Source organism: Streptomyces tardus, from assembly GCF_018101125.2.
In the GTDB taxonomy this organism is placed as follows: domain Bacteria; phylum Actinomycetota; class Actinomycetes; order Streptomycetales; family Streptomycetaceae; genus Streptomyces; species Streptomyces tardus.
The window spans coordinates 1190998-1248668 of record NZ_JAELVF020000001.1 but is presented as its reverse complement, the minus strand read 5'-3'; the positions used below and the strand labels follow the sequence as shown (position 1 = coordinate 1248668).

Annotated in this window: 47 protein-coding genes, 1 tRNA gene and 4 pseudogenes (1 of these 52 running past the window's edge); 16 read left to right on the top strand and 36 right to left on the bottom strand. The window is 73.2% G+C overall.

Annotated features, from left to right (window positions below):
• Positions 1-355: the 5' end (the start) of a selenide, water dikinase SelD gene (gene selD / locus JGS22_RS05455; RefSeq protein WP_211043302.1), read on the bottom strand. Its footprint begins 644 nt before the window's first position; only the first 355 of its 999 coding nucleotides appear in the window; the start codon lies at positions 353-355; its stop codon lies beyond the left edge, outside the window.
• A gap of 90 nt (positions 356-445) precedes the next feature.
• On the opposite strand from selD, the gene JGS22_RS05450 reads away from it, so the two are divergent.
• From JGS22_RS05450 to JGS22_RS05415, 8 genes are all read left to right on the top strand, one after another.
• Positions 446-538, top strand: a tRNA-Sec gene (locus JGS22_RS05450).
• A 165-nt stretch (positions 539-703) separates the two neighbouring features.
• Positions 704-2011 (top strand): L-seryl-tRNA(Sec) selenium transferase, encoded by a 1308-nt coding sequence (gene selA / locus JGS22_RS05445; protein ID WP_211043304.1) that lies wholly within the window; start codon positions 704-706, stop codon positions 2009-2011.
• Positions 2012-2034: 23 nt separating this feature from the next.
• Positions 2035-4038 carry a SelB domain-containing protein gene (locus JGS22_RS26750; RefSeq protein WP_308405527.1) on the top strand — a complete coding sequence of 668 codons (2004 nt, stop codon included), beginning with the start codon at positions 2035-2037 and terminating at the stop codon, positions 4036-4038.
• A gap of 685 nt (positions 4039-4723) precedes the next feature.
• A complete protein-coding gene (locus JGS22_RS05435; protein WP_211043754.1) occupies positions 4724-5608 on the top strand; it encodes a class I SAM-dependent methyltransferase in 885 nt (294 codons plus the stop codon).
• A 149-nt stretch (positions 5609-5757) separates the two neighbouring features.
• Positions 5758-6321, top strand: coding sequence for an AAA family ATPase (locus JGS22_RS05430; RefSeq protein WP_216814847.1), 564 nt, complete (start codon positions 5758-5760; stop codon positions 6319-6321).
• 94 nt (positions 6322-6415) lie between these two features.
• A complete protein-coding gene (locus JGS22_RS05425) occupies positions 6416-7363 on the top strand; it encodes an aldo/keto reductase (protein ID WP_268980886.1) in 948 nt (315 codons plus the stop codon).
• A gap of 162 nt (positions 7364-7525) precedes the next feature.
• Positions 7526-9382, top strand: a complete 1857-nt coding sequence (locus JGS22_RS05420) for an ABC transporter ATP-binding protein (RefSeq protein WP_211041459.1) — start codon at positions 7526-7528, stop codon at positions 9380-9382.
• Entirely contained in the window at positions 9379-11202 is a 1824-nt protein-coding gene (locus JGS22_RS05415) for an ABC transporter ATP-binding protein (RefSeq protein ID WP_211041460.1), read from the top strand. The genes JGS22_RS05420 and JGS22_RS05415 overlap by 4 nt, the downstream gene beginning before the upstream one ends.
• 141 nt (positions 11203-11343) lie before the next feature.
• Here JGS22_RS05415 and JGS22_RS05410 read toward each other — a convergent pair whose 3' ends face one another.
• The 17 genes from JGS22_RS05410 to JGS22_RS05330 all read right to left on the bottom strand — a co-directional run bounded on the left by JGS22_RS05410 (position 11344) and on the right by JGS22_RS05330 (position 29214).
• Positions 11344-12879 carry a peptide MFS transporter gene (locus JGS22_RS05410; protein ID WP_211041461.1) on the bottom strand — a complete coding sequence of 512 codons (1536 nt, stop codon included), beginning with the start codon at positions 12877-12879 and terminating at the stop codon, positions 11344-11346.
• Positions 12880-12905: 26 nt separating this feature from the next.
• A complete protein-coding gene (locus JGS22_RS05405; protein WP_211041462.1) occupies positions 12906-13091 on the bottom strand; it encodes a Trm112 family protein in 186 nt (61 codons plus the stop codon).
• A gap of 109 nt (positions 13092-13200) precedes the next feature.
• A complete protein-coding gene (gene pabB, locus JGS22_RS05400) occupies positions 13201-15582 on the bottom strand; it encodes an aminodeoxychorismate synthase component I (protein WP_236073034.1) in 2382 nt (793 codons plus the stop codon).
• Positions 15583-15630: 48 nt separating this feature from the next.
• Positions 15631-16320 carry an SDR family oxidoreductase gene (locus JGS22_RS05395; RefSeq protein ID WP_211041474.1) on the bottom strand — a complete coding sequence of 230 codons (690 nt, stop codon included), beginning with the start codon at positions 16318-16320 and terminating at the stop codon, positions 15631-15633.
• Positions 16321-16466: 146 nt separating this feature from the next.
• Entirely contained in the window at positions 16467-17444 is a 978-nt protein-coding gene (locus JGS22_RS05390; RefSeq protein ID WP_211041463.1) for an ACP S-malonyltransferase, read from the bottom strand.
• On the bottom strand, positions 17441-19039 hold the full coding sequence (locus tag JGS22_RS05385) for a class I adenylate-forming enzyme family protein (protein WP_211041464.1): 1599 nt from the start codon (positions 19037-19039) through the stop codon (positions 17441-17443). Before JGS22_RS05385 ends, JGS22_RS05390 begins: the two co-directional genes overlap by 4 nt.
• Positions 19036-19896 carry a beta-ketoacyl-[acyl-carrier-protein] synthase family protein gene (locus JGS22_RS05380; protein ID WP_211041465.1) on the bottom strand — a complete coding sequence of 287 codons (861 nt, stop codon included), beginning with the start codon at positions 19894-19896 and terminating at the stop codon, positions 19036-19038. Before JGS22_RS05380 ends, JGS22_RS05385 begins: the two co-directional genes overlap by 4 nt.
• Entirely contained in the window at positions 19889-21244 is a 1356-nt protein-coding gene (locus JGS22_RS26975) for a beta-ketoacyl synthase N-terminal-like domain-containing protein (protein WP_211041466.1), read from the bottom strand. Before JGS22_RS26975 ends, JGS22_RS05380 begins: the two co-directional genes overlap by 8 nt.
• Complete coding sequence (locus JGS22_RS05370) at positions 21241-21528, bottom strand: acyl carrier protein (RefSeq protein ID WP_211041467.1); 288 nt, start codon at positions 21526-21528, stop codon at positions 21241-21243. The genes JGS22_RS26975 and JGS22_RS05370 overlap by 4 nt, the downstream gene beginning before the upstream one ends.
• Before the next feature lie 236 nt (positions 21529-21764).
• The gene (locus tag JGS22_RS05365; RefSeq protein WP_211041468.1) at positions 21765-22559 is read right to left on the bottom strand and encodes a 4'-phosphopantetheinyl transferase family protein; all 795 of its coding nucleotides are present in this window, start codon (positions 22557-22559) and stop codon (positions 21765-21767) included.
• The gene (locus JGS22_RS05360) at positions 22556-23167 is read right to left on the bottom strand and encodes an AAA family ATPase (RefSeq protein ID WP_211041469.1); all 612 of its coding nucleotides are present in this window, start codon (positions 23165-23167) and stop codon (positions 22556-22558) included. The genes JGS22_RS05365 and JGS22_RS05360 overlap by 4 nt, the downstream gene beginning before the upstream one ends.
• The gene (locus JGS22_RS05355) at positions 23164-24210 is read right to left on the bottom strand and encodes a glycosyltransferase family 2 protein (RefSeq protein ID WP_211041470.1); all 1047 of its coding nucleotides are present in this window, start codon (positions 24208-24210) and stop codon (positions 23164-23166) included. Before JGS22_RS05355 ends, JGS22_RS05360 begins: the two co-directional genes overlap by 4 nt.
• A gap of 78 nt (positions 24211-24288) precedes the next feature.
• Positions 24289-25326 (bottom strand): methyltransferase, encoded by a 1038-nt coding sequence (locus tag JGS22_RS05350; protein ID WP_211041471.1) that lies wholly within the window; start codon positions 25324-25326, stop codon positions 24289-24291.
• Entirely contained in the window at positions 25323-25595 is a 273-nt protein-coding gene (locus JGS22_RS05345; RefSeq protein WP_211041472.1) for an acyl carrier protein, read from the bottom strand. Before JGS22_RS05345 ends, JGS22_RS05350 begins: the two co-directional genes overlap by 4 nt.
• 208 nt (positions 25596-25803) lie before the next feature.
• Complete coding sequence (locus JGS22_RS05340; protein ID WP_211041473.1) at positions 25804-26886, bottom strand: hypothetical protein; 1083 nt, start codon at positions 26884-26886, stop codon at positions 25804-25806.
• Positions 26883-28577: a GMC oxidoreductase gene (locus tag JGS22_RS26745; protein ID WP_211041475.1), complete on the bottom strand. Its 1695-nt coding sequence runs from the start codon at positions 28575-28577 to the stop codon at positions 26883-26885. Before JGS22_RS26745 ends, JGS22_RS05340 begins: the two co-directional genes overlap by 4 nt.
• Entirely contained in the window at positions 28570-29214 is a 645-nt protein-coding gene (locus JGS22_RS05330; RefSeq protein ID WP_216814846.1) for a gluconate 2-dehydrogenase subunit 3 family protein, read from the bottom strand. The genes JGS22_RS26745 and JGS22_RS05330 overlap by 8 nt, the downstream gene beginning before the upstream one ends.
• A gap of 78 nt (positions 29215-29292) precedes the next feature.
• Between JGS22_RS05330 and JGS22_RS05325 the strand changes: the two genes are divergently transcribed.
• Positions 29293-30222: a hypothetical protein gene (locus JGS22_RS05325; protein WP_211042545.1), complete on the top strand. Its 930-nt coding sequence runs from the start codon at positions 29293-29295 to the stop codon at positions 30220-30222.
• A 42-nt stretch (positions 30223-30264) separates the two neighbouring features.
• Here JGS22_RS05325 and JGS22_RS05320 read toward each other — a convergent pair whose 3' ends face one another.
• The 6 genes from JGS22_RS05320 to JGS22_RS05295 all read right to left on the bottom strand — a co-directional run bounded on the left by JGS22_RS05320 (position 30265) and on the right by JGS22_RS05295 (position 36281).
• Positions 30265-31281 carry a Gfo/Idh/MocA family protein gene (locus JGS22_RS05320; RefSeq protein WP_236073448.1) on the bottom strand — a complete coding sequence of 339 codons (1017 nt, stop codon included), beginning with the start codon at positions 31279-31281 and terminating at the stop codon, positions 30265-30267.
• A 2-nt stretch (positions 31282-31283) separates the two neighbouring features.
• Positions 31284-32099 carry an inositol monophosphatase family protein gene (locus JGS22_RS05315; protein WP_211042543.1) on the bottom strand — a complete coding sequence of 272 codons (816 nt, stop codon included), beginning with the start codon at positions 32097-32099 and terminating at the stop codon, positions 31284-31286.
• Positions 32096-33517, bottom strand: a complete 1422-nt coding sequence (locus JGS22_RS05310) for an aspartate aminotransferase family protein (RefSeq protein ID WP_211042542.1) — start codon at positions 33515-33517, stop codon at positions 32096-32098. Before JGS22_RS05310 ends, JGS22_RS05315 begins: the two co-directional genes overlap by 4 nt.
• A complete protein-coding gene (locus JGS22_RS05305; RefSeq protein ID WP_211042541.1) occupies positions 33514-34758 on the bottom strand; it encodes an aspartate aminotransferase family protein in 1245 nt (414 codons plus the stop codon). Before JGS22_RS05305 ends, JGS22_RS05310 begins: the two co-directional genes overlap by 4 nt.
• A gap of 120 nt (positions 34759-34878) precedes the next feature.
• Positions 34879-35532 carry a bifunctional 4-hydroxy-2-oxoglutarate aldolase/2-dehydro-3-deoxy-phosphogluconate aldolase gene (locus tag JGS22_RS05300; protein ID WP_211042540.1) on the bottom strand — a complete coding sequence of 218 codons (654 nt, stop codon included), beginning with the start codon at positions 35530-35532 and terminating at the stop codon, positions 34879-34881.
• Positions 35529-36281, bottom strand: a complete 753-nt coding sequence (locus JGS22_RS05295) for a class I SAM-dependent methyltransferase (RefSeq protein WP_236073446.1) — start codon at positions 36279-36281, stop codon at positions 35529-35531. Before JGS22_RS05295 ends, JGS22_RS05300 begins: the two co-directional genes overlap by 4 nt.
• A 97-nt stretch (positions 36282-36378) precedes the next feature.
• Here JGS22_RS05295 and JGS22_RS26970 point away from each other — a divergent pair.
• Positions 36379-37056 (top strand): annotated as a pseudogene (locus tag JGS22_RS26970) (alkaline phosphatase PhoX); the annotation flags it as partial.
• Positions 37057-37185: 129 nt separating this feature from the next.
• On the opposite strand, the pseudogene JGS22_RS05290 reads toward JGS22_RS26970, so the two are convergent.
• The 3 genes and pseudogenes from JGS22_RS05290 to JGS22_RS05280 form a co-directional block, all read right to left on the bottom strand.
• A pseudogene (locus tag JGS22_RS05290) lies at positions 37186-39255 on the bottom strand (PhoX family protein); the annotation flags it as partial.
• Positions 39256-40129: 874 nt separating this feature from the next.
• A complete protein-coding gene (locus JGS22_RS05285; protein ID WP_211043027.1) occupies positions 40130-42514 on the bottom strand; it encodes an ABC transporter permease in 2385 nt (794 codons plus the stop codon).
• Positions 42514-43485: an ABC transporter ATP-binding protein gene (locus JGS22_RS05280; RefSeq protein WP_216814845.1), complete on the bottom strand. Its 972-nt coding sequence runs from the start codon at positions 43483-43485 to the stop codon at positions 42514-42516. Before JGS22_RS05280 ends, JGS22_RS05285 begins: the two co-directional genes overlap by 1 nt.
• Before the next feature lie 111 nt (positions 43486-43596).
• Between JGS22_RS05280 and JGS22_RS05275 the strand changes: the two genes are divergently transcribed.
• On the top strand, positions 43597-44817 hold the full coding sequence (locus JGS22_RS05275) for a sensor histidine kinase (protein ID WP_211043195.1): 1221 nt from the start codon (positions 43597-43599) through the stop codon (positions 44815-44817).
• Positions 44802-45449: a response regulator transcription factor gene (locus tag JGS22_RS05270; protein WP_211043193.1), complete on the top strand. Its 648-nt coding sequence runs from the start codon at positions 44802-44804 to the stop codon at positions 45447-45449. The genes JGS22_RS05275 and JGS22_RS05270 overlap by 16 nt, the downstream gene beginning before the upstream one ends.
• Before the next feature lie 159 nt (positions 45450-45608).
• On the opposite strand, the gene JGS22_RS26000 is transcribed toward JGS22_RS05270, so the two are convergent.
• Positions 45609-46292, bottom strand: a complete 684-nt coding sequence (locus JGS22_RS26000) for a DUF4232 domain-containing protein (protein ID WP_211043191.1) — start codon at positions 46290-46292, stop codon at positions 45609-45611.
• A gap of 219 nt (positions 46293-46511) precedes the next feature.
• Between JGS22_RS26000 and JGS22_RS05260 the strand changes: the two genes are divergently transcribed.
• The gene (locus JGS22_RS05260) at positions 46512-47993 is read left to right on the top strand and encodes a helix-turn-helix domain-containing protein (protein ID WP_308405524.1); all 1482 of its coding nucleotides are present in this window, start codon (positions 46512-46514) and stop codon (positions 47991-47993) included.
• A gap of 255 nt (positions 47994-48248) precedes the next feature.
• Here the strand turns inward: JGS22_RS05260 and JGS22_RS05255 are convergent, their stop codons facing one another.
• A complete protein-coding gene (locus tag JGS22_RS05255; protein ID WP_308405523.1) occupies positions 48249-48887 on the bottom strand; it encodes a TetR family transcriptional regulator in 639 nt (212 codons plus the stop codon).
• Between the two features lie 270 nt (positions 48888-49157).
• On the opposite strand from JGS22_RS05255, the gene JGS22_RS05250 reads away from it, so the two are divergent.
• Positions 49158-49412, top strand: a complete 255-nt coding sequence (locus JGS22_RS05250; protein ID WP_211043544.1) for a hypothetical protein — start codon at positions 49158-49160, stop codon at positions 49410-49412.
• A gap of 169 nt (positions 49413-49581) precedes the next feature.
• On the opposite strand, the gene JGS22_RS05245 is transcribed toward JGS22_RS05250, so the two are convergent.
• The 6 genes and pseudogenes from JGS22_RS05245 to galT all read right to left on the bottom strand — a co-directional run bounded on the left by JGS22_RS05245 (position 49582) and on the right by galT (position 55419).
• The gene (locus JGS22_RS05245; RefSeq protein WP_211043545.1) at positions 49582-50064 is read right to left on the bottom strand and encodes a hypothetical protein; all 483 of its coding nucleotides are present in this window, start codon (positions 50062-50064) and stop codon (positions 49582-49584) included.
• 240 nt (positions 50065-50304) lie between these two features.
• Positions 50305-50865 carry a GNAT family N-acetyltransferase gene (locus tag JGS22_RS05240; RefSeq protein WP_211043548.1) on the bottom strand — a complete coding sequence of 187 codons (561 nt, stop codon included), beginning with the start codon at positions 50863-50865 and terminating at the stop codon, positions 50305-50307.
• Positions 50866-50971: 106 nt separating this feature from the next.
• A complete protein-coding gene (locus JGS22_RS05235; protein WP_216814843.1) occupies positions 50972-51748 on the bottom strand; it encodes a cyclase family protein in 777 nt (258 codons plus the stop codon).
• Between the two features lie 355 nt (positions 51749-52103).
• Entirely contained in the window at positions 52104-53234 is a 1131-nt protein-coding gene (gene galK / locus JGS22_RS05230) for a galactokinase (protein WP_216814842.1), read from the bottom strand.
• 152 nt (positions 53235-53386) lie between these two features.
• Positions 53387-54376 (bottom strand): annotated as a pseudogene (galE, locus tag JGS22_RS25995) (UDP-glucose 4-epimerase GalE); the annotation flags it as partial.
• Positions 54373-55419, bottom strand: coding sequence for a galactose-1-phosphate uridylyltransferase (galT, locus tag JGS22_RS25990; RefSeq protein ID WP_308405522.1), 1047 nt, complete (start codon positions 55417-55419; stop codon positions 54373-54375). The pseudogene galE and the gene galT, both read right to left, overlap by 4 nt.
• A 220-nt stretch (positions 55420-55639) precedes the next feature.
• Here galT and JGS22_RS05220 point away from each other — a divergent pair, with 220 nt between their 5' ends.
• Positions 55640-56467: a DeoR/GlpR family DNA-binding transcription regulator gene (locus JGS22_RS05220; protein WP_211043328.1), complete on the top strand. Its 828-nt coding sequence runs from the start codon at positions 55640-55642 to the stop codon at positions 56465-56467.
• A gap of 75 nt (positions 56468-56542) precedes the next feature.
• Positions 56543-56737: a CsbD family protein gene (locus JGS22_RS05215; RefSeq protein ID WP_308405521.1), complete on the top strand. Its 195-nt coding sequence runs from the start codon at positions 56543-56545 to the stop codon at positions 56735-56737.
• A 199-nt stretch (positions 56738-56936) separates the two neighbouring features.
• Here JGS22_RS05215 and JGS22_RS05210 read toward each other — a convergent pair.
• Positions 56937-57671, bottom strand: a pseudogene (locus JGS22_RS05210) (hypothetical protein); the annotation flags it as partial.

Sequence of the window (57671 nt, the reverse complement as noted above, 5' to 3'; positions counted from 1 at the left end):
CCTCCAGCGGCAGCGTCTCCCGGGGCCATGCCAGCAGGTTGACCGCCGCCCAGGGCGTCCCGCCCATCGCGTACACGTCGGACAGGGCGTTGGCCGCCGCGATCCGGCCCCAGTCGTACGGGTCGTCCACCACGGGCGTGAAGAAGTCCGCGGTGGTGACCAGTGCGCGTTCGGAGTCCAGCCGCACCACCGCGGCGTCGTCCCCGCCGCCGTCCAGGCCGACCAGCAGCTCGGCGGCCGGGTTCGCGGGGGCGCTGCCGGCCAACGCGGCCACCAGCTCGTCGAGTTCACCCGGGGGAAGCTTGCAGGCGCAGCCGCCACCACCTGCGTACTGGGTCATGCGCGGAGCCGTCATCCGCCGGACGGTAGCCCGCCGCGGCGGCGCGGACCAGCCCCCGCGTCCCGGCCTGCCGGGACGCGGGGGCCTGCGGCTAGACTCCGCGCCGGAGGCGTGCGGGTGCCTGGTGGCCCCCACGGTCTTCAACACCGATGCGGTCGGGAACCCCGGCCGGGTGGGTTCGATTCCCATACGCCTCCGCTCGCCGGCTCCCGCGCGAACCAGCCGGGCCGCACCGGCCCGTACCGGTTCGCACCGACGCGCACCGGGCCGGGCCGACGCGCACCGGGCCCGGCGCCCCGCGTACGTACGGAGACCGGTCGCGGAACGGCGGTGAGGCACGACAGGACGCGGAGAGGACACCCGATGGCGGATGCCAGACGCCGCGTTCCCCGGACGGACGCGCTGCTGGCCGACCCCCGGCTCGCCGCCGCGGTCGCGCGATTGGGCCGCGAACCGGTGCGCAGCGCCGTGACGGCCGTTCAGGAACGTGTGCGCAGCGGCGAGTTGGCGCCCGAGGAGGCTGCCGACGCCGCCGCGGACGCCCTGCCGCCGACCGCTGCCGCCCTGCTCCCGGTGCTCAACGCCACCGGCGTGGTCGTCCACACCAACCTCGGCCGCGCACCGCTCTCCGAGGCCGCCCGGGCCGCGCTGGCGGACGCCGCGGGCTGTACGGACGTGGAGTACGACCTGGCCACCGGCCGCCGGGCCCGGCGCGGCCTCGGCGCCGTGGCCGCTCTCGCGGAAGCGGTCCCCGGCGCCGAGGCGGTGCACGCGGTCAACAACAACGCCGCCGCGCTGGTACTGGCCGCGACGGCACTGGCCCGGGGCCGCGAAATCGTCCTCAGCCGCGGCGAGATGGTGGAGATCGGCGACGGCTTCCGACTCCCCGACCTGCTCGCCGCCACCGGCGCCCGGCTGCGCGAGGTCGGCACCACCAACCGCACCCACCTCGCGGACTACCGGGCCGCGATCGGGCCGCGCACCGGCTTCCTCCTCAAGATCCACCCGTCGAACTTCCACACCGCCGGCTTCGTCTCCTCGGTGCCGATCGCCCAACTCGCCACGCTGGGCGTGCCGGTGGTGCACGACATCGGTTCGGGGCTGCTGCGACCGCACCCGGTGCTCCCCGACGAACCGGACGCCGCGACCTCACTCGCCGACGGCGCCGACCTGGTCACCGCCAGCGCCGACAAGCTGCTCGGCGGCCCGCAGGCCGGACTGCTGCTCGGCCGCCGCGAAACGGTGGAGCGGCTGCGCACCCACCCCCTCGCCCGCGCCCTGCGGGTGGACAAGCTGACCCTCGCCGCGCTGGAGGCCACCCTGCGCGGGCCCGACACCCCGGTCGAGCAGGCGCTGACCGCCACCGTCGCCGAACTCGCCCCGCGCGCCGAGGCGTTGGCCGTCCGGCTGCGCGCCGTGGGACTGGACGCCGCCGCTGTCGCCTCGGAGGCGCGGGTGGGCGGCGGCGGAGCACCGGAAGCGGTGCTCGACAGCGCCGCCGTCGCGCTGCCGGCCGCCCTGGCGGCGCCGCTGCGCACCGGCCGGCCGGCGGTCGTCGGCCGCCTGCACCGGGACAGGCTGCTGCTCGACCTGCGGACCGTGCCGGAGGCGTACGACGAGACCCTGCTCGCCGCCGTGCTCGCCGCCCGCCCCGCCCCGGCGGACGCCTGACCGCGGCGACGCAGGAGAGTGCCGTGACGCAGACGGGGACGAACGGGGTGAGTGGGGTCGGGACGGCCGGGGCTGGTGTGACCGGTGTGACCGGTGCGCGCGGGACGACCGGGGCCGGGACGACCGGTGCGCCCGGGATGTACGTGATCGCCACCGCCGGACACGTGGACCACGGCAAGTCCACGCTGCTGCGGGCGCTCACCGGCACCGACCCCGACCGCCTCGCGGAGGAGCGCCGCCGCGGCCTCACCCTGGACCTCGGCTTCGTCCGGACCACCGCGCCCGGCGGGCGGCGGCTGGCCTTTGTCGACGTGCCGGGCCACCACCGCTATCTGGCCACCACCTTCGCCGGCCTGGCCACCTCCCCCGCGGTGATGCTGGTGGTCTCCGCCGACGAGGGGTGGCGCCCGCAGACCGCCGAACACCTCGCCGCCCTCAAGGCGTTCGGCATCCAAGACGGGCTGCTGGTGATCACCCGCAGCGACCTCGCCGATCCGGTCGACGCACTGGCGCAGGCGCGCGAGCACACGGCCGGCACCGGGCTGGCCGACGCGCCCGCGGTGGCCGTCAGCGCCCGTACCGGCGCGGGGCTGGCGGAACTGCTGGCAGCGCTGGACGGGGTGGCCGCCGCGGCGCCGACCCCCGACCCGCGGGCGCCCGTACGGCTGTGGCTGGACCGCGCGTTCACCGTGGCCGGGGCCGGCACCGTCGTCACCGGCACGCTCGAAGCGGGCACACTCGCGGTGGGTGACACCCTGGAGCTCTCGCCCGCCGGCACCCCCGTCACCGTCCGCGGACTCCAATGCCTGGGGGAGGAGGTCTCCCGGGCTCGCGGCCCGGCCCGGGTGGCGGTCAACCTCCGTCGTGCGTCCGCGGGCGACATCCGCCGGGGCCACGCCCTCGTCGGACCGGGGGCGTGGTGGCGGACCTCCACCGTCGACGTCCGCCTCGACGTACGGACCGAACCCGGAGAGCGCGCCACGAACCCGGTTCCCCGGCTGCCCGCCGAGCCCCTGGTGCACTGCGGCACCGCGTCAACCGCCGCACGGCTGCGTCCACTTGGGCTCGACACCGTCCGCCTCGCCCTGCGTACGCCGCTGGATCTGCACGTCGGCGACCGGTTGCTGCTGCGCGACCCCGGTTCGCGGTTGCTGCGGGGCGCCGTCGTACTGGACGTCGCCCCGCCGGAACTGCGCAGGCGCGGCGCCGCCGCGGCACGGGCGCGGCTGCTCTCCGACGTCGCCGAACCCGCCGACCCCACCGGCCGGCTGCGCGCCGTCGGCTTCGCCCACCGAGCCGAACTCACCGCGATGGGCTACGCGTTGCGTTCCACCACCTCCCCGGTCGCGCCCGCCTCCGGTCCGGCCCCACCCGAGGCCGTTTCGGTCGAACCCGCCTCCGGTCCTGTGCCCATCGCCGGCCCGCCCGACGCGCGGGCGCACCTGCTCGACGCGGGCCCGTACCTGCTCGACGCGGGGTACGCGGACCGGGCGGCTGCCGCGCTGCGTGCGGAGGTCGACCGCCACGCCGCGGCGAGCCCCGACGATCCAGGGCTGCCGCTCGGCCGTGCCCGTCAGTTCCTCGGCCTGCCCGACGCCCTGCCGCCGAACGCCCTGTTCGGCCCGGAGTTGGTGGTGCGCGAAGGCCGGATCCACCGTGCCGCGAACGCCGACCGGCTGCCCCCGCAGGTCTCGGCGGCGCTGGAGCGGCTCCTTCGCCACCTGGACGACGATCCGTTCGGCGCGCCCACCCGGCGGCAGCTCGGCGAACTCGGCCTCAACGAGGCCGCTCTCGCACTGCTGGTGCGTCGCGGCCATCTGGAGCGGATCGGACCGCTCCATCTGGCCCCGGGCGCAACCGACCGCGCCGTTGCCCAACTCCGGTCGTTGAAGGGCTCGTTCGGCCCGGGGGAGTGCGCCCGTGCTCTGGGCACCAGCCGGCGGGTGGCGGTGCCGCTGCTGGAGGCGCTCGACACCGCCGGCCACACCCGTCGCGACACCGAAGGCCGCCGCACCCTCACCTCCTGACCGGCGCGCCGCGGCGGGCAGCCGGCGGTCCGCCGATGCGGACACGGCGTACGCGGCCCGGCGGCGCGTCGCCCCTCCGCAGCAGCGCCGGTGAGTCCGACCCGCCGCCCTGCCGACCCGCCGCCGTGCCGGCCCGCTCCTCGCCTCTCCGCCGGCTCGCTCCCTCGCTCCCTCGCTTCCGCCTCCCCGCCGCACCCCGGCTCCCCGCTCCGAAAGAATGAGTGGGCTGTTCCACGGGCGACCGGCAAAGGCAACGTTTGATTTCGGCCAAAGTACGGCCGGCGGGACCTGGCCGCACTTCTCTCCGCGGGTGCGGATAGCGGTAACCTGCACGAGTTCGCAGGGGCCGGTGAAGGCCGTAGGGAAGCCGCGTGCACATGCCTCCGGACTATGTTCCGTTGAAGCGGCAACCGCATTCGGTCCGGTTTCCGGAGACCCGGAATCGATGTTGCGCGGGGGTAATCGGGGCAGAATCGGACAATGCCTGCTGCCGGCGTTCTTCGTCACTGTTGACCATCGGTGTCGCTCGGGACATGCTGTGTCCCGTGGGGCACGGGGGTGTGGCTGCGACCCTTTGGACGGCGTACTCCGCCGTGCGGCGAGAAACAACGGAAACCCCTGGCGCGCCCGTACTGCCATCAGATTCGGCACGATCGCAGAAATCGCCAGAAAGGGGCCGCTCGTCATGCCGGACAACAAATCCGAGCTGAAAGCGTTGAAGGCGACTAAATACACGTCCACGGTGCGTGCTTCCAGTGCTTTCGATCAGCTGCGGGCTTCCTGTTACCGGGCGGGGCTGCGAATTCTGGACCTGACCGACCGGTTGCGCGGCCGGGACCACGAGTTGCTGCCGCCGCGCAGGTACCGCCGCTTCATCGGCAACGGCGACTTCCTGAAGGTCGGGCGCCAGATCACCGACTACATGCAGGAGGAGCTGGGGGTCGGCCCCTCGCACGACGTGTTGGACGCCGGCTGCGGCGCGGGTCGCATCGCGGTCCCGCTCACCGACGTGCTGGGCGAGAAGGGCTCCTATCTCGGCTTCGACATCGTGCCGCACGCCATCGACTGGTGCTCCTCCGCCATCACCGCCCGGCATCCGAATTTCCGGTTCGAGCATGTCGACATCCGTCAGGAGATCTATAATCCCGACGGAAAACTTTCGGCCGCTGATTTCCGATTCCCGGCCGAGGATTCCGCGTTCGACGTGGTCGCCATGGTGGGTCTCATCAGTCATCTGCTGCCGCCGGAGCTGGACAATTATCTGACCGAGGCCGCTCGTGTGCTGCGGCCCGGCGGTCAGTGCTTCGCGACGGCCTATCTCGTCGACGACAAGGTGGCCGAAAATATCGCCCAGGGGCGTACCGCGTTCACCTTCACAAATGATCATGGCGAATACTATGTGCATTCGAAGGAAGAGCCGACGTACGCGATCGCCTACCGGGTCGAGTATCTGCGCGAGGCGGCTGCGCGATATGGTCTGCACCTGCGTCGGGAACCGAAGCCGGGTACCTGGGGCACCTCCACCGAGAGGCCGGCCTCAATGGACCTGCTCATCCTTGAGCGCGACTGAGTGCACAGGGCACCGAATTCCCGCGCCGGCATTTGCGGTCGGCGATTGCGGGTTTGCTGGGTTTGCTGGGTTTGCTGAACCGCCGGCGGTCGCCGCGTTCGACGTGGTCGCCGTGCGATCGAGTACACGAGAGAGGAAACACTTCCCCAATGGCAGACAACATTCCGGGTGACGGGGGCAGCAGGGGCGTCCTCGTCCTGTCGGGCATCTCCGCGGCGGGCAAGTCGACCGTCGCACAGGCTCTGGCCGAGCGGTTGGACCGGTCTGTTCACGTGCGCGGCGACTTCTTCCGCCGCATGATCGTCAACGGCCAGGTCAACATGACCGCCGACCCGGAGCCGGAGGCCCTGGAGCAGCTGCGCCTGAGGCACCGGCTGGCAGCGGCGTCCGCCGACGCGTACTGCCAGGCGGGCTTCACCGCGATCATCCAGGACATCCTGCTCGGCGAGCACCTCCAGGAGATCACCGAGACGATCAAGAGCCGGCCGCTGGCCGTGGTCGTCCTGGCTCCCAGCCCCGACGCCGTGCTGGCGCGGGAGGAGAAGCGCGCCAAGACCGGGTACGGCCCGGACTGGCAGCCCAAGGACCTCGACGCCGTGCTGCGCGGAAGCACCCCGGAGGTCGGCCTCTGGCTGGACACCTCCGACCAGACGGTCGACCAGACCGTGGACGAGATCCTCAAGCGGGCCTGGACCGAGGGCGCCGTTTCCTGAACGTCCCGGGGCCGGGTCGTGTCCACCGAGGTGGTGGGCGCGGCCCGGCCCCGATCTCATCGCCGGAGCACAACCCCCGAACAGGAGACGTGAGTTGCGCACCACCGCCATCGGGCAGGACGGGCAGCGGGTAGGCGTCGTGGGACTCGGCTGCATGGGGATGTCCTATGCGTACGACCCCCACGGACGGGACGACACGGCCTCGATCGCCGCCGTCCACCGCGCGCTGGATCTGAGCGCGGACCTCATCGACACCGCGGACGTCTACGGCCCGCACACCAACGAGGAGTTGGTCGGCCGCGCCCTCGCAGGGCGCCGCGAGAAGGCGTTCGTCGCGACGAAGGTGGGCTTCGTCCCCGGCGAGACCAGGCTGCGCAAGGACGGCCGGCCCGAGCACATCAGGGCGGCGGTCGACGCCAGCCTGCGCAGGCTGGGCACCGACCGCATCGACCTCTACCAGCTCCACCGGGTCGACCCCGAAGTGCCGCTGGAGGAGAGCTGGGGCGCGATGGCGGAGACGGTGCGCGCCGGCAAGGTCCGTGCGCTCGGCCTCTCGGACGTCACCGTGGAGCAGATCCGCACCGCGCAGGCGGTCCACCCGGTGGCCGCGGTGCAGGCGGAGATCTCGCTGTGGACCAGGGACTCCCTCGCCGAGCTGGTGCCCTTCACCGCCCGCGAGTCCATTGCCGTGCTTGCCTACTCGCCACTCGGCCGCGGCTTTCTGACCGGCCGCTTCGCCTCCAGCGAGGACCTGCCCGCGGACGACTACCGCCTGGTCAACCCCCGCTTCCAGCCCGAGAACCTGGTGGCCAACCTGCCGCTGGCCGACGCGGTGCGCAAGGTGGCCGACGGTCGCGGTGTCGCGCCCTCGCAGATCGCGCTCGCCTGGGTGCTGGCGCAGGGAGACCACATCGTGGCGATACCGGGCACCAAGAACGCGCGTTATGTGGAGGAGAACACCGCCGCCGCCGAACTGCGGCTCACCCGGGAGGAGACGGCGCTGCTCGACGCACTGCCGGCACCCGCGGGCGCCCGGCAGTGACACCTCCGCCCCCGGCGCACTCCGCCGCAGCCGCACTCCCCGCCCACCGCCCCTGCGCGGGAGACGCGGGAACGCGCCCTCGCGCCCCGCGTTCCCGCGTCTCCCGCGCAGGGGCGGTGGGCGGGTACGGCCGTGTGCGTCTCGCAGGAAGGAAGGACATCCGTGTCCGAAGCCGACGGGCCCTCACGCCGTAAGGGCCTGCCCGTTCTCACGGCCGCCGTGCGGGAGGAGCCCTGGATCTTCGGCGCGGCACTCGCGGCCAGCGCCCTGTACGGCGTCGCCCCTGTCGCCACCTCCTGGGTGCTGGGCAGGATCACCGACCGGGTGATCCTGCCGGCGTTCGAGAGCGGGGAGACCTCGCACGCCGCCCTCGCGGCGGCGGGCGCCGCCATCTTCGCGGTCGCGATGCTGCGGGTGGTGGGAGTGATCGGACGCCGGGTGGGCGCCGGGCTGATGCAGTTCCGGCTCCAGTCCACCTACCGGCGCCGAGTCGCCCACCGCTACCTCCAGTTGCCGCTGTCGTGGCACCAACGCCACTCCGCAGGACGGCTGTTGTCGACGGTCAACTCCGACGTCGAGGCTGTGTGGGCGCCGATCATCCCGCTGCCGACGGCGCTCGGCGTGGTGATCATGCTGGTCTCGGCCATCGGTTCGCTGATCCTGGTCGATCCGGTGCTGGCGCTGGTGAGTATCGCGCTCTTCCCCGCCATCGGCCTGCTCAACGTCTTCTACCAGCGCAGACTCTCCCCGCTGGCGGCGCGTGCTCAGAGCCTGCGCGCCGAGGTGGCCGACATCGCGCACGAGAGCTTCGACGGCGCCGTGGTGGTGAAGACCCTGGGCCTGGAGGCGCACGAGTCCGCGCGGATGGCGGAGCGGGCCGAGGCGCTGCGGGACGCCAACGTGGCGGTCGGTCGGATGCGGGGGCGCTTCGACCCGCTGCTGGACGCGCTGCCCAACCTCGGCATCCTGACCGTCCTGGCGGTCGGCACCAGCCGGATGGCCTCCGGGGCGATCGGCGTCGCCGAACTGGTGCAGGTGGCCTATCTGTTCACGATGATCGCCTTCCCGGTACGGGCCTTCGGCTGGGTGCTCGCGGAACTGCCGCGTTCGGCGGTCGGTTGGGAGCGGGTGCGTGCCGTGCTGGACGCCGAGGGCGACATGCCCAGCGGCGAGCTGCGGCTGACCGACCCCGGCCCGCTCAACCTCGATGCCCGCGGGGTGAGTTACGCGTACAACGGCAGCGATGTGCTGCGCGATGTGACGCTCAGCACCGGCGCGGGCAGCACGGTGGCCGTGGTGGGGCCGACCGGCTCGGGCAAGTCCACCCTGGCGGCGCTGATGGTGCGGCTGATCGACCCGGACCGCGGCGAGGTGCTGATGGACGGGATGAACGCGCGGCAGATGCGTTCGGGTGAGGTGGCGTCCGCGGTGGCCTTCGTCCCGCAGGAGGCGCTGCTCTTCGACGACACCGTCCGCGGCAACGTCCTGCTCGGCCTGGAGCGGGACGACGCGGCGGTCTGGGAGGCGCTGGAGGCGGCCGATGTGGCCCAGGTGGTGCGCGAGTTGCCGGAGGGGCTCGACGCCGGGGTCGGTGAACGCGGCGCCACCCTCTCCGGCGGCCAGCGCCAACGCATCGCGCTGGCCCGGGCGTTGGTGCGCCGACCGCGACTGCTGGTGCTCGACGACGCCACGTCGAGCGTCGACCCCGAGGTGGAGAGCCGCATCCTCAACCGGCTGCGCACCTCCCAACTGCCCTCCACCGTCGTGGTGGTGGCCTACCGCAAGGCGACCATCGCGCTCGCCGACCACATCGTCTACGTGGACCGCGGCCGGGTCGCGGACGCCGGCTCGCACGCCGAGCTCCTCGCCCGCTGCACCGGGTACCGCTCCCTGGTCACCGCCTACGAGGGCGAGCAGAACGGCCACCGGGCCGGTGACGGCGCCGAGGACGACGGAAGCCAGGGGGACGCGGCGGTCGGCGCGTCCCCCGCAGAAGCCGAGGAGGGACGGACCGCATGAGCCGTATCGGGGGCTCCCACCACAGCGCGACCGGCACGCTGAAGCGGCTGTTCGCCACCTCGCCGACGCTGCGGCGCGGCCTGCTCGTCGTCCTGCTGCTCGCGGTGGTCGCCGCCGCGGGCCGGGTGGTGGTGCCGATCGCGGTGCAGGTGACGCTCGACACCGGAATCCAGTCCGAGGAGGGGCCGCGCACGGGCTTCGTGCTCGGTTCGGTCGGCATCTGCGCGGTGGCGGTGTTCTGCACGGCGTGGATCACCTACCGGATGAACCACCGGCTCTACCGGGAGGTGGAGACGGCGCTCGCGGAGATGCGCAAGAAGGCGTTCCGACGGGTGCACGACCTGTCCGCGCCCGCCCTCGGCGGCGAACAGCGCGGTGATCTGGTCGCCCGGGTCACCGGCGACGTGGACCAGTTCAGCATCTTTCTCCAGTTCGGCGGGATGCTGCTGGTCAGCGGCTGCCAACTGCTGGTGGGCAGCGCGGTGATGTTCGCCTACTCCTGGGCGCTGGCCCTGACCGTGTGGGCGGTCTTCCTGCCGCTCGCGCTGATCCTGCCGCGGCTCCAGCACCGTCTCTCCTTCCGCTACGCCGACGTCCGCACCCGTGCGGGCGCGATGCTCGCCACCACCGGCGAGGCCGTCGCCGGCGCCGCGGTGATCCGTGCGCACAACGCCTCGGGTCTGATCGGCGGGCGCATCGACACCGCGGTGGAGGACCACCGCAGGGCGCAGGGCAGGGCGCAGCGACTGGTGGCCGTCACTCTCTCCAGCGGGGAGATCGCCGCGGCACTGGCCATCGGTGCGGTGGTGAGCTTCGGCGTCGTGCTGGGCATCAACGGCCACATGACAGCGGGGGAGTTGGTCGCTTTCCTCTTTCTGGTGACGCTCTTCATCGGCCCGGCGCAGATGAGCACCGAGGTGCTCAACGAGCTCCAGAACGCGCTCGCCGGGCTGCGCCGCACGCTCGCCGTCATCGAGGCGCCGCGCGAGGTCGAGGACCCGGGCGAGAAGGGTGTTGAGCTGGAGCCGGGCCCGGTGGGCGTCGGCTTCGAGGAGGTGGAGTACGCCTACCCCGACGGCGGGCGGGTGCTGCACGGCGTCTCGGTGGAGATCGCCCCGCGCAGCCGGGTCGCCGTCGTCGGCGAGACCGGATCCGGCAAGTCGACCTTCGTCAAACTGCTGACCCGGCTGGCCGACCCGTCCTCGGGACGGGTCCTCCTCGGCGGAGTGCCGCTGACGGACGTGCCGCTGGAGTCGCTGCGACGCCGGGTGGTGATGGTGCCTCAGGACGGTTTCCTCTTCAACACCACGGTCGGCGAGAACATCCGGTACGGCCGCGCCGACGTCGGTGACGACGAGGTCCGTGCCGCGCTCGCCGACCTCGGGCTCACCGGCTGGGCCGAGTCGCTCCCCGGCGGGCTGGAGACCCCGGCCGGGCCGCGCGGCGAGGCGCTGTCGGCCGGCGAACGGCAACTGGTGGCGCTGGCCCGCGCATACCTCGCCGACCCCGACCTGCTCGTACTGGACGAGGCGACCTCGGCCGTCGACCCGGCGACCGAACAGCGCCTCCAGCGCGCCCTGGAGACCGCCACCCGGGGCCGTACCGCGGTCTCGGTGGCGCACCGGCTCTCCACCGCGGAGGCGGCCGACCGGGTGCTGGTCTTCGACGCCGGCCGCATCGTCCAGCAGGGCACGCACGAGGAGCTGTCCGCCCGCCCAGGCCGGTACGCGGAGCTCTACGCCGCCTGGCAGTCGGCGACGACGGGAGCCGCGGGCACGGCGGGCACGGCGGGCACGGCGGAGGCCGCCGGCCGGGCCTGAGCCGCGGGTCGCGGGTCGCGGGTCACAGTCCCGCGGGCCCGCGTCCGCCCGGGCATCGGACCGCCGAACACCGAGCCGCCTGACACGGGGAGGGGCGGCGGCCGACCGGCCGCCGCCCCTCCCCGTGTCCGCGCCGCAGGGTCAGTTGACGCCGCGCATCAGCCTGCTGAGGTGCTTGCGGGAGACGGCGACCGCCCCCGCACAGGCCAGCGCCGCGCAGCCGAGGACGGCGAAGTAGGTGCCGGGCGACCAGACGGTGCCCAGCTGCACCACCTGGGAGCTGAGCGCGCTGCCCATCGCCACCGAGAGGAACCACAGGCTCATCAGCTGGTTGGCGAACCGGGGCGGTGCCAGTCGGGTCGTGACGCTGAGTCCGGTGGGGCTCAGACACATCTCGGCCATGATCTGCACCAGGAACGCCACCAGCAGCCACATCGGGGAGACGCGCTCGCCGCCCGCCGCCGCCATGCCGGCCCCGGCCATGATGAGCGTCGCCACGCCCAGACCGCCGAGCCCGATGGCGAACTTGGCCGCGGTGCTGGGCTGTCGGGTGCCCATCCGTATCCACAGCGCCGCGAAGGCGCCCGCCAGCAGGATGCTGTAGAACGGGCCGAGCGACTGGAACCAGCTGGTGGGGAACTCCCAGCCGAAGAGGTCGCGGTCCACGTGGTCGCGGGCGAACAGGCTGACCAGCGAGCCGCCCTGCTCGGCGATCATCCAGAACATGCTGGCCGCCAGGAAGATCCAGATGTACGCCCGCAGCCGGCTGCGGTCGACCTGGTCCAGCCCCGCCGTGCGGAACATGGTGACGAAGTAGATCACCGGGATCAGCACGGTCAGAGCCGTGACGGCCTGGATGATGCCCTTGGTGAACGACATCCCCCACAGCGCCACCAGGCCCAGGCAGAGCAGGACGACGAAGGCGACCGCCGCCGTGCACAGGCTCAGCATCCGGCGCAGTTCGGCGGGCTTCGCGGTGCGCACCCGTTCGCGGGTGACCGCCGGCAGTCGCCGTCCGCCGCGCAGGCAGACCAGCAGACCGATGAGCATGCCGACCGCTGCGGCGCCGAACCCGGCGTGCCAGTCGATCCGTTCGCCGAGGTAGCCGGTGATCAGCGGTGCGGCGAAGGCGCCGACGCTGATGCCCATGTAGAAGAGCGAGAAGCCGGCGTCGCGGCGGGAGGCGTCCCGTTCGGCGGCGTCCTGCTCATGGTCGTAGAGCCTGCCCACCATGGTGGAGATGCTGGGCTTGAGCATGCCGGTGCCGGCGGCGACCAGCAGCAGCCCGAGATAGGTGGCCCCGGAACCCGCCGGGACGGCGAGGGTGCAGTGTCCCGCGGTGATCACCACACCGCCCCACAGCACCGCCCGGTACGAGCCCCAGAGCCGGTCCGCCAGCCAACCGCCGGGCAGCGCCAGGAGGTTGACCAGTGCGCCGTAGATGCCGAAGATCGCCGCGGCGATGTGCGGGGCGAGCCCGAGCCCGCCCTGGTCCTCCGGCGCGGCGAGGAAGAGGACGAGGATCGCCCGCATCCCGTAGAAGCTGAACCGCTCCCACATCTCGACGTTCCACAGGATGAGCAGCCCCCGTGGGTGCCGATTCCGGGTGCGCCCGTCCTTCTGCGCGGTGTCCCCCGTTGTCACGCTGTCCTCGCCCTCGCCCGCCGGTGTCGACATCAGTGCTCAGTTCCCCGGGACCGGTCTCAGCCGGCCAGCGAGGTGGCTTCGAGTTCGTCGCTGACCAGCAGCAGCGGTATGCCGTCGACCACTCGGTAGGTGCGACCGCACTCGGCGTCGGTGCAGGTCATCGAGGCGCCCGAGGCGTCGGCGCCCAGCCGGGTCTTGCAGACGGGGCAGGCGAGGATGTCGAGCAGACGGCTTTCGATCATGAGAGGTCTTCCTTCGTTCCGTGGGTGGTGAGGTGTGCTGACCGCGGTGTCGCCACCGCGCTGAGGGACCGTCCGGGAGGGACGGGTGCCGCGGCTCCCTCGGGCCGGTTCACATCCGGTGCTGTGCCGGGACGGGAGCGGACACGTTTGTGGGTGGCCCCGCACCGGGGGCCCCGGGCCCTCCGCGCGGGGTGAACTCCTGCCGGGCCGGCTCGCGCTCCGACGCGCCTCCGGCCGGCTCGCGCCCCGCGGCACCGGCGCGCGCGGCGGCGAGTACGGCGTGCACGGGTGCGCGGGACTTGAGCCGCATCTCCTCCAACTCGGCGTACGGGTCGGAACCGAGCACGATCGCGCCGCCGGCGCCCACGCTCCAGCGCCCGCCGGTGCGGACCGCGGTGCGGATGACGATGTTCAGATCGGCGCCGCCGCCCAGGCCGAAGTAGCCGATGGAGCCGGAGTAGAGACCCCGGGGGCGGCCCTCCAGTCGGTCGATGATCTCCATGGTGCGCAGCTTGGGCGCCCCGGTCATCGAGCCGCCGGGGAAGCAGGCGCGCACGCAGGTGACCGGATCGGCCGCCGGGCCGAGCCGGCCGCGGATCGTCGAGACCAGCTGGTGCACCGTGGCGTAGGACTCCACCTGCATCAGCCGGGGCACATGGACGCTGCCGACCTCGCAGACCCGGCCGAGGTCGTTGCGGAGGAGGTCGACGATCATCAGGTTCTCGGCGCGGGTCTTGGCGTCCTCGGCGAGCGCCCGGCGGGCGCTCGCGTCCGCCTCGGAGTCCTCTTCCCGGGGTGCGGTGCCCTTGATGGGCTTGGACTCCACGGTGCCGTCGGCGGTGATGCGCAGGAAGCGTTCGGGCGAGGAGCAGGCGGCCTCCAGCTCGCCGAGCCGCAGATACGCCCCGTACGGCGCCGGGTTGATGCGGCGCAGCCTGCTGTGGACCTCCAGCCCGTCCGGGTCGCCGGGCAGACTCAGGCGGTCGGTGAGACAGACCTCGTAGCTCTGGCCGGCGCGCAGCTCCGCCAGGCACTCCTGGATGTCGGCGAGGTAGCGGTCGGCGCCCCGGTCGCCCGAGCGGGCGGGGGAGTCGGTGGGCGGTGCCTGAACCGGCCTGGACTCCGTGCGGGGAAGCGCGCGCAGGCTGTGCGCGATGCGGTCGATCCACTGCCGGGCCCGTGCGGTGTCGGCGGTGTCGGGCCGGGAGAGGCAGAGCAGGTGGGTCTCGCCGCGCTCGTGGTCGACCGCCACCAGCCGGTCGGCGAAGATCCAGCCGGCGTCGTCCGTCGCGGAGGGGCGGGCGAGCGGTGAACCGCAGTCGGCTCGCAACTCGTAGCCGAGGTAGCCGACATAGCCGCAGACGAAGTCGAACGGCAGGTCGGGGGTGGGGATGCGGCGGCGGCGCAGCTCCTCGCGGAGATAGTCGAAGACCGTGCCCGGCACCTCGGTGGTGGCGCCGTCGGAGCCGGTCACCGCCACCGTTCCGGAACCGGCGCGGTAGCGCACGGTCTCGGCCAGCGGCCCGGAGGCGTCCCCGAGGAAGGAGAAGCGCGCCCGCCCCCGTTCGGCGCGCGAGCTGTCGAGCCAGAAGGCGTGCGCGGTCGCGGAGAAGAGTTCGCGGAAGGCCGTCTCGGTGTCCGGTTCGGCGGCCAGCCGCCGGTGGTGCAGCCGGTACTCCGTCGCAGTGCGCTCGGGTGCGCGGTCCGTGGGCGCCGCGGTGTGGGCGTCCGGGGACTCAAGTGCGGTGTTCTGCCGGTGTGTTGGCGACCCGTCCCGTTCCGCTCGCCCGTCCGGCGGGTCGGCGGGACCCGTGCGGTGGAGTGCGTCCGCCGGCGCGCTCCGGAACACGGGGGCGGTCGGGCGGAGCGTACGGGGTCGGGAGACGGCGGGGCGCGGCGAACCGGCGACCGCGTGGGACCGGGCGAGCCGCACGAAGTTGGCTATCAGGCGGTCGCCGTGCTCGGTGCAGGCGGACTCCGGGTGGAACTGCACGCCCCAGCGCGGCAGTCGGCGGTGCCGCAGCCCCATCACCACGCCGTCCTCCGCCCAGGCGGTGGCCTCCAGCTCCGGCGGCAGCGGCTCGCGCACCGCCAGCGAGTGGTAGCGCACCCCGGTGAAGTGCTGCGGGATGCCGGCGAACAGCTCACTCCCCCGGTGGCGCACCGGGCTCAGCCAGCCGTGCCGCGGTTCCCATGCCTGCTCGACCCGGGCCTCACCGGCGAGGGCGAGCCCCTGGTGGCCCAGGCAGACGCCGAGGATCGGCAGCCGGGAAGCGGCCAGCAGACCGGTCAGATGCCCGAAGTCGCCGGGCACGCCGGGGTGTCCGGGGCCCGGCGAGACGACCAGCGCGTCGTATCCCGCCACGTCCGGGCGCAGCAGCACCGGGTCGTCGTTGCTCACCACATTGGGCTCGGCCCCGGTGACCGAGGCGATCAGCTGGAACAGGTTGTAGCTGTAGGAGTCGTAGTTGTCCACGAGTAGAATCCGCATGGAGGCTCCGTTGGCGGGTCCGGGGAACGTCGGGATGACCGGTGGTGCTCATACGCCCATGGCCAGACCTCCGTCGACGGGGACCACTGCGCCCGTCACGTAGCCGGCCGCCTCGGAGGCGAGGAAGGCGATGACCGCGGCGACCTCCTCCGGTTCGGCTGCCCGGCCCAGTGCACTCCCGTCGACGATCTGCGCCCGTCGTGGCGCGGGCAGATCCTCGGTGAGCGCGGTGCGCACGAAGCCGGGCAGTACGACGTTGCAGGTCACTCCATGGGGCCCCAGCTCGCGGGCCACCGTCCTGCCGAGCCCGACCAGCGCCGATTTGGAGGCCGCGTAGTTGGTCTGGCCCGCCATGCCGAGCACCGCGGCGACCGAGGAGACCAGCACCACCCGGCCCCACCCGCTGTCCACGAGAGCGGGGGCGGCCCGGCGCAGGACGCGCCAACTGCCGGTCAGATTGGTGTTGACGACGCGTTGGAAGGCGGCGGCGTCGGAGCGGATGAGGAGGTTGTCCTCGCGCACCCCGACGTTGCAGACCACGATCTGGACCGGGCCCTGTTGCCGCTCGGTGCTCTCGAACGCGCGGCCGACGTCGGCCGGTTCGGCCACATCGCACCGGACGGCGGCCAGTCCGTCGGGCGCCTCGCCGCCGCGCGAGGCCACGGTCACCCGGTGGCCCTGCTCGGCCAGCATCCGGGCGGTGGCCAGCCCGATGCCCCGGCTGCCGCCGAAGACCAGCGCCGAACGCCCGCGCCCGGCGGGGGAGTCGGGGACGTGTGCAGCGGCCGGCGCCGGGCCGGCCGGGTCGGTGGTGGCGGTGGCGCCGGTCGGCTCGGCGAGTCCGGTCGGCTCGGCGGGGTCGTCGGTGCGGTCTCGGTCGGTGGTCACGGCAGCGGCACCACTCTTTCGAGCGGCTGCATGAAGTTCAGCGCGATCGGGACCGCGTCCGGGTGCAGGGCGGCGGCCTTGCACAGCACCTGACCCGGTCCGGTGTCCACGACGGTCTCCACTCCGGAGTCCAGCACCGCGCGCATCGCGTCGTTCCAGCGCACCGGGGCGGAGAGCTGGCGCAGCAGGTCGGTGCCCAGCTCCCCGGGGTCGGTGCTCGGTCGGCCCGTGGTGTTCAGCAGCACGGGTGCGGTCGGTGCCGCCGGTCCGAGCGCGGCGAGCGCCGGGGCGAGTTCCTCCTGCACCGGGTCCATCAGCGGCGAGTGCGAGGCCACTCCGGCGGTCAACTCCCGTACGTGCACGGGCTCCTGCTCGGTGGACGCCTGGGCGGCGCGGTCCGTCACCCAGCGCACCGCGCGCTCGTCGCCGGAGACCACGGTCTGCTGCGGCCCGTTGAGGCAGCCGGTGACGGCGACCCCCGCGGCGGGCGGGCAGTCCGCGCACCACTGGGCGACCCGTGCCGGTGCGACGCCGCCGATCGAGGCCATCAGCGCGGGACGACGGCGCGACTGCTCCGCCATCAGGCGGGCACGGCGGGCCACCAGCGTCAGCGCGTCCTCGAAGGCGACCGACCCGGCGGCGACGAGCGCCGCGAAGTGGCCCAGGCTGTGTCCGCCGACGAAGGCGGGCGGCGCCAGCCGCTCGCCCAGGTGGGCGCGGAGCGCGGTGCTGCCGGCGAGCGCGGTCGCCACGACCGCCGGATGGGAGATCTCCGGCGGTGCCAGCTCGGGCGCCGTACCCGCACGGCAGAGCCGGGCCAGGTCGAGGCCGACGGCCTTCTCGGCACGCTCCAGCACCTCGACCGCCGCCGGGAACGTACGGCACAACCGGCGGGCCATGGCGGGCAGATGGGAGCCGGCGCCGGGGAAGACCAGCGCGTAGCGGCCCGTTTCGAGCGCGGTGAGCGGCGTCATGCGCGCACCCCCTGCCAGAGCCGGGCCATGTGCACCTTGCCCGAGCCGGTACGGGGCAGCCGCTCGGTCAGATGGAAGCGGGTGGGCACCTTGTAAGGGGAGAGCAACCGGGCGAGGTGGCGCCGCAGTTCGATCTCGGTGACGGCCGGCTCCGCGGCGACGAAGGCCACGAAGGCGTCGCCGGTGCGTCCCGGCACCGCGGGCGCCGCGCTCACCCGGCACTCGCTGACGCCGGACATGGACAGGACGGCGCGTTCCACCTCGTCCGGGTCGACCTTCCGTCCGGCCACCGTGATCCGGCGGTCGGTGCGTCCTCGTACCTCCACCAGACCCGGCCCGGGCAGCCGGCCGGTGTCGCCGGTGCGGAACCAGCCCTCGCGCAGGGCGGCCGGGCCGAGTTCGGGCAGGCCCCAGTAGTCGACCTCCGCGCCCTGCTGGCGCAGATGGAGGTCGCCGACGGTCTCCGGGCCGGCGTCCGCGAGCCAGCGGCCGTCCTTGTCGGTCAGCCAGTTGCCGTCCTCGTCGGAGAGCCGCGCGGTGACGCCCGGCATCAACCGCATCGGCCCTTCGGGGTCGTCGGCGGCGAAGGCGATCTGGCCGAACTCCGTCGCCCCGTACTGGTTGCGCACGGGTGCGCCGACGCGCTCGCGCCAGGCGCGCGCCAGGTCGGGCGGCAGCGGTTCACCGGCCGAGAGGCAGAACCGCAGGTCGGGAGCTTCCAGCGGTTCGCCGCACTCCAGCATCGCCCGGTAGAGGAACGGCACGGTCTGCACCACTGTCGCGCGGCTCTCCCGCAGCGCGCGGGCGAGTCCGGCCGGGGAGGGCGGGTGCGGGGCGAGTACCAGAGTGGCGCCGCTGAGCAGCGCGGGGAGCAGCGAGGCACCGAAGGCGTACGCGTGGTGCAGCGGAGTGGTGCACAGCAGCCGGTCCTCGGGGCCGTACCCGGCGCTCTCGGCGTACGCGCCGGAGTTGGCCAGGGTGACCGGCCAGCTCTTGCGCACCACTTTCGGCAGCCCGCCGGTGCCGGAGGTGACGAGCCCGATGAACGCGGGCGCTCCGTCGGGGCCCGCACCGTCCTCGCGGGTGGCAGCGGTGCCGGGGTGAGCGGTTGCGGACGTGTCGCGGGCGGACGTGTCGTGGGCGTCGGTGTCGGGGAGGGGCCCGGCCGGGGTGCCGCCGGGCTCCGTCGCGGCCGAAGCGCCGTACCAGTGGCCGACGTTGCCCAGCTCGGCGACCTGTTCGCGTTCGGCGGCGGTGGCGCGCGCGTCGTAGAGCACGACCTCCGCGGCGTTGGCGATCAGCGCGAGCAGCGCCACCGCGGTGTCCGGATGGTTGCTCGCGAGCAGTCCGGTCCGGTTTCGCTCGCCGGTGGGCGCGGGCAGGGCGGGGCGGGCGCGCTGGACGCGTGCGTACAGCTCGGCCCAGGAGAGTACGACGCTCTCGTGCTCCAGCGCCGTCCGGTCGCCGTCGTGCTCGGCGCGCTGGCGCAGCACGGAGAGCAGGTCCGGTGCGGCGGGCGCGTCGCTGCCGCCCGTGGTGCGGTGGGGCGGGGCCACGGGGGCGGTGTGGCGTGCGGTGCCGTCCGACGGTTTCATGCGCCCGCTCCCGCCACCGCGGTCAGCCGGGAGCCTCCGCAGACCAGTTCGGTGCCGCGTGCGTCGTGCGAGTCCCGCCGGTGGGCCAGGGCCGTGAACGGCGCGGTCACATCCGTGCCTCTGCCGCCCGACGCCTCGCCCGTCGTACCGGCAGCGTCGTCCCGGCGCACCGCCGGGTGGCTGCCGCCGGGGCGCCAACCGGTCACCGAGACCCGGCCGTTGACCGCGCCGCCGCCGCTGCCGAGGATCGCGGCGGCGGTGGTCAGCAGCGGTACGGACTCGTCGTCGGCCGTTGCGGGCTGCGGCCAGTGCGCGGCGGCGACCAGAACGCTGCGGCAGCGCCCGGTACGCACCATCAGCGCGGCGTAGCCGAGTGCGTCGACGCCGGCGGAGGCTCCGGTGAGGGTCACCGCGCAGCCGTCGAGGCCGAGGGCGATGCACAGTTCGCCGGTGAGGGTGTGCGGCGAGTAGTGCAGGAAGCACTCCGGTGTCAGCCAGCGCGGCCCCGGACCGGCCAGTACCTGGGCGATGTAGGTGCCGGTCGCCGCGGTGGCGCCGTTGGAGGCGGTGACGCACCCCATGTTCCGCACCTCCTCGGGGCTCAGCCCCGCCTCGGCGACGGCCGCCTCGGCGGTGGCCAGCAGCGCGGGGCGCAGCAGGTCCCGCACGGCCAGTGGGGTGCGCGGCAACTCCTCGGTGCGCTCGGGCAGTCGGGGCACGGGCTGTGGCGCGGAGCGCACGACGAGCCCGGCGAGGTTCACGGGCGCCGCGTACGAGCCGCCGGCGGGGGGCGCGGCTTCGGTGGCCGCGTAGGCGACGGAGGGGGACGCGGAGGGGGACGTGGAGGCGTCAGTCACGGCTGAACACCACCGCCACGTTGGAACCGCCGAGTCCGCAGGAGATCGTCATTCCGACCGAGGGCGGTGCCTCCGGTGCGCGGTCGCCGAGGTTCAGATGGTCCCAGCGAGGGTCGCGGTCCTCCAGCCCCAGAGTGGGCAGGACCTCGCCGCGCGCGAGCGTGAGTACGGTCATGATCGCCTCCACGGTGCCTGCGGCGCCCTGGCAGTGGCCCAGGGCGGCCTTGGTGCTCACCACCGGAACCTTCGGCAGCCGGTCGCCCAACACCTCGTCGAGTGCCCGCAGTTCGGCGATGTCGCCGTGCCGGGTGCCTGCGGCGTGCGCGTTGACGTAGTCGAGCCGGTCGGCGCCGGTACGGGCGTCGGCGAGCGCGCGCTGCACGGCCTTGGCGACGCCCTCGTAGTCCGGACGGGCGGCCTGGCTCGCCTCGTTGCTGCTGCCCCAGCCCCGCAACCGGGCGTAGCCGGAAGTGGTTTCGGCCGTTCCGCGCTCCAGGACCATCGCGGCGCCGCACTCGGAGATGCGGATGCCCGCACGACGGGTGCTGAACGGGCGGCAGCCGCGCGGATTGAGGGTCCGCAGCGAGGCCAGCCCGTGGAACGCGGTCTCGGTGACGGTGTCCACGCCGCAGACCACGACGCGTTCCACGACACCGTCCCGCAGCAGGTCCGTGGCGACTCCCAGCGCGGTGGCGCCCGCGGCACTGGCGTTGCCCACCTGGACGACGGGGCCGTCGGGGAAGGGAGCGCCACCGGGGTCGTCGGAGTCGCCGTCGCGGTCGCCGGGGGAAGCGCCGCCGGGGGCGTACGGCTCCCAACCGGCGTCCAGCCGGGGGCTGTTGCCCTCGGCCCAGGCGCGCCACACCTCGGTGCCCGGGCAGCCGCCGCTGTCGGTGGTGCCCAGTACCAGCGCGGTCGGCACGTTCCGTACGCCGGTGCGGTCCCGGGCGTCGGCGAGTGCGGAGGTGACGGCGCGGTGCAGCAGATACGGCAGCCTGGCCGCCTCGCCGGGGAGGGGAGCGCCGGGTTCCTCGGGCACGAAGCCGGCGATCCGGGTGCCGGTGCGCGAGACGTCGAAGTGGGTGACCTCGCGGAACTCGCCGTCGCCGGACCGGCAGACGCGCCACAGGGCTTCGGTGCCCGTGCCGCCCGGGGACAGCACCCCGAGCCCGGTCACCACGGGAGCGCGGCCGAGGTCCTCCCCGGCTCGCGCGCCCTCGTACGGCGCCTGCGCGGCCTGTGCGTGCGCGGCCTGTGTCTGCGCGGTCTGTGCGTTTGTGGCCTGTGCCTGCGCGGTCTGTGCGTTTGTGGCCCGCCCGCCCGTGGCGGGTGCGCCCGCGGTGCTCACGGGGTCTCCGCGGGTGCGTGGCCGTGGGCGTCGAGATAGTGGACGAGGGCGTCGATGGAGTCCGCGATGTCCCACAGCTCGCCGTCGGCGATCCGCTCGACCTCGAAGTCGCGTTCCAGCTCCGCGAGTACGACGACGATGTCCAGCGAGTCGATGCCCACGTCGTGGAACTTCTCCCCGCGGTCCAGGGCGTGGGCGAGCTCGGCCCCGAGCCGCGCGCCCAGGCGGTCGCGCACCAGCGCTTCCGTGCGCTCCGCGGCCGAAGCCTGCCGGTCGTCCTGCATAGCCTCTCCCTCTCCCTGCCCGCTGTCGCTCCGGCTTTCGCCGGTCCCGCGTCCGATGTGCTGCCTCCGGCGCCGCCGTTCGCGCGCCCGGTGCGCTCGTGCTGTCGTGTGCCGTCCTGTCCGCCGTGCCGCCGTGCCGCCGTGCCGCCGCGCCGTCGCGCCGTCGCGCCGTCGTGCCTGGGTGCCTTCGAGGGACCGGTGTCCCCGCGGGGGCCGCGTTCGCGTTCCCGGCGTCCTCAGCCGCCGTGCGCGGTGGCCTGTCCGCTCAGGGCCGCCGCTCCGCCGTTCGCGCATTCGGTGCCGGTGTGCTCGAAGTCGCCCCCGCTCAGGCGTACTTCGTGCCGGGTCGCCACCGCCGCCGCGTATCCGGACAGCCGTGCCGGCACAGTCCGCACCGACCAGCCGTCCAGCTCCCGCGGCCCGGCGACGACCAGCCGCCCGACGCCGTCCAGACGCGCTCCGACACCGGCCAGGGCGGTGCCCAGGCCGAGCCCGGTCGCTTTGGCGTACGCCTCGCCGCAGGCCCACGCCGCCAGTACGGTCGGCCGGGCCCGGGCGGCCGGCAGTGTCTGCCACCGGTCGCGGTCGGCGGGCGCGAAGACCCGTCGTGCCAGCGTCCCGAGGTCGCCGATCGAGGTGCCCGCCTCGACGTCCACCCCCACACCGCGTTCGCCGTGCGCCACCGTGACCGCGGCCAGCTCGTCCGAGTGCGCCAGCGAGAGGGCCAGGCCCACGCCGGGCAGCTCCAGCCGCACCGGCCCGTGGTCGGAGGCGCCGCAGCGGGTGCAGGTGACGCGCAACGGGACCCGGTCCGGCCGCAGTCCGAGTCCGCTGCCCAGCACCCCGCGCAGCACGCCGCGGGCGACGGTGAAGCGGGCGCGGGCCGCGTCCGTCATCGCCGCGGCTCGCAACCGCTCCTCGCGGCTGAGCAGCGAGGTGCAGCTGCGGGCCGAGCCGGGCGTGACGCGCTGCTGCCAGAGCCGGGCCCGCCCCGGCCCGGGCAGCGCCACCCGGGCGTCGGGGCCGTTCACCGCTCCTCGCCCAGGCCCAGCAGCCGCCAGACCGTGTCGGCGGTCTCCGACGCGCTCTGCTCGGAGGTGTCCAGCCAGTGGCCGATCCGGGCGGTCTCCTCGCGGAAGGTCGCGTCCAGTGCCTCTGCGCCCCAGCCGTCGTCGCCGTACGCGTGGTGCGGCCGGGCCGCGTCGCGTCCGCGCACCACTTCGGCGCGCGGGGCCAGTACGACGACGTGCGCGGTGACGGTGTCGCCGAGCATCGCGACGAACTCCTCCAGATAGGCGCCGAGGATGTTGTCCTCGGCGATCACCGGGAAGCCCGCGGCGGAGTAGGAGCGGGCGAGGCAGGCCAGGTGGCGCAGTCTCAGCCCGTACTGGAGCAGCGCCTGCGGATCCTGTTCCGGGGACATCTCGACCCGGCCGGAGACCACCATGCGGCGCAGCGTGTCGCCCTCGATCAGCGCGGCGCGTTCGAAGCGCTCGGCGAGCAGCGCGCCGATGGTGGACTTGCCGCTGCCGGGGATGCCGGTGATGACCACCACCGGCGCCTTCATGTCGACGGGCGGGCCGACGGGCGGGCCGACGCCCTCGCCGTCGCCCTCGCCGGCGGTGGGAGCGCCGCTCATGAGGCCGGGACCTTCGCGCGGGTGCGGTCGGCCGAGCCGTGGTGGACCTGCCACTGGAGCGGTTCGTCGCGGAAGGTCAGCACCTCCACCACTGCGCGGTTGAGCAGCGGTTCGACCTTCTGGAACGACCGTTTGACGACCTTGGTGCCGGATTCGCCGAGGCTGTCGGGCAGGTACTGCTTGATCTGCTCGAAGAGCAGCCACTGCCGGCCCTTGCGGTTCTTGGTGACGCGCTCGACGTAACTGGGCCTGATCCCGTACTTGTTGGCGAAGTGCCGCAGGGTGTCCTCGGTCCAGGCGTCGCTCCACCGCAGCATGAAGTACGGCAGGTCGGTCAGGGCGAAGGGCGGCGGCATCCGGTAGGTGATCACCGACTCGGGCTCGAACCAGACCGTGCCGCCGGCGTCCAGCACCCGCTGGCTGAAGTCCAGGTGCTCACGGGTGGTGAGCAGCCCCTCGTCCATCCCGCCGACCCGGTCGAAGATCTCGCGGCGCACCAGGGCGCAGTGGAACTCGATGATGTCGCACTGCTGGCGCCGCATCTCCTTCTCCGGCACCTCGGTGATGTGCTTCATGAAGTACCGCTGGGTCTGCTTGAACTCCCTGGTGCCCCAGACGCCGGAGAACTCCATGTCGCCGCCGGCCATGTGGACCACCTGCTCGTCCAGCGGGCCGTGCAGGTAGAGCGGGCCGACCATGGCGGCCTTCTCCTTGTCCGCACAGGCGACCAGCGGCTCCAGCCAACCGGGCGTGTAGTCCACGTCGTTGTCGAGGAAGACCACGTACTCGCTCTCGGCGAAGCGCAGTCCGACGTTCCGCGCGCAGTTGGGCGAGACGTACTTGTTCAGGCGGATCGCGGTGAAGCCCAGTTCGTCGCCGAGCCGCTTGAGCCGTTCCCACCGGTCCTGGGGGGAGTTGACGTCGACGTACACCACACGGCACGGGAGCTCGGTGTGCTCGTAGAAGCTCCTGAGCGACTCCTCCGCGTAGGAGAAGCGCTCCCGGCTGGTGATGATGGCGGTAACACGGGGCTGGTTGTCCATGTCTGCTCCAGATTCACCGGGGAGTGGATTCGCGCGTACGGGGCTCCGTAGCGGCGGATGACCGGGCTGCCCCGCGGGTCAGTCGGGGCGCGCGGTGATCAACGAGTAGTGGCCGTAGGCGGGGGTCGCCGCGCACTCCCCGAAGCCCGACTCCGCGAGCAGCGCGGCCAGTTCGGGCAGGGTGCGCAGCCGGCCGCCGGTCATCACGGCCAGCGCCAGCGAGTAGCCGGCCGCCGAGTCCGAGCCGTGCCGGGAGTCGTCGAGCAGTACCTGGTGGATCAGGAGCCGCCCGTCGGGCGCGAGCGCCTTGCGGGCGCGGCCGAGCAGGGCGCGGCAGCCCTCGTCGTCCCAGTCGCTGAGGACGTCGGCGAAGAGCACCAGGTCCTGGTCGCCGGGCCAGGTCTCGCCGAACATGTCGCCGGCGCGCAGCCGTACCCGCCCGGTCAGGCCCGAGTCCTCGATCAGCCGTACGGCCTGGCGCTCGACCACGGGCAGGTCCAGGACCTGCGCGGTCAGCCGCGGATTGCGTCCGGCCAGGGCGAGCGAGTAGGTGCCGACGCCGCCGCCGATCTCCAACAGGCTGGTGCAGTCGCCGAGTTCGAGGCTTGCGGCGAGCGCTGCCGCCGGTCCCGCGGAGTGTGCGTGCATGGCGCGGGCGAACAGCTCGCCGTGGTGGCGGGAGCGGTTGTGGGTGTCCCAGATCCCCTTGCCCCGGTAGCCGTACGCCGTCCCCTCGGTCACCAGGGTGCGGACGGCGGTGCAGCGCTCGTCCCAGCCGAGGCCGAGCATCGGACCCCAGTAGCGGGCGGTGCCGGGCAGCAGGAAGGCCCGCGCCGAGGCGGTCGGGTGGTACGCGCCGCCGTACACGGTCAGCAGTCCCTGTGCCGCCAGCGCGTCCAGCAGGACCGCCGTGCCGTGCGGGTGCAGCTCACGGGCGGCGGCCAGCGCGGCGGCGGCGGACGGCTGCTCGGCCAGTGCGGCGAACACCCCGAGGCGGTCGGCCACGGCCACCGCGGAGAGCCGGTACTGCGACGCCAGCACCTCCATCAGCAGGGCGTCGTCGGGAGCCGCCGCCTCCGCTTGGCCGACGGGCAGCAGCGCACTGTCGGACGTCATCGGGTGCCGGCCTCCGCGATGCGACCGGAAAGGGTTTCGACGAGCTCTCGCACCGTGCTGTAGCGCATCGGGTCGATATCGTCGTTCTCGAAAGTGAGATCGTGCTTCTGCTCGAAGTGGCTGAAGACGTAGGCCATGGTGATCGAGTCCAGTTCCAGCGCGGACACCGGGTCGTCCAGGGTGATTTCCGCCGCCCGATCCGGTGCGGTGTCGCACTGCTCCACCAGGACTGTACGAATTTCCTGGAGTATCTCGCCGTCCGAACCCATACCACTGCTCTCCTCACCGAAAGCGAACAATGATTCACCGGTGCGCCGATAGTGCGGCGCGGCCGGGCACGAGCAGACGCTATGCCCGGCGAAGAATGCTGTCAACGGTTTTACTGAGTCAAGGAAATTGCATCGGGAAACGCTTTTCGGACCCCATGGGATTTCACTCCACAGGGCCTTGGGAAAGGCGTTTCCATGAGCCGCTCGGTTATCCGATGGCGATGTTCTCCAACGGTTTTCCCGCGCCGAAGCACCACTGCGTCTCGCCGAGCAGCCGGCGGGTGATGCGTTCGCCGTCCGTCTCGGCCGCCGGGGGGCGTTCGCTCCCGTGCCAGCGGTGCATCTCGCCCAGCAGTCCTTCCAGGCTGTCCGCGAGCAGGGAGATCTCCTCGTGGGCGACGGCGTAGACCCCCTCGGCCTGGAAACGGTGCAGGCCGAGCAGGAGCAGGCCGAGCTTCTGCGCCCGTCCTGCCGCGGTCAGCGCGGCCTGCGAGACGCGCCGCACCGACTCCGTTTCCGCGCCGGCGAGGGCGTGGCCGAGCAGGAAGAGCTGAGGCTGGATGTCGCCGAGGACCAGGACGTCCATGCCCTTGGCGACCAGTACCGGCAGCGGGCCGCCGGACCACACCCGGCCGTGGAACGCCCGGAGTTCGGCGATGTCCTCGGCGAGGGCGGCCAGTGAGGAGGGGAGCAGCGCCTCGGCGACCTCCTCGGCGGGGCGCTCGCGCGGGGGCGTGACGTCCTCGACCAGCGCGACACGCGAACAGGACATCCGCAGCTCGGCGTCGACCTCGACGATCCGGCGGTACCCTTCGGCGGCCGGGGCGTCGATGTCCAGCAGATGCAGGCCCTGCTCGTCGAGGCGGTGGGCCAGCACCATGTGGTGGTGGAAGTGCTCGCGGCCCTCGTACTCGTCGCCCGGCCAGTGGAAACCGTCGGGCATCAGCACCACCGGGGCGCCGGACTCCAGCGCTTCGGCGACGAGCGGCCACTGCCGGTCTCCGTCGCCGATCCCGGCCAGGTGCCAGCGCACGGTGCACGCGGGAAACTCGCTCATCGGCCCGTACCACTCGCCGCGCCGCACCAGGTCCAGCGGTACGGCCATGCCCTGCGCGATCTCCCTCCCCCCGTAGCCGTGCCCCACCAGCACCGCCTCGACGGAGCGCAGGAAGCAGCCCAGTCCGTCCAGTCCGATGTTCTTCCAGCCCAGGGCCGCCGCCGGGTCGAAGGCGTACTCGGGTGCGCGCGGGCGCGGTGTCGCGGCCCGGGGTGCGGGACTGTGGTCGGTCACGTCGTCCTCCTGGTGTTCCGCAGTACGGTCGCCATCAGCGTCAGAGTCGGGTTGTGCGCGCCGGAGCCCGGGAAGAGGCTGCCGTCGGCGGCGAAGACGTTGTCCATGCCGTGCAGCCGGCCCTCGCCGTCGGTGGCGCCGGAGCGGGGGTCCTCGCTCATGCGCATCCCGCCGAGGGTGTGGAAGTTGCCCGGCACGAAGGCCGGTTCGTCGGGGAAGGCCGCCGAGCGGGTCTCCGGGAGCGCGGCGACGGCGTCGGCGCCGGCCGCGCGCAGCAGCGCCGCGAGCCGGGGCAGGTAGAAGCGCTGGGCCGTCGTCTCGTGGTGGTGCGGCGCCCAGCGGATGCGGGGCACGGGGACGCCGCGCCAGTCCCGCAGGTGCGGGTCGAGGGTCACCGTGTTCTCCCGCTGGGGGACGTCCTCGCCGTGCATCTGAACGCCCAACAGCCGGTCGCGCAGCGGGCTTTCGCGCATCAGCCGCTTGAACGCCGCGCCGTACGGCACCTCGGCCAGCTCCGGCAGCAGCCGCCGGTAGACCCGGCCCTCGGCCACCCGGCCCAGCGGTGTGCCGCCCAGCTCCACCACGCCGCCGCGGAAGTAGGGCAGTCCCGCGTCCTGCGCGGCGGCCCGGGCGCCGGGGTGGTCGGGGTCGGCGAAGTCGTCCAGTGCGTGGGTGATGTTCCGGCCGCGCTCGCCGCGCACCCGTTCGCCCGCGAAGAGCCCGTAGGCGACCGAGTACCAGTGGAACATCAGGTACCGGCCCACCAGCCCGGCCGGGTCCGGGAGTTCGGAGAGCAGCGCCAGCCGGCAGGTCTCCACCGCGGACCCGGCCAGGACCACCCGGCGGGCGGGCAGCTCGTGCTCCCGGCCCGCCGCGTCCCGCCACACCACCGAGCGGGCTCGCCGTCCCTCGTACCGCACCCGGGTCGCGGTGGCGTGCGGGATCACCTCGGCGCCGGCCAGCACCGCCCGCCTCAGCGGCACCAGCGCGCTGCCCCGCGACTGGTTGGGGCAGCCGTAGCCGCAGCAGGCACCGCAGTCGAAGCAGGCCGGACGGCCGTCGTAGGCGCGGGAGTTGGCGGCCATCGGCATCGGGAAGGGGCGCAGCCCCAGGGAGCGGGCCGCGTCGGCGATCCGCAGCGAGGAGGACTGGTCGGGCCCCGGCGGCATCGGGAAGTCGGCGCCGCGCGGGGCGTGCCGCAGGGTGGGGGAGTGCGGCAGCTGCGCCAGCGAGCCCTGGACGCCGAGGATCTGCTCCATCTCGTCGTAGTGCGGAGCGAGTTCGGCGTAGTCGAAGGGCCAGTCCCGTACGTCGGCGTCCGGCAGCGGGCCGAGCAGCGAGCGTTTGGCGAAGTCCAGGTCCCACAGCCGGGGAGTCTTGGCGTCCCAGTGCACCGAGCCGCCGCCCACGGTGGCCGGCAGCGCGTTGACAAAGCCGGTGTGGCGCCCGCCGCCGGGGCGGCGCTCCTCGTAGACGCGCGGTTCGGCCAGCACGTCCGGGTACTCGAAGCCCCGGACCGGCCCCTTGACCTCGTCGGAGGAGAAGCGGTGCGAGGGGACTGCTTCGGCGAGGTCGTCGAAGTGGCTGGGGCCGCGTTCGAGCACCGTGACGTCCCAGCCCCGCTCGGCCAGCACCATCGCGGCGACCGATCCGCCCGGGCCGCTGCCGACCACCACCGCACGCTCAGCCATCGTCGCCGCCCAGTACCACCCGGCGCGCGGCGGCGGTGAAGTCCCGCAGCAGCGCGGTGGTCTCCACGCCGTACGGGGCGGGCGCGGCGGTTTGCGCGGGCGCGGGCGCGGGCGCGGCGCTCTCCGAGGACTCGGTGCTTCCCGGTGCAGAGGGCGGAGGCAGGGGCGGGGTGGGGAGCACCGTGCTGCCGGGGGCCGGGCGCCCGCGGTAGACGGGATCGCCGTACGTTCCCTCGATCGCGTGGTCGAAGAGCAGTCCGCGGAAGGTGTGCGCCCGGGGGTCGCGCAGTGCGCGGTGGCGCACCTCGGGGTCGGCGTCGGCGAAGTCGCCGTCGGCGAGCCGGTCCAGGAGCGCGGTGCCCTGGCGGTAGGCGTCCTGCAACTCCCGCACCCGGATCAGCCAGCCGTGCCGCTGCTCCGGCGAGAGCGGTACGTGGGCGCTGCCGGAGCCGGCCGCGTAGATCAGCGGTGGCTCGGTGCGGAAGGCGCCGAGCAGTCGGTCGGCGTAGCGGACCGCGTCGGCCTCACGGGCGCCGGGCTCCTGTTCGCCGGGCAGGTCCGTCGGTCCGGGGACGAGGAGCGCCATCGCCTCCCGCACCACCTCCGCCTGGTTCCCGGAGAAGTGAAGCCACGTCAACTCTTCTCTTTCTGAAGTTAGTTGAGAATAATCAACCGGTACGTCCATGTTCCTCCCCCTTTGTTCAAGGAGATCCGTATGAGCCAGACCGAGACCGCCTCCCCCCACGGAGCCGAGCGCTCCGGCGGCGCCGGTACGGCGTTCTCCGTCACCCGCGGCCTCTTCGGCACCCGGGTCCCGGAGTTCACCGGAAGCCACGACGTGGAGGTGCACAGCCTGGTCTCGTCCGACCACGTGCCGCTGTACCTCTTCGCGGTGAAGTCGCTGGCCCGCTGCTGGCCGGAGGTCACGCCCGTCGTGCACGACGACGGCACGCTGACCGCCGTCGACGTCGCCCGGCTGAAGCGGCTGGTGCCCGGAGTGCGGGTCATCGAGCGCGCGGAGGCGGACGCCCGGGTGGCCGAGCTGCTGGCGGACCGTCCGGTGCTCGCCGCGGTGCGGCAGAACAACGTCCGCATCCTCCAGCTGGTCGACTACTTCCTGCTCGCCGAGAGCCGGTCGGTGGTGAGCATGGACAGCGACGTGGTCTTCCTGACCCGCCCGCAGCGGCTGATCGACTGGGCCGCCGCCCCGGTGGACGAGCGCCCCGCCTTCCTCTACTCGCCCGAGTTCGGCTGGGAGCCGCAGGGCGTGCACTGGATACCCGACCACCTGCCCGGTGTGCCCCATGTGTCGTACATGTGCTGCGGGTTCTCCGCCGTGGACCGGATCCGCTTCTTCGACGCCGACTTCCTGGAGCGCACCCTGGCCGGACTGCCCCGGGAGATCAGCTTCGCGCCGCGCTATGTGACGCAGATGTCGTACTCGCTGCTCGGCGGTCGGCTCGGTACGGCCTCGCAGAGCCTGGAGGAGCCCTACCGGTCGGGCCGCCTGGAGTGGCTCCCGGACCGGGAAGACCGTGTGATCTGCCACTACTTCGCCTCCCATGAACGTTCCACGGCGCTGGACAACCTGACCGAGGAGGCACCGCTGCTCACCCGAGCGATCGGGCTGCCTGCCGCCGGCTGAACGAAGCGGTGCGTGCCGCCGCGAGGGCGGCACGCACCGTGCTCACAGCGGCACTTCCGGACCGCCCGCGGCGGCCGAGGCGTACGCGCACTCCACGACCCGGGCGGTCTCGACGATCTCCGTCGCCGGCCGGTGCCAGGACACGGGATCGGCGAGCACGCCGCGGAACTCGCGGTACATCGGCGGGAACCACTCCAGATGCGTCTGGTCCTTGCTCGGGGAGACCAGATTCCGACGGTGGGTGCTGCCGCCCGCCGCACTCTCGACGACTCCGTCGTCGATCCGCAGCCAACCGCCGGAACCGTGCACCGAGTAGTGGTTGGAGCGCACTCCGCTGGTCCAGCTCAGCTCGATGTCGCAGTGCGAGTCGCCGAAGTCCAGCCGCAGCCGGGCCTCCTCGTCGACGGCCGCCGGATCGCCGCCGGCCCGCCCGACCGTGCAGGAGACCTGCTTGGGCGGTCTGCCGAACAGCCGCAGCGCCATGTAGACGCAGTGCGTGCCGTGGTCCAACAGGATGCCGCCGCCCGCCAGTTCGCGGGACCGTCGCCAGTCCGGCGCGAAGCCGGCGACACCGCGGGCGTGCCGGTCGCGCAGGATACGGAAGACGGCGGACTCCAGCCGGCCGATCCCGGCCTCCTCCACCGCGGTCGACAGCTCGCGCATCACCGGCGACGTCCCGTAGTTGTGGAACGGGAAGAGCAGCCGGCCGCGCGAGCGCGCCAGCTCCACCAGGCCGCGCGCCTCCTCGCCGGTGACCGCGACCGGCTTCTCGCAGATGACATGGGCACCGGCGGCCAGCGCCGCCCTGGTCTGCGGCACATGGAAGACCGGCGGGCTGCAGATGTCGACCACGTCCGGCGCGGCACCGGTCGGCGAGGCGAGCAGCTCTTCCAGGGAGCCGAACACCCGCCCGCCGTCCAGCAGTTGGGCCGCCCGGGCGCGGGCCTGCTCGCCCGGGTCCACCACCGCGACCACTTCCGCGCCGGCCACCGAGCGGTAGCCGGCGAGCCGTGCGCCGCCGGAGGTGCCGAAGCCCGAAAGGGCCACCTTCAGGGGCATGTTCACACCGCACCTCCTGTCACCGGCACGGGCGGCCGTGCGCCGCCCGCCTCCACCAGCCGTGCGTGCACCGCGGGCGCGGCGGCGACCAGATCACCGGTCGAGGGGTCGAAGGGCACACCGCCCCAACCCGTCACCGTGCCGCCGGCCTCCTCGACCAGCAGCGCTCCGGGAGCGGTGTCCCACACCTCGATGCCGAACTCCAGATAGCCGTCGTAGGAACCGCAGGCCGTACGGCACAGACCGACCGAAGCGCTGCCCGGCTCGCGGATCTCGAAGCCGCCCCGCAGCAGGCTGTCGGCGACCGAGCGCTGCGCCTCGCGCACCACCCCGGCCGTACCGAAGCCGGTACCGGTCAGCGACCGTCCCGGGGCCTCCCGGGTGACCGAGATCCGCCGTCCGTCGCGGTACGCGCCCTGCCCGGCCAGCGCGGTGAACCGCGTGCCGGAGTCGGGCAGCACGACGTGGGACAGGATCGTGCGGCCTTCCTCGACCAGGGCCAGGGCGACCGCGTAGTCCGGCAGCCCGCGCAAGTAGTTGGTGGTGCCGTCCAGCGGGTCGACGATCCAGCACGGCGCACCCTCGACGACGTCGGCGCCCGCCTCCTCCGAGACGATGCCGAACCCTGGGGTGCGGTCGCGCAGTACGCCGAGCACCAGCCGTTCCGCGGCCGTGTCGGCGTCGCTGACCAGCGAGTCGTTCTCCTTGGTCGCCACCTCGTGGACGGCGCCGCGCCGCCGCAGCAGTTCCTCGGCGGCCCCGGTGGCCGCCTCCTCGGCGACCGCCAGCAGGGCGGCCGGATCGAGTGCGCCGCTCATCGGTCCTCCCCTGCGGAGTTGAGGACCTCGCAGATGACGCCCACCGCGGTCTCGGCCCGATGTGCGTCGATCGACAGCGGCGGGTAGAGCCGCAGGGTGTTGCCGCCGAGCATGACCAGCACGCCGGCCTCCATCAGCTGGAGGTAGACGCGCTGCACCAGGCTTTTGGGCGCCGGCTCGCGGGTCTGCTTGTCGACCACCAGCTCGATGCCGATGGCCAGGCCCGCGCCGCGCACGTCACCGACCAGCGGGGCGGTCTCCGCGAGCGGGCGCAGCATGGCGAGCATCTCCCGCCCGCGCTCGGCGGCGTTCTCCACCAGCTTGTCCTGCACCAGGATGTCGGTGGTGGTGCCCACCGCACGGCAGGCCATCGGGAAGGCGCCGAAGCTGGAGGAGCTGGCGCTCGGTTCGGAGAAGGGCTCGGCCGCCATGGTCTGCGCGGAGGCGATCACCCCGGTCACCGGATAGCCGCCGCCCATGCCCTTGCCGACCGTGAGCACATCGGGCCGGACGTCCTCGTGCTGGTAGGCGAACGGAGCGCCGGTCCGGCCGAAACCGGTCATCATCTCGTCCGAGATCAGCAGGGCGTCGAACTCGTCGGCGACCTCCTTCAGCGCGGAGAGGTAGCCGGGCGGGGGAACGACGTTGCCGGAACGTCCCTGCACCGGTTCGACGACGATCGCGGCCATCGCGCCGGTGCTGTTCTCCTTGACCACCTTGCGGGCGTGGTCGACACAGGCGAACCCGCACTCCGGGGCACGGAGCTTGAACGGGCAGCGGTAGCAGTTGGCGTACGGCGTCGAGAAGTAGCCCGGCGGCAGCGGCCCGAGCCCCGAGCGCGCACCGGCGGTCAGCGCCAGCGACCCCATCGTCTTGCCGTGGAAGCCGCCCCAGAAGGAGAGGAACTCGTGCTTCCCGGTGACCGACTTGGCCAGCCGCAGCGCGGCCTCCACCGCCTCGGTGCCACCGCTGTAGAGCTGCACGGTGTCCAGGTCCTCGGGCAGGAAGTCCCGCAGGATGCGGGCCATTTCCAGCCGGGCCGGCGTGCCGAAGGCCCCCGCGGTGGCCCGGCCCAGCTCCTGCGCCATCGCCGCGACGAAGCGGGGCTCGGCGTGGCCGAGGGAGTTGACGCCGCCGGCGCCCTGGAAGTCGAGGATGCGGTTGCCGTCGACGTCCGTCAGCTCGGCGCCGTCGGCGGACTCCACACAGAGCCGGGAGAGCAGCATGACCGCCTGGAGCCCGGGGCCGATGACCTCCTGCTCCTCGGCCCAGTGGCGCTCGGTGACCGTGCGCGGGTTGCGCATGCCCCACCCGTGGTCGGCGCCCGGGGGCCCGGCTGCGCTCGAGTCCGCGGCGGCGTCCGGCAGTTGACCGGGCGCGGAGGTGTCCGGTGGGACCGGGGGAGTGGTGCCGCTCATGACCGCGCTCCCAGGGCCTCGGTCGTCCAGCCCGCGGCCACCAGCGCCTCGAACCCGCTGCGGGCGGCGTCCAGCGCCTGGTCGATGTCCGCCTCGGTGGTGGCCGCGGAGACGAACCAGTGGTGGTTGGGGTGGAAGAAGACGCCCTCGGCGATGGTCGCCGCGTAGAAGACCCGCTTCGCGCTCTGGTTGTCGTCCTCGCTGCCCATCGCGAAGTCCAGGAAGGGCATGGGCGGATGGCCCACCACCGCCACCGGGACGCCGCTCTTGGCGGTCAGTTCGCGCAGCCCGTTCTGGAGCCGCTCGCCCAGCCGCCAGATGTGGGCCAGATGGTCGCCCGACCGCAGCTTGCGGATGGTGGCCAGCGCTGCCGCCATGGCGTCGGCGTTGGAGTAGTAGGTGGAGGAGATGTGCACCTTCTCCAGCGTTCGCAGCACGTCGGCCCGGCCGGTCAGTGCCGATACGGCGTACCCGTTGGCGAACGCCTTGGAGAGCGTCACCAGGTCGGCGGTCACGCCGTAGTGCTCCTGCGCGCCGCCGAGCGCCAGCCGGAAGGCCGAGCGGATCTCGTCGAAGACCAGCAACGCCCCGTACTCGCGCGTGAGTTCGCGCACGCCCTCCAGGAAGCCGGGCTCGGGAGCCTCGACCATGAAGGGCATCATCACCACGCAGGCGATGCCGTCGGGGTGCCGCTCGAAGAGCGCCCGCAGCGAGTCCAGGTCGTTGTAGGTGAAGGTGTCGACCAGCTCGCGGCTCGCCTCCGGGATGCCGTTGTCCCACTGGGCGCACCAGTCGTGCCAGCCGTTGTAGCCCCAGCGCACCACCCGGTCGCGTCCGGTGAACGCACGGGAGAGCCGTACCGCCGCACCGGTCGCGTCCGAACCGGTCTTGAGCAGCATGCCCATCTCGGCGCCCGGGATGATCTCCAGGAGCTCCTCGACGAGTTCGGTCTGCACGGGCTTCATCAGGCCCACCGCGAAGCCGCGCCGGATCTCCCGCACCACGGCGTCGTCCACGTCCGGGTCGGCGTGGCCGAGGATGACCGTGCCGTAGGAGAGGAAGAAGTCGAGGTACTTGTTGCCGTCCACGTCCCAGAAGTGGGCGCCCGCGGCTCGTTCGGCGAAGACGGGGTAGCGGCCCTCGACCATCTGGTCGGAGGCGATGACGTTCTTTCTCTTGGCTGCCAGAGCATCGATCTGCTCGGCCTTGCGGTCGAGCTCGAAGGACCGGTCCAAACGCACGTGATCTTCCTTTCGCCGGGCAGGCCGCAGTTCGCCGCCGCCGCACGGCGACGGGCGAACTGCGGATGAGGAAGTGCGGACGAGCAGGCCGTACGGAACAACTGGCGGTGCGGGGCGGAGCTACTCCGGTCGCGCGGACCGGGCGACCTCCAGCAGCGCCTGCGAGCGCTCCCGGACGCCGGTGAGGTCCCCGCCCCGAAGGGAGTCGCCGACCAACGGCCTGCCGAGGGCCGCCGCGTGCGCGCCCACCGCGAAGTAGTCCGCGAGGTCGTCGGCGGTGATGCCCCCGGTCGGCACGATCGGGATGTCGGGGAACGCCATGGTGAGCGAGGCGAGGTAGGCCGGTCCGCCCATCCGGGCGGGGAAGAGCTTGACCAGCGCCGCACCCAGCCGGTGCGCCTCCATCACCTCCGTGGTGGTGAACGCGCCGCACACCACCGGGACTCCCAGGTCGCCCGCCGCGGCGAGCACCTCGGGAATCACCCCGGGGGTGAGCAGGTAGTGCGCCCCCGCGTCGACCGCGCGTTTGACGGTCTCGGCGTCGCGGATGGTGCCCGCGCCCACCAGCGTCGCCTCGGTGGCGACGCTCTCGCTGAGCGTGCGCAGCGCGTTCGGCGAGGTGAGCGTGATCTCCACGGCGCGGATGCCGGCCCTGCCCAACTCCTCGGTCACCGTGGGCACGGCGGGCGACTCGGGCTCGGTGATCATGGCGATCAGCGGATCGGCGGACAGCTGCTGCGCGAGGTCCGCGGGGGTGATCTGCGAGCCGCTCATGCCGGCTTCTCCAGCACCAGGATCTGCCGGCGGGTCTGCCGCACGACCGGCGCCTCCGGGTCGGGCAGCGCGCGCAGCTCCCGCACCAGCGGTTCGACCTTCTCCTCGTAGACCGAGTCGTCGACCGCCCACAGGTGGTACAACATCCGCTGCTCCAGGCCGGAGGCGATCGTCTCGGGGCTGTGCTCGTGAGTGGCGGCCTCCAGCTCGCCGACCTCCACCGCCTTGAAGCCGACCGACTCGGCCAGCGGCACGATGCGGTTCGCGCGGTCGTCCGCCTCCGCGGTGCGGGACTGGATGGTCTCCATGATCTGACTGACCGGGTGGTCGTCGAAGAGGATCATGCCGGGGATGACGACGTAGCGTCCGCCGGGCTTCAGCACCCGGTACACCTCCGACAGGCCCTTGCGCAGATCACCGACGACATGGGTGACCCAGACGCTGTACGCCTGGCTGAACGTCTCGTCGGGAAACGGAAGATCCTCCAGCGAGGCGGCGGCGGCCACCTGGCCCACCCGGCCGACTGCCTTGGTCAGCATCGAGTGGGAGAGGTCGATTCCCACCACCGGGTAGCCCTGCTCGGAGAGGGCCAGCGCGACCACGCCGGTGCCCATGCCCGCGTCCAGGATAAGTTCGCCCTTGGACGTGCGGGACGCCACGGCGGGGGCGATCCTCCGGCCCCGGGCCTCGCCGCCCCGGGTCTTGTCGTAGAAGTCCGCCGCCGGTGAGAAATTGACCGAGGACTGCATCTCCACCTGTTTCCACCTACTTGTCGTCAGTGCATGGAAAGGACTGCGTGAAAAGGCGGGGACAGTCTCCTGCCACTGCTTTTCCGCATGACGCGCAATGTGCGAGCACAGAGGAACGGCCGGCACACTGCTGGCATTTCTCCGCGCATTCTCCGAACAGCCGCGGTATCGGGCCGACGTCATTCGAAGAGGCGGGACACGGGGCACCCCGGCGGGGTTCTGGTGTACGAACGGTTCGGAGCGACCGACCGGCGGCTCACCCCCGGTCCGCCCGGGCGCCGCGTCCGGGGGTGAGCCGCCGGTCGGTCGCTCCGAACCGTTCGTACACCAGAACCCCGCCGGGGTGCCCCGTGTCCCGCCTCTTCGAATGACGTCGGCCCGATACCGCGGCTGTTCGGAGAATGCGCGGAGAAATGCCAGCAGTGTGCCGGCCGTTCCTCTGTGCTCGCACATTGCGCGTCATGCGGAAAAGCAGTGGCAGGAGACTGTCCCCGCCTTTTCACGCAGTCCTTTCCATGCACTGACGACAAGTAGGTGGAAACAGGTGGAGATGCAGTCCTCGGTCAATTTCTCACCGGCGGCGGACTTCTACGACAAGTCCCGGGTCAGCGCGATCTCCTGCCCGGACAACCTCGCCTTCGACGCCGCGGGCAACATGTGGATCGCGACCGACTCCGGCGGCCGGGGCGGCGTCAACGACGGGCTCTACATGGTGCCGCTCAGCGGCCCCGAGCGCGGCCGGGTCCAGCGCTTCCTCACCATCCCGGCCGGCGCGGAGTGCTGCGGTCCGGTGGTCGGCGAGGACCATGTGCTGGTCTCGGTCCAGCACCCCGGAGAGGTGCCCGACGCCACCCCGGAAAACCCCGCCTCCCACTGGCCCGACGGTGCCGACTCGCAGCCCAGGGCCGCGGTGATCGCCGTCCTTCCTGCGGACGGCGATCACCGCGGCCCTGGGCTGCGAGTCGGCACCGTCGGGCCAGTGGGAGGCGGGGTTTTCCGGGGTGGCGTCGGGCACCTCTCCGGGGTGCTGGACCGAGACCAGCACATGGTCCTCGCCGACCACCGGACCGCAGCACTCCGCGCCGGCCGGGATGGTGAGGAAGCGCTGGACCCGGCCGCGCTCGGGGCCGCTGAGCGGCACCATGTAGAGCCCGTCGTTGACGCCGCCCCGGCCGCCGGAGTCGGTCGCGATCCACATGTTGCCCGCGGCGTCGAAGGCGAGGTTGTCCGGGCAGGAGATCGCGCTGACCCGGGACTTGTCGTAGCCGGCGTAGTAGCTGCTCGGCGATTCGGGGTCGCCGCAGACCAGCATCAGCCGCCAGACGAAGCGCTCCGAGGTCGGATCGTCCCTGCGCTCGCAGAGCTCCAGCACGTGCCCGTCGCGGTTGTCCTTGCGGGGGTTGGCCTCGTCGGGGCCCGGTTGGCCCGCGGCGCCGCGGTAGTCGTTGTTGGTCAGCGCCGCGTAGACACGTCCCGTACGGGGGTCGGCCTCCACATCCTCCGGGCGGTCCATCCTGGTCGCGCCCGCGCGGTCGGCCGCGATCCGGGTGAAGACGTAGACCTCGTCGCTGGTCATGCCGGAGACGAAGCTGCGGTCGTTGTGGGCGAGCGGCAGCCAGTTGCCGGTGCCGTCGAACTCGCCGTCGGCGGGCAGCTCCCCGGAACCGTCGATCTCCTCCGCCGGGCTGTCGCCGGTGAAGCGCGCCGCGTACAGGGTGCCGGAGTCCAGCAGGCCCATGTTGTGGCGCTGTGCCGCCCAGTCGTCGCCCTTGCGCATCCGCCCGTCGGAGACGAACTTGTAGACGTACTCGAAGCGTTCGTCGTCGCCCATGTAGGCGACCACGCGGCCGTCGGGGGCGACGCTGATCGTCGCGCCCTCGTGCTTGAAGCGCCCGAGGGCGGTGTGCTTGACCGGCACCGAATCGGGGTCTGAGGGGTCGACCTCGACGATCCAGCCGAACCGGTGCGCCTCGTGCGGCTCCTTGCCGAGGTCGAACCGCTCGTCGTACTTCTCCCAGGCGCGCAGCGAAGCCCCTTCGGCGAACCCGTAGCGCTCCAGGCCCTCCTTCACCAGCGGGTCTGTCGGCTTCTCCGCGTGGGCGAACGGCATGTGCACGTTCTCCTCGCCGGAGAGCACGGTGCCCCACGGGGTCGTACCGCCCGCGCAGTTGGCCATGGTGCCGAGCACGGTGCGGCCGGTCGGGTCGGCCCCGGTGCGCAGCAGCGGCGAACCCGCCGCCGGGCCGCGCATCTCGAAGGGGGTGTGCAGGGTGATGCGGCGGTTCCAGCGGGAGGACGACCTGGCCCGCATCCGACCGCCCTCGCGCCGGCGGTCGACCAGCACCACGGACATCCCGTACGCCGCCCAGGAGGTGCGGACATGCTCCTCCGAGGGGCCCTCGGGGTCCCAACCGGGGAACATCAGCAGCTCGTTGACGTACTCGTGGTTGCTCACCATGAGCCATCGGCCGTCGGAGCGCAGCGGAACGAGGGCGCAGTAGTCGTTGTTCGGGCCGAACTGGCCGGACTGCGCGGCTTCCGTCTGGTTGTCGAAGTCGAAGGACGGGGCCCCGGCGAGCACCGGGTCGCCCCAGCGTATGAGCACGTCGTACTCGAAGCCCTCCGGGACGGTGACGCGGTCCCCGCTGTCGGGCGGGACCGCGGGGAAGCCCGGGTGGGCGCCGGCCGGTGATCCGGCGCTTGCGGTGCCTGCTGTGCCTGCTGAGGGGCTGGTGTTTCCCGCGCTTTCCGCCGCGGCGGCCGAGGCGGCGGGAATCAGCGGGGCGGCGAGAGCGACGGCTCCCGCGCCGAGCAGGTTTCGGCGGGAGATGGACTCGCGCAGCACGCTGCCGAAGTAGCGGTTTCCAGAGGTATTGGGTGCGTGTCCGGCGCAGGCATTACCGCATCGGAATAAACAGGTCTCCGGTGCGCGACTGGAATGCCGACCGTCCGAGAGTAAAGGTAACCGTCGCACCGACACGCCAACCGCCCTTCGGATTACACACGTGAACCGACGTCAGTATGCATGAGAACAGGGCCAGTGACAATCAAGTTCCTGAGCTGCGCTTTTGATGGAATGCGAAGTGGGTGGAGTTCCCGTAACGACAGAAGCTTCCCCGGAATCGGAGGCGTGACACCGGGCCCGGTCATGGTGGCCGAATCTGCACACTCGAATCCGGTTGACCGGCTAATTCTGATCTTTATGTTCGGCGTTACGGACAGCGCTTCCCGCTCCGTCGCCCGCCCGTCGCAGACGGGCCTCGCACTGTCGGACCGGACGGACTTCGACCGCGGCAAATGGGTCTCCCACCTGGCTTTTTGTGACCGGAGGGAGAGGTGCGCGCACCACCCTGCGGGAGGGGCGCGCAGGGCGGGAGAGGGCTTGTGGGAGTGCGTGCCCGGCGCAATTCATGGCGTGTGAATCTCCGCCGAAACGTCTGTGCGCGCGAGGTGCGGCAGGTGTTGGTGTGGCTTATCCGGTGGGTGTTCGACGACGAGTAGCGGAATCTTGCGTTCCGCAAATGGCAGCTAGCTGCCGCCTTGATTCGGGGAGCTGTGCAGATATCCCCGACGGTGTGGTAAATGCCCTCGCGCAAATCGCTTCGGGCGGCCCCGCTTTGCCGATTCGAAACGCCGTACACCGGATTGTTGAAAGAGGAGCGGGCCGTGGGTCCCGCCGGCAGGCCGGGCCGGCAGGCGGGGCGTACTTCGGGCGGCGCGCTCCGCCCGGAGCACGCCCCTCGCGCGCCGCGGTACGGCCTCCGCCGGTACGGCCCCTCGCGCCGGTGGCCGGTGGCCGGTGGCCCGACCGATGCGAGGGGGCCGGTGGCCCGCGGTCGGGCGAGCCGTCAGCGGGGCGTCGGGCGCAGTGCGCGGTGGACGGTGACCAGTGCGGCGACGACCGCGACCAGCAGGGTGGCCGCCACGACTCCGACGACCGCCGGCAGGTTCAGCCGCAGACCGACGCCGACGCCGGTGAGCTGGGAGAGACCGGAGGCCATGCCGAGCAGTGGCGGCACGGCGACCGCGACACCGAGCAGCCCGCCCACGCCCACGACCAGGGCGGTCTCGGCGGCGGCCGTGCGCAGCAGTTGGCGTCGGGTGCCCCCGGTCGCGCGCAGCACCGCCAGATCGCGGCGGCGGCTGTGCGTGGCGGCGGCCGTGCCGTTGGCGACCGCGATCGCGCTGTACCCGACGGCGACCGCGACCAGCAACCACGTCAGGCTCTCGGTGAGTTCGGCGTCGACGCGGTAGTCCTCCAGCGCGAACCGGACCGCGTCGTGCACGGCGGTACCGGGGTGCGCCGACGCGGGCGCGTGCGCCGCGGGTACGAACAGGTCGTCGGTGAGCGCCGCCGGATCGTGCTCGCGCACCACCGAGCGTGCGACGACGAAGTCCCCGCGGGCGGGATCGTCGGGCAGCACCTCGGCGACCCGCAGCACCACGGTGCGTCCGTCCGCGAACCGCACCGGAGCCCGGTCGCCGGTGCGGAGTCCGAGGTCGTCGGCCGTACGGGCGCCCAGCACGGCGCTGCCCGGCGCGCTCCAGCGCGGGTCCCGGGAGCCGATCACGTCCACGACGGTCGGCTCCGCCGCGCCTTCGGGCGTGACGAAGGCACGGGTCGGGACCGCCGCCCTGCCGACCGGATGCGCCTCTACCACCTCCTCGCTGTTTCCGGGGGTTCCGTCGGGCACCACGATCACCCGGCCCGCCAGCTTCAGCGCCTCGCCGGCCGGGTACGCGACCCGCATCGTCTCCACGGTGCCGGTCAGCAGCACCGCGAAGCCGACCGCGGCGATCACCGGCGCCGCCAGCGCGGCGGCGCGCCCCGGGTGGGCGGTCAACTCCCTGCGCACCAGCAACGGTTGGGCGCTGCGGCAACGGGCGAACGGCCGGGTCAGGGCGCGGGCGAGCGGCCCCACGACCACCGGGGCCAGCAGTGCGGCGGCCACAGTCAGCACCATGGTCGCCGAGAGCGCCGCGTTCACCCGGTCGTCGGCGCTGGTGACCGCGGTGGTGCCGGTGAGTGCGCCGCCGCCGGCGAGCGCCACCAGACCGCAGACCGTACGCGCCCGGCTCAGCGGCCTGTTGGCGCCGCGGGTGGGCAGCATCGCCTCCAGCGGGGCGACCCGCGCCGCCTGCCGCGCCGCCGTCCAGGCCCCGAGCACGCACACCGCGACACCGATCCCGGTGGCCGTCAACAGCGGCCACGCCGACACCCGCAGGGCCAGGTCCGGAGCGGCGACTCCCAGCCGGCGCAGGACCGAGAGCAGCAGCGGCGCGCCGGCGAGCCCCACCGGCAGCCCGACTGCCGAGCCCGCCACCGCCACCAGCGCGGCCTCCCCGAGGATCATGCGGCGAATCCAGCCGGGGGAGGCGCCCAGTGCGCGCAGCAGTCCCAGTTCGCGGCGGCGCAGCCCGGTGGCGAGTGCGAGCGTGGCGGCGACCGTGAACACCGTGGTGAACAGCGCCAACAGGGCCATCGCGCCGAGCAGTTGGGAACCAAGGAACCGCTTGTGCGCGAGATGGGCCGGCTGGGCGGCGGACCGCCCGTCACCGACGACGACGGTGCCGGTGCCGTCGAGCACCGGCTCGGCCGCGGCGGCCAGTTCCGCGTCGGAGACTCCCTCGGCGGCGATCAGCCCGATCGCCCGTACCCCCGGCTGCTGACCGGCGGCGAAGGCGTCGGTGAACCAGTGGCCCGGCCCGTCGACGGCGCCCACCACCGTGAAGTCGCGCCTGCCCTCGGAGAGGTTGACGGTCAGCGTCGTACCGGCGGCGACGCCGAGCGCGCGGTCGACCACCACCTCCCGGTCCGATCGCGGCGCCCGACCCTCGACGGTGCGGTACGGGGCGAGGCCGGCGGCGGCGAAGCCGTGTCCGGCCTCCAACGCACCCTCGTCCTCGACAGGTCGACCGCCGAGGAACGCCTGGGCGTAGAAGGAGCGGTCCGGCACCGCCGAAGCCACCTCCTCCAGGGCCGTCAACTCCCGTACCAGCGCGGCCGATTCGGCCCGGCCCCACGGAATGCGGTCGCGTGCCCGGCCGTCGGTGTCGGCGGCCTGGCGCGGCAGGGCGAGCGCCGTCGTGCCCGAGTAGCGGTCCGGCACCCGCGGCAGCGAGGAGTCGTGGACGACCAGCGTCGCGGTGATGAGCCCGACGCCGACCAGCACGGCGAGGAAGGCGGCGAGGAAGGCACGGCGGTGCTCGCGGAGGTTGGCGAGAGCGAGCATCACGACTCCAGCCGGGTCGTACGGGCGGCGATGACGGACACCCGCTCGGTGAGGGCCCGCGGGGGCGGGGCGCCTGAGCTTCGACAAGGGGCTCCGCCGCCGTCGCCCGGGCCGCGTCCCAGGTCGAGGCGGTCGACGACCCGGCCGTCCTTGAGGAAGACCACGACGTCGGCACCGGCCGCCGCCACCGGATCGTGCGTGACCATCAGCGTCGTCCCGCCGCGGGCGTCGACCAACATCCGCATCAGCCGCAGGACTTCGGCGGAGGTCACGGTGTCCAGCGCGCCGGTCGGCTCGTCGGCGAACAGCACGTCCGGTCGGCTGACCAGCGCGCGGGCCAGCGCGACCCGCTGCTGTTGGCCGCCGGAGAGCTGACTGGGGCGGTGGTGTGCGCGGTCGGCCAGGCCCACCGCCTGCAGGGCCTCGGCGACCCGGTCGCGGTCCACCCGCCGGCCGCCGAACCGCGAGGGCAGTACGACGTTCTCCGCCGCGGTCAGCGACTCGACCAGATTGAACGCCTGGAAGACGAAGCCGACACGTTCCCGCCGCAGCCGGGTACGCGCGTTCTCGTCGAGCCCGCCGATGTCCTGGCCGGCCAGGACGATGCGCCCGGCAGTCGGCCGGTCCAGGCCCGCCGCGCACTGGAGCAGCGTCGACTTGCCGGAGCCGGAGGGGCCCATGATGGCGGTGAACGTGCCGCGGGCGAACGCGATCGACACGTCGTCGAGCGCCGTCACGGCACGTGCGCCGCTGCCGTGCACCACCCGTACCCCTTCGAGTCGTACGGCGTGGGCCGGGGCGGTCTCCGGGGCGCCGGTGCCGGGGGAGCGGGGGTCGTCGGCGGTGCAGGGGCCGTCGGTGGGTACGGCGTTGGTGGGCGCGGGGCCGTCGGTGGGTGCGGGCAGTGCTCCCGGCAGAGGTGAGCGGTGGCCGGAGCGCGGTGCGGGGCCGGTCGGTGTCGTGGGAACCATGCCGCCGAGTCCACCGCCCGACCGGCCGTGGGCGCACTGGCGCCTGTGCCACCTTCGAAGGTGGAGCCTGCTCTACTTCGCCCGGGCGGCAGCGGCGGTAGCGTCCCGACCATGCGCCCCCGGACCGCCTGGCAGGCGATGGCCCTGCACCCGCTCAGCTTTCTGACCTCCGCCTGGCCCTGGCGGTCGCTGGCGTACCTGGCCGGCGGAGTGCTGGTCGGTGCGGTGGCCGCGCTGGTGTTCGCCGCCGGTCTGGTGGCCGGCGTGGTGCTGCTGGTCGTTCTGGTCGGTGTCGCGCCGCTGGTCGGTGTGGTGCTGTCGTCGGTGACCGTGGCCGCGGTCGAACGGCGTCGGTTGCGGCTGGTCGACCTCGACGCGCTGCCCGACCCGCACCGTGCGCCCCCGGCACCGGGGTTGCGGGCGTGGGCGGCGACCCGGCTCAGGGAGCAGGTGACGTGGCGGGAGTTGCTCTTCACACTGCTGTCGGTGGCCGCGCTGTGGTGGCTGGACCTGCTGGTGCTGGCGTTCTCGCTGGGCCTGCCGGTGCTGCTCTTCGCCTCCACGGACTCCCAGACCTGGCCGTGGACGGTCTTCGGGGCGATCGTGCTGCTGGCCTCCCCGTACACGGTCACCTCCTGGGCGGGCGCGCGGGCGGCGTTCGCCCGGACCTTCCTGGCGCCGCGCGACGCCGAACTCGGCGAGGCGCTGCGGGAGGTACGGGCCTCGCGGGCACGGCTGATCGACTCCTTCGACGCCGAACGCGTCCGGATCGAAAGGGATCTGCACGACGGCGTCCAGCAGCATCTGGTGTCGCTGGGCGTGACGCTGGGCCTGATGCGTCTCGACGCCCCCGACGACTCCCCGCTCGCCACCGGGCTCGACGAGGCCGAACGCCGACTCGCCGCCACCCACGCCGAGTTGCGCTCGCTGGTCCGCGGCCTGCATCCGCCGGTGCTCACCGACCACGGACTCGCCGCCGCCGTCGAGGATTTCGCGGCCCGCTTCCCCCTCCCGGTCGACGTCGACCTCGTGCTTCCCCGGCGGTTGCCCCGCCCGCTGGAGACCGGCGCGTACTACCTGATCAGCGAGGCGCTGACCAACGTCGCCCGGCACAGCGGCGCCAACCGGGCCTGGGTGCACGGCCGTTGCCGCAGCGATCTGCTGGTGCTGGAGATCGGGGACGACGGGTGCGGCGGCGCGGAACCCGACGAGGGCACCGGGCTGACCGGCCTCGCCGACCGGCTCACCGCGCTGGAGGGCAGAATGCGCATCTCCAGCCCGGTCGGTGGTCCGACCCTCGTCCATGTGGAGATCCCGTGCCGCTGCGCGTAGCCGTCGCCGAGGACGCCGTACTCCTGCGAGAGGGCCTGGTGGAGCTGGTGCGCCGGTTCGGCCACCGGGTGATCGCCGCCGTGGGCGACGCGGAGGCGCTGGTGGCGGCGGTGGCCGCCGAGCGGCCCGACCTGCTGATCACCGACGTACGGATGCCGCCGGGCGACGCCGACGACGGGCTGCGGGCCGCTGTCGAGCTGCGCCTGGCCCACCCGGGGCTGCCGGTGCTGGTGCTCAGCCAGTACGTCGAACGCTCCTGCGCGACGCGGCTGTTGGACACCGGGGGCGGCGCCGGGGTGGGCTATCTGCTCAAGGAGCGCATCGCTGCGGTCGCCGACTTCCGTACGGCGGTCGAACGGGTCGCCGCCGGGGGCACCGTGGTGGACCCCGAGGTGATCAACCAGCTGCTCCGCCGCGGTCCCGACCCGCTGGAGCGGCTCAGCCCCCGCGAACAGGAGGTGCTGGGCCTGATGGCGCAGGGTCTGTCCAACGCCAACCTGGCGGCCCGGCTGTTCATCAGCGCGGCGGCGGTGAACAAGCACATCGGCAACATCTTCACCAAACTCGATCTGCCCGTGGACACCGACGGCCACCGCCGGGTCCTCGCCGTACTGGCCCTCCTGCGCGCCTGAGTGCGCGGTGCCCCACGAGCGCCGCCGGGCCGAGGCGCCGGTTTGTACCGCGGCGGCCGTACGGGCGCGGGACACGGCCGCGGCCGTGGGAGCGGCGGAACGTGGCCGCCCCGCCGGGAGGCCCAACCCTCGGCGGAAGCGGCGTTCTCGGTCCTCGGCTCAGTGCATGAGGGCGTCGGCGGCGGTGGACTGCCAGTAGGTGACGGTGAGGGAGCTGTCGATGTGGACACCGCCCGCCGGCAGCCGGACGTTCGTCATTCCGTCCTTCTGGAAGCCGACCTCCAGCGTGGTGGCGCGGTAGCCGTTGCTGCCGCTGCCGTCGGCGGCGGACAGCCGGATCGCCGCGTACCCCTTCGCGCCCGGCGCGAGGGTGACCACCGCCTGCGGCTTGCTGGACTCGATGGGCGGCGGTACGGACTGCGCGCCGGTGAACTTCAGGTACGGGTAGTTCTTCAGGTCGCAGTTGGTGCTGCCGGTGTTGGTGACGGTCAGCAGCACGGTGTTGACCGGCCGGGAGACCTCGGCCGCACGGACCGAGGTGTTGGCGACGGTGCAGTCGGTGCGTGCGCCACCGTCTTCCCGTGCCGGGTCGTCGGAGGCGTTCTCCTTCTGCCCGTTGGGGGCCTTGCCCGCGTTCGGGCCGTCCTGGCCGCTGTCGTTCCGGCCCTTGTCGGCGTTCTCGGCGTTGTCTGTGTCGTCGGCGTTCCTGTTGTCGGAGTCCTCCGCGCTGGTGGACGGCCCGGGGATGTTCGAGCTGCGCAGCGGCTCGTCCTCCCCGCATGCCGAGAGTGTCAGCGCGGCGAGTACGACGGTGATGGCGACCGGGAGCTTGCGGATGCGCATGGGGGCACCTTTCGAGTGCGTGGAGGCGTTTGTGGAACGTGGCACTCCGCCCGGCACCTACTGGGAGGCGAGCGGCGTGCTTGGATGACCGAAGCCTGTACCGCGTGTCGTCCCAACTGCCAGCATCTACTGCGAGGTTGGGACGCTGGAACGCTTGTACCGGCTCTGACCAGGGGGAACGCAGGTGGGCTGGAACGGTCCGCTGGGACGGAGGCATGTGTGGGGGCAGAGGAGTTCACCCGTCGGCTGGGGGAGCTGAAGGAGCGCTCGGGGCTGAGCTACGGGGCGTTGGCCAAACGGCTGCACATGAGTACGTCCACCGTGCACCGGTACGTGAACGGCGGCGCGGTGCCGCAGGAGTTCGCGCCGGTCGAGCGGCTGGCGCGGGTGTGCAGGGCGAGGCCGGAGGAGGTGGTGGAGCTCCACCGGCTGTGGATCCTCGCCGACGCCGCGCGCGGACGAGCGGGCTCCGAGGCGTCCCCACCGGAAGCAGCCCGCAGCGACCCGAAGCCGGGCAGCGCCCCGGAGGGCAGCACCTCGACCGGGGCGCGGGGGATTCCGGCCGAGGAGGGGGCCGAGGCGCCGTCGCACCCGGCTGCCGGCGCAACGGCGGACGAGGGCGGGTCGGCAGCGGATCGCAGGACGCCGGTGAAGCCGGCGGGGCCCCGGGTGGCGGCCACAGCCGGTACGGCCGCGACCGGCGCCGGTGCTTCCGCTCCGGGCGGCGGCGTTCCGGGTGGCGAGCTCGACGCGGTGGGCGACGCACCCGTCGGCCCGGGGGCGGGGCCGCCGGACCGGCGGCGGGCGCGCAGAAGGCGGTTGGCGCTCGGCTGCGGGGCGGCGACCGCGGTGGGCGCGCTGGTGCTCGGCCTCGCCTGGATCGGCGGGGACACCGGAGGCGGGTCCGAGGACATGTCCGGGGCCGCGGCGGGTGGCGGCGGCGCGCAGCGCCCCTCCACGGAGGGGACGCACGACGAGGCTGAGGGCGACAGTGGCGCGGAGAGGACGGACGACCCCTCGAAGCAGCCCGAGGACGGGCCGGACGAGTCGCGGGAGCCGCAGCCGGGAGACGGGAACGCCGACCGGCCCGACTCCGGCGGTGTGCCGGTGACCGCACGGGTGCGCCCGTACGTGTACGAGAGCCCGTGTTCCCAGCACTTCCTGGTCGACCGCGAACCAGGACAACTGCCCAAGCCGCCCGACGAGTCGGGTGCGCCCTCGTGGGTCACGGCCTTCGGAGCGGTGCCGGCGGAGCAGCAGCTGGTGGAGGTGACGCTCCAGGGCACGGGTGAGGAGACGGTCGTGCTGGAGGCCGCCCGGGTACGGGTCGCCGGGACCCGAACGCCGCTCGCCTGGAACGAGTACGCGACGGGCATCGGTTGCGGCGGCGAGGTGCGCACCCGGGCGTTCTCGGTGGATCTGGACGCAGCCCGCCCCGAGCCCTTACCCGCCAACGGGCAGCGCGACTTCCCGTACAAGGTCAGCGAGTCGGACCCCGAGGTCTTCCTCTTCAAGGCGGGCGTCCGGAAGCAGGACGTCAGCTGGTACCTGGAGTTGGAGTGGTCCAGCGGCGGTCGGCACGGGGTGCTGCGGGTGGACGCCGCGGGCAAGCCGTTCCGCACCAGCGGCACCGACGGGCGGACGCAGTACCAGTGGCCGCCCGGCTACGAGGACGGCTGGCAGCCCGCCCCCGAGGGCTGACCGTGCCCGGACCGGGCCCTTCGCAACGGAGCGGGCGGGGTGCGCCTTGCCGCGACGCCGGGCGGCGGGTGTGCGGCTCCGGGTGGTGGGCGTGCGGTGGCGTGCGGTGGTTCGGGTGGGGTGGCGTCGGGAGGTCGACCGGCTGGAAGGCGGCATGCGTGGCGGGGTGCGCCTGCCGCCCGGCGTGGCGGCAAGGCGCACCCCGCCCGGTTGACCGCCCGGTCGGAGAGGTGGTCGGGCGGGCGGTCTGGTTGGTCAGTCGGTCTGGTCCTGCCAGCGCTCGGCGCCGAGGAGGATCAGCCGGTGGCGGTCGCGTGCGGTCGCGGCGACCCTCTCCGCGTTCGGACCCTCGCCCAACTCGGCGGTGAGGAAGGCCGATCCGGTCTGCACCATCTGCTCCACCAGCATCCCCGCGAGCATCTCTCGATCGTGGCCGTCCCAGGCGCTGAACCCGGGGTCCTCGGCCAGTGCCTCCGCGGTCTCCGCCACGAACCGGTCGAAGTGCGAGGCGATCGCCAGCCGCACGGCCCGTACGCCGCTGTGGCGTTCGCGCATGACGAAGCGGATGTGCGCGGGGTGCTCGCGCACGTAGTCGCGGACCAGCCGCACCGTCCGATCCATGCGCTCGGTCTGCTCGACGGGCGCGTCCAGCACGGTCCGCACCAGGGTGTGCAGGCTGTCCAGCGCCTCCTCGACCAGCGCCACCCCGAGGTCGGGGATGTCGCGGAAATGCCGGTAGAAGGCGGCCGGTGTGATGTCGACGGCGCGGGTGACCTCGCGGAGCCCGAGGCTCGAGATGTTCTGGTCCTCCAGCAGGCCGAGTGCCGCATCGAGCATGGCCTGCCGGGTTCTCTGCTTCTGGGCCTCGCGGGACCCGGATGTAGTGCGGCTCACGGGAAATGAGTAAACACTTGTTTGCCAATCCGCACCAGTTGAGCGTAGGGTCGTCTCAGTAAACATTTGTATTACGACCGTTTACTGAGAACGAAAGGGTTCCACGCCCGCGTCGTCGCCGAGGCTCTCAGGTGCCGAGGGGTGAACGGCCCGTATGCCCTGCCCCGGCCGTCGCCGGCGTCGCGGAACCGGCGCTGCGCGGTCGCGGGAGGGCGCCAGCGACCGCCGCGGCCGACCGGCCGCGCCCATCGACCGGAAAGGAAGCCCACCATGCTTTTCCCGACCGACTTCTGGTTCACCTTCGCCCTCGTCGTGGCCGCCGGGCTGATCGGCACGATCGCAGTCGCCGCTGTCGCCGGCCGGCTCCAGCCCGGCCCGCGTCGCGGAGCCGCCCCCGAGGCCGCGCGGACGGAAGCCGCGCGGCCCGCCGAGAGCCGCGCCGCAGTCGCACGGCCGGTTGCTGTCCGGTACGCCTCCCACGAGCCGCGCCGCGCAGACCGGGCGGAGCAGGTCAAGGCGATCTGATTTCGTCCGCCGTCGCTCCGACCCGCCCCGCTCCCGTGGGAACGGTGGGGCGAGCCCGCCCGGCGTCTGTCGGTGACGAGTGGCCGGTCGTGCGTCCTCGCCGGGCAGGGCAGTCGGCCCGGCGAGGGCGCACGTGCGCCGGGGCTCGCGGGACTCCTGCGGCGCATCGTCAACGCGGCTCCGGTGAGTGCGAGTTGGGCGTGGTCTGGCCGGACGAGCCGTACGGCGTCGCAGGACTGGACGGTGCTGTCGGTGCTGTCGGCGCGGCGGGCGTCGGCGGGCCGGCAGTGCCGCTGCCGCCGAGGCCGATGATCAGCAGCAGGCCGAGGAGGAGCCCGGCCGCGCCCAGTCCGCCCGCCGTGCGCGCCGGGGCGCCGGTGCGGCGGAGGTGGGAGCGGACCGGGCGCCCGTTGCGCAGATGGGAGCGGACGCGCACGACCCGCTCGTCGTGGTGCGGCGGCGGACTCCACTGGGCGGGCGAGGGCGGTCTGCTGTGCCGGACGTGGGAGGCGACGCCGAACGGATCCGGCGGGTCGGCCTCCGGGTGGCGGCGTGGATGGGGAAGGCCGGCTCCGCCGCCCTGCCTCGGGCGGCGGCGGTGCGGCCGGACGTAGGTGCCGTTCCGACGGCGGTGCCCGCGTACGTAGGTCATCGGCGCGTTCTCCCGGAGAGGTGGCGGCCCGGAGTCGAGGGCCTGGGAAAGACGCTACGAGACGCCACTGACAATCGGTCGACCCACAACTACCCAGCGTGGTGCGGGGGTTGTGGCTGAGTACCGTGGGTCGGAAGGGGCGGGAGTGGCGGAAGGAACCGCCGCTGCCGCGCCCGCCCGGACGGGCCGGGCAGTAGCGGCAGCGGCGGTGACGAGGCCCGGCCACCGGGCCGTACGGCCTCAGCTCCGGGCGGAGGCGCGCCACTCGGCCTCGAGGAGCGCGTAGTGCAGCTCGGAACCCCAGACACCCTTGAAGATCTCGGCCTCCACGAAATGCGCCTCGCGGCGCATCCCGAGGCGCTCCATCAGACGGTAGGAGGCCTCGTTGCGCGCGTCGCAGCGGCCGATGATCCGGTGCAGTCCGAGAGATTCGAAGCCCAGGCGCAGCATCTCCACCGCCGCCTCCGTCGCGTAACCGCTGCCGTGGTGGGCCGGGTTCATCACGTACCCGAACTCGCCCTGGCGGTGCTGCTCGCTGAGCCAGGTGAGCAGGACGTACCCGATGGCGGTGCCGTCCAGGTCGACGGCGAGCAGCAGGGTGTCGCCCTCCTTGCGGAGCGCGGTCAACTCCCGGCGCGAGGCGAGGGTCCTCGCGTTGTCCTCCGGGGTGCGCGGCTCGTTGTAGAGGTAGCGCGCGACCTCCGGGTGGGACTCGAACTCCAGCATGGCCGTCTCGTCCGCCGCGGCGAAGGGGCGGAGCTGAAGGCGCTCGGTCCTGAGGGGGGTTGTTATCTCCAGCATCTGCGGTGGTCTCTCCGGTGTCGGTGGTGGGCGGTGGGGCGGTGGGGCGGTTCGGTGGCCGGATCGGCCGGATCGGCCGGGGCGGTCGGCGGATGCGGGAGTTCCGTCAGGCGGTCGGGCGCGGGTGCAGGGCGAACACCCGCGCCGGGAATCCGGAGCCGCCGAGGGGCTTGGGCCAGGAGGCGACGGCCAGTGCGCCGCACTCCGGCACCAGATGGAGGTTGGTCAGCAGCTCGATCTGCCACCGGTCGCGGCCGAGGACATAGCGCTCCAGGTCCAGGTCTCCGGCCGAGGTGGCGCGTCCCGGATCGGTGTCGGTCTGCTCGTGCCCCACGGCGGTGACCCCGGACGTCTCGACGAGGTGCCGCAGCACCTCCGCCGACCAGCCGGGCGTGTGGGAGACGCCGTCGGCGTCCCGGTTTGCCATCGCCTCGGGGTCGGGCCAGCGGCTGCTCCAGTCGGTCCGCAGCGCGACGAGACTCCCGCGCGGGACACGGCCGTTGCGCCGCTCCCATGCGGTGACGTCCTGAAGGGTGGGCACCGCGTCGGGGTCGGCCGCGACCCGCTCACTGATGTCGAGCACGACCAGCGGGAGGATCATCTCGGCGACCGGGATCCGGTCCAGGGTCCGCCCGCGCTCGGCGAAGTGCGACGGCGGGTCGACATGGGTCCCCCACTGCCCGACCAGGGAGTAGCGGTGGGTGGTGAACGGGTCGCCGCGTTCCATGTCGAAGGCGACGGTGCGCTCCTCGTCGGTGAAGCCGGTGAAGTGCGGCTGCCCGGGGTGGAAGGCGTGGGTGAGGTCGGTGTACTCCGTGGTGGCGGCCAATCGCCGCTGCAGCGCCCACAGTTCGGGCTCGCGGTGCTCGGTGCGCTCGTCCAAGGCGATGCTCTGCTTTCGGCGTTTCGGCGTTTCGGCGTTTCGGCGTTTCGGCGTTTCAGAAGGTCGGCGGTTTGCCGGGCGTCAACTGCCCCGGCCCGTCCGTGCGGACGGTACGGCGCGCACGGACCGTTGACGGTGGGCGACACGGCACCGGGCTTCCGGCTGCCGCATCGGAGCGGCGCACACCTCGTACCCCTCCGCCCGGGCGGAAGCCCCAAGCGCACGCCGCCGAGGCCGGAAGCGCACGCCGCGTGGCCGGACCGGCCGTTGTCGGCCTCCGGCGAGAGTACGTCGGGGCGGGGGTGGTTGCGCCAACGAGTTTCCGGCGGGCGCGGGGGCGGCGGCGGGCCGCCGGTCAGCCGACGCGCCGTGCCCCGGCCGCCGCGGTCGCGGTGAACGTACGGGGCGCGCGGTGCCCGGCCGCGGCGAACGCCGCCGTCACCGCCTCGGCGACGCCGGCCGTGCGCTCCTCGGGCACCAGGGCGATCACCGAGCCGCCGAAGCCGGCGCCGGTCATCCGGGCGCCGAGCGCGCCCGCCTCGACGGCGGTGCTCACCGCGAGGTCGGTCTCCGGACAGGAGACGCGGTAGTCGTCGCGCAGCGAGTGATGGCCCTCGGTGAGCACCGGGCCGAGCGCGGCGGCGTCACCGGCGTCCAGCGCCGCTGCCGCGTCCGCCACCCGGGCGTTCTCGGTGACCACGTGGCGGACCAACGGGCGGTGTTCGGACGGGAGTTGATCAAGCGCTCCGGTCAGCTCCGCGACGCTCAGATCGCGCAGGGCGGGAAGCCCGAGCAGGCGGGCGGCGTGTTCGCAGCCGCTGCGGAGCGCGGCGTACGCGCCGTCCGCCAGCTCGTGCCGGACCCGGGTGTCGACGACCAGCAGCCGCAGGCCGTGGTGATCGAGGTCCAGACGCACCTGCCGCTGGGCGAGAGTACGGGTGTCCAGCAGCAGCGCATGGCCCGACTGCGCGCACACGGACGCGAGTTGATCCATGATCCCGCAGGGGACCCCGACGAATTCGTTCTCGGCACGCTGGGCGACGAGCGCCAACCGGGTGTCGTCCAGGTCGAGTTCCCAGAGGTCGCGGAAGGCCGCGGCGGTGGCGCACTCCAGTGCGGCGGACGAGGAGAGTCCGGCGCCCGCGGGTACGTCGCTCTCGAAGTACAGGTCGGCGCCGCCGACCCGGTGCCCCTCGGCGGCGAGAGCCCACACCACGCCCGCCGGGTACCGGGCCCAGCCGGTAACGCCCTCCGGACGCAGCTCGGCGGCGTCCAACTCGACGGTCCGGCGGTCCCCGTGGGCGCTGTGCAGCCGCAGCAGCCCGTCGTCCCGGCGCCGGGCGGCGGCGCGCACGGTCTGCGGCAGCGCGAACGGCATCACGAACCCGTCGTTGTAGTCGGTGTGTTCGCCGATCAGGTTCACCCTGCCCGGCGCGGCCCAGGTGCCGGCCGGTGCCGTGCCGTACGTGGCCCTGAAGCCGCTCATGGGGCGCCCCGCTCTCTCTCGTTCCCGCTGTGGCCCGGGCCCCGGTGCGGACGCTCGTCCGGGCCGTCGTCCGTACCGGGGCCCGAGCCGTTGTCCGTACCGTCCTCCGCGTCCGGCCGGGTGCCGGCCGACGGCGCGGCCCGGTCGTTCCCGGGGGTGGTGCCGGCGCGGCGGCGGAGGGCGAACTCCCAGGCGGTGGCGACGATTTCGTCCAGCCCGGTGCGCTCGGGACGCCAGCCCAGGCGCTGTTGGGCGAGGTCGGCGGAGGCGACCAGCTGCGCCGGATCGCCCGCTCTGCGCGGCGCGCCGACGACGGGGACCTCCCGGCCGGTGACCCGGCGCACCGCCTCGATCACCTCCAGGACGGAGAAGCCGTTGCCGTTGCCGAGGTTGCAGATCAGATGCTCGCCGGGCACCGCGGCGTCCAGCGCGAGCAGATGGGCGCGGGCGAGGTCGGCGACGTGCAGGTAGTCGCGCACACAGGTGCCGTCCGGGGTCGGACAGTCCTCGCCGTACACGGCGATGTGCGGGCGTTCGCCGAGCGCGGCACCGAGCACCAGCGGGATCAGATGGGACTCCGGCTCGTGCCGCTCGCCCCAACTGCCGTACGCCCCGGCCACGTTGAAGTAGCGCAGGCTCACCGCGGCGAGCCCGTGTGCGGCTGCCTCGCCGGTCAGCAGATGGTCCACCGCGAGCTTGGTCGCGCCGTACGGGCTGGTCGGCGCGGTACGGGCGTCCTCGCGGATCGGCGTCCGCTCCGGCTCCCCGTAGACCGCGGCGGTGGAGGAGAAGACCAGCTTCCGCACGCCGCCGGCGCGCATCGCGGACACCAGTTCCAGGGAGCCCACGACGTTGTTGCGCCAGTACTTCTCCGGGTCGGCGACCGACTCCCCGACCTGTGAGGAGGCGGCGAAGTGCAGTACCCCGTCGACGGGCGGGGCGGTGCGGTCGGACAGCAGTCGCGCGGCCGTGTCCTGGACCCGGCCCGCCACGAACTCCGCGCCGGGCGGGACCGCGTCGGCGAAGCCGGTGGACAGATCGTCGAGCACCGTGACCCGGTGCCCGGCCTCCAGCAGGTGCGCCGCGACGACACTGCCCACATACCCCGCGCCACCGGTGACCAGGAAATGCGAGGCGCTCACGAGGCCACCTCCCGCAGCCGCTCGGCGGCGGCCTCTGGGGTCACGTCGCCGATGAACGCCTCCATCCCGGACTCCGTCCCCGCGAGGTACTTCAGCTTGTCGGCGGTGCGTCTGATCGTGAACAGCTGGAGGTGCAGGGCGAATTGCTCGCGGTGCCCGCGCGGAGCCTGGTGCCAGGCGGAGATGTACGGCGTGGGAGAGGGCCGGTCCGGGCTCTCCGGAGTGAGGAAGAGCCGGTCGAACCGGCGCAGCAACTCCAGGTAGAGGGAGGGGAGTTCGGCACGCTCCGGCTCGTCGAGCGCGGTCAGGTCCGGCACCCGCCGGCGCGGGCGCAGGTGCACCTCGTACGGCCATCGTGCCGCGTACGGGACGTGGGCCACCCAGTGCTCGCCGGACGCCACCACCCGTACGGGGGCGGCGAGTTCGTCGGCCAGCACGTCGTCGAAGAGGTTGCGTCCGGTCTCCCGCAGATGGTCCTCGACCCGGCGCAGCATCTTGGCGGTGCGCGGCGTCACATAGGGGAAGGCGTAGATCTGGCCGTGCGGATGGCCGAGGGTGACGCCGATGTCGGCGCCGCGGTTCTCGAAGCAGTAGACCTGTTCGACCTCGGGCCGCGCGGAGAGCTCGGCCGTGCGGTCGGTCCAGGCGTCCAGTACGAGACGGGCCTGCGACTCGTCGAGGTCGGCGAAGGAGAGCCGGTGGTCGGAGGTGAAGCAGACGACTTCGCAGCGCCCGGTGTCGCCGGAGAGCGAGGGGAAGCGGTTCTCGAAGGCGACCACCTGGTAGTCCTCGGCGGGGATCTCGCTCTGCCGCCCCTCCCGCGAGGGGCACAGCGGACACTCGTCGGCCGGCGGGTGGTACGTACGGCCCTGCCGGTGCGCGGCCAGCGCCACCGGGTCGCCGGTGAGCGGATCCCGGCGGATCTGCGAGCCGGTGTGCACCGAGGGCAGCGGGCGCGGGTCGGTGGGCGGCCGGCGGGGCGTCTCGCCGCTGTCGTAGTAGATCAGCTCGCGGCCGTCCGCGAGTCGCGTTCTGGTCCTCACCGGTTCTCCGCCTGACTGTCGGCCCGTCCGGAGCGCCGCACAACCGGGCGCACCACAACCGACATAATCAAACAACATCCGATGTGAATCAACAGGCTGATGTGGGCGGATCGCTGTGAACGGCGGGTTCGCTGTGTGATTCTGAGATGAAGGCGGTCGCGCGGGGGCGCGGCCGAGGGTGCCGGGAGGGTCCGGGTGTCCGGTGCGGCGGGAGTGGGGCATGACGGATCAGGGGCACGGACTGTTGGCCCGGCAGCGGCGCGGAATCATTCTGGAGGCGGTGCGCCGCGACGGCGCCGTGCGCGTGGCCGAACTCGTCGACCGGCTCGGCGTCTCGGACATGACCGTGCGCCGCGACCTGGACGCGCTCGCCCGCAGCGGCGAGGTGGAGAAGGTGCACGGCGGCGCGGTCGCCTCCCGCGGACGCAGTGCGGAGGAGCCCGGGTTCGAGGCCAAGTCGGGTCGTCAGTCCGCAGCCAAGGCGGCCGTTGCCGAGGCGGCGGCGGCGCTGGTCGAGCCCGGCAGCGTGGTGGCGATCGGCGCGGGCACCACCGCGCACGCCGTCGCGAGCCGGCTGCGGTCCGTACCGGACCTGACCGTGCTCACCAACTCCCTTCCGGTGGCGGACCTGCTGCGTGCCGCGGCGGCGGAGCAGGATGCGGCAGCCCCCGCACTGCTGCTCACCGGCGGTACCCCGACCCGGTCCGCGGCGCTGGTCGGGCCGTTGGCGGATCTGGTGATCGGCTCGCTCCACGTCGACCTGCTCTTCCTCGGGGCGCACGGGGTCTGTCCGGCGGCCGGCTGCACCAGCCCGAATCTGGCCGAGGCGCAGACCAACCGCGCTTTCGTGGCGGGCGCCCGCCGGGTGGCGATCACCGCAGACCACACCAAGTGGGGGGTGGTCGCGCTGAGCGGTTTCGCATCGCTCGGCGAGGTCGACTGGTTTGTGACCGACGACGGCCTGCCCGACGCGGACGCCGAACTGCTCGCCGAATCGGTCGGTGAGCTGATCCTCGCGCCACACGTCGGTGCAGGTGGGCGGGGGTAACCGTCCGAGCAGAGGCCGCGACGGCGGGGATGCCCTAGCGTGTACGGCTAATGTCCCGTTCTGAGGAGAATTGCCGTGGGTGAAGGCGCGATGGACAAGCTGATGGGCAAGGCCAAGGAGATGGCCGGAAAGCTCGGTGGCGGCGAGCGCAAGAAGGGCGAGGGGCAGGCCGACCAGCTCAAGGGCAGGGCGAAGGACTCCATGGGCGACGCCAAGGAGCGCATGAACGGGATGAAGGACTCCCTGAAGGACCGAAAGAAGGACAACTGACCTTCCGGCGAAGGGATTTCGAGCATCCGGTCGGGCACGCTCGGACCGGTGCGGAATCGGTGGCGGGCCGTGCGGAACGTTCGCGCGGCCCGCCACCGATGTGCGCGGGACCCGGCGGGCCGGTTCGCGGGTGGTTCGCGAGTGGGCGGGTGTGGTGGTGGCGGGCCGTCGCTGGGCAGTGGCGGCGGGGTCGTGCGGGTCAGTCGCCGGAGCGGCGGTCGTAGGTGAGAGGGGTGCCCCCGCTGCCGACCAGCTCGCGCCGCAGCTCGCGGTCCGGGCCGCTGCCGGAAAGGGTGAGGCGGCTCCACTCGCCCGGCGAGCAGGAACCGGACCTGCGCACGGTCACCTCGGACTCGTTCAGCTCCAGGGGCGGCCCGGCCGATCGGAGCGTCGCCGTCCAGGTGCAGTCGTGGTCGGGGCCGTGACCGTGCAGGGAGGCCACCCTGTCGCCGACCTCGCCGTCCCTGATGGTCAGGACGCGGGTGTTGCTGCCGCCGCCCGGATTGTCGAAGGTGGCTCGCCAGGTGCCGAGGTACTCCTCGGGCACTGTGCTCGCGCCGTCGTCGCCGTTCGACCCGGACAGGCCTGCGGGGGATTCGGGGTCGTCCGAACCGGTGTCGGGAACCTCGGTCGTCTCGGCGTCGGCGTCGGCGCCGGATGACGCCCCACCGTCACGGCCCTCGCTCGAACTCTTCCCGTCGCTGCGGTCGTCGGGGTCGGAGTCGTTCCGCAGGAGTTGGCCGACCAGCGCCCCTGCCAGCACGAGCACCACCACCGCGAGAGCGACCAGCCACTTGCCCGCACCGCTGCCGCGCCCGGGCGCCGCCGTGGGCGGGTAGGGATGGTGCACGAGTGCGCTCGGCCCGTGGCCGGGCCACCCGCCGCCGTGCGCGGCACGGGCGGGCGGACCGCCGTGGACGGGGTGGGCGTACGA

Coding starts and splice junctions, on each gene's coding strand:
- JGS22_RS05430 (WP_216814847.1), top strand. CDS start 5,758: ATGGCAGACAACATTCCGGGTGACGGGGGCAGCAGGGGCGTCCTCGTC.
- JGS22_RS05405 (WP_211041462.1), bottom strand. CDS start 13,091: ATGATCGAAAGCCGTCTGCTCGACATCCTCGCCTGCCCCGTCTGCAAG.
- JGS22_RS05370 (WP_211041467.1), bottom strand. CDS start 21,528: ATGCAGGACGACCGGCAGGCTTCGGCCGCGGAGCGCACGGAAGCGCTG.
- JGS22_RS05345 (WP_211041472.1), bottom strand. CDS start 25,595: ATGGGTTCGGACGGCGAGATACTCCAGGAAATTCGTACAGTCCTGGTG.
- JGS22_RS05415 (WP_211041460.1), top strand. CDS start 9,379: ATGAGCCGTATCGGGGGCTCCCACCACAGCGCGACCGGCACGCTGAAG.
- JGS22_RS26000 (WP_211043191.1), bottom strand. CDS start 46,292: ATGCGCATCCGCAAGCTCCCGGTCGCCATCACCGTCGTACTCGCCGCG.
- JGS22_RS05275 (WP_211043195.1), top strand. CDS start 43,597: ATGCGCCCCCGGACCGCCTGGCAGGCGATGGCCCTGCACCCGCTCAGC.
- JGS22_RS26745 (WP_211041475.1), bottom strand. CDS start 28,577: ATGGCTGAGCGTGCGGTGGTGGTCGGCAGCGGCCCGGGCGGATCGGTC.
- pabB (WP_236073034.1), bottom strand. CDS start 15,582: ATGCGGATTCTACTCGTGGACAACTACGACTCCTACAGCTACAACCTG.
- JGS22_RS05390 (WP_211041463.1), bottom strand. CDS start 17,444: ATGACGCCGCTCACCGCGCTCGAAACGGGCCGCTACGCGCTGGTCTTC.
- JGS22_RS05280 (WP_216814845.1), bottom strand. CDS start 43,485: ATGGTTCCCACGACACCGACCGGCCCCGCACCGCGCTCCGGCCACCGC.
- JGS22_RS05435 (WP_211043754.1), top strand. CDS start 4,724: ATGCCGGACAACAAATCCGAGCTGAAAGCGTTGAAGGCGACTAAATAC.
- JGS22_RS05385 (WP_211041464.1), bottom strand. CDS start 19,039: ATGAAACCGTCGGACGGCACCGCACGCCACACCGCCCCCGTGGCCCCG.
- JGS22_RS05250 (WP_211043544.1), top strand. CDS start 49,158: ATGCTTTTCCCGACCGACTTCTGGTTCACCTTCGCCCTCGTCGTGGCC.
- JGS22_RS05325 (WP_211042545.1), top strand. CDS start 29,293: ATGAGCCAGACCGAGACCGCCTCCCCCCACGGAGCCGAGCGCTCCGGC.
- selA (WP_211043304.1), top strand. CDS start 704: ATGGCGGATGCCAGACGCCGCGTTCCCCGGACGGACGCGCTGCTGGCC.
- JGS22_RS05410 (WP_211041461.1), bottom strand. CDS start 12,879: ATGTCGACACCGGCGGGCGAGGGCGAGGACAGCGTGACAACGGGGGAC.
- JGS22_RS05350 (WP_211041471.1), bottom strand. CDS start 25,326: ATGACGTCCGACAGTGCGCTGCTGCCCGTCGGCCAAGCGGAGGCGGCG.
- JGS22_RS05310 (WP_211042542.1), bottom strand. CDS start 33,517: ATGAGCGGCACCACTCCCCCGGTCCCACCGGACACCTCCGCGCCCGGT.
- JGS22_RS05245 (WP_211043545.1), bottom strand. CDS start 50,064: ATGACCTACGTACGCGGGCACCGCCGTCGGAACGGCACCTACGTCCGG.
- JGS22_RS05295 (WP_236073446.1), bottom strand. CDS start 36,281: ATGCAGTCCTCGGTCAATTTCTCACCGGCGGCGGACTTCTACGACAAG.
- JGS22_RS05240 (WP_211043548.1), bottom strand. CDS start 50,865: ATGCTGGAGATAACAACCCCCCTCAGGACCGAGCGCCTTCAGCTCCGC.
- JGS22_RS05315 (WP_211042543.1), bottom strand. CDS start 32,099: ATGAGCGGCGCACTCGATCCGGCCGCCCTGCTGGCGGTCGCCGAGGAG.
- JGS22_RS05300 (WP_211042540.1), bottom strand. CDS start 35,532: ATGAGCGGCTCGCAGATCACCCCCGCGGACCTCGCGCAGCAGCTGTCC.
- JGS22_RS05285 (WP_211043027.1), bottom strand. CDS start 42,514: ATGCTCGCTCTCGCCAACCTCCGCGAGCACCGCCGTGCCTTCCTCGCC.
- JGS22_RS05320 (WP_236073448.1), bottom strand. CDS start 31,281: ATGCCCCTGAAGGTGGCCCTTTCGGGCTTCGGCACCTCCGGCGGCGCA.
- JGS22_RS05220 (WP_211043328.1), top strand. CDS start 55,640: ATGACGGATCAGGGGCACGGACTGTTGGCCCGGCAGCGGCGCGGAATC.
- JGS22_RS05355 (WP_211041470.1), bottom strand. CDS start 24,210: ATGGACAACCAGCCCCGTGTTACCGCCATCATCACCAGCCGGGAGCGC.
- JGS22_RS05360 (WP_211041469.1), bottom strand. CDS start 23,167: ATGAGCGGCGCTCCCACCGCCGGCGAGGGCGACGGCGAGGGCGTCGGC.
- galK (WP_216814842.1), bottom strand. CDS start 53,234: ATGAGCGGCTTCAGGGCCACGTACGGCACGGCACCGGCCGGCACCTGG.